The following is a 57,233-nucleotide window of genomic DNA, read 5'->3' as shown; positions in this document are numbered from 1 at the left end:
GCGAAATCCTCGGCGACGAACGTGTCCTCGTCCGCCTGCTGCTCGGCGCGCCGCGCGAAAATCGGGCCAAGCTCCTGTGCGCGCTCGACTGCGCTGCGCGATTTTGACGCATCGAGATTGTGTGCTGCGTTGCTGCTCATGACACTCTCCATCGTTGAGAATATCCACCGTGAGAGAGCCTAATTCCGCCGCAAATGGCGCTCCAGTTCAGGAACTGTACTGCGACGCCGTGGCCATCGAGACGGTCTCCACAGCGTCTGGAATACTTACATTTTCTGTCGTGTCGTCCAGTCTCGTGCCGGTCACGCGCTATCAAATCTGTACTACCGCATTTTCAGGAGGAGGCATTGCCTGACAGGACCGAGCGCGGAAGCTATGGGCAGTTTTGCCCGGTCGCGATGGCGGCCGAGATCGTCTGCAACCGCTGGACCGTGCTGGTGCTGCGCGAACTCCTATGCGGCACCACGCGCTTCAACGACCTCCGGCGCGGCGTGCCGCGGATGTCGCCCTCGCTGCTCTCGAAGCGGCTGAAGGAGCTGGAGGTGGCCGGACTGATCAGCGTGACGCCATCGGGCCAGCCGGGCGTGATGGATTATCGGCCGACGCAGGCGGGCGAGGATTTGCGCGAAGTGATCATGTCGCTCGGATTCTGGGCCCAGCGCTGGGTCGAGTCCTCGCTGTCGCTGAAGAATCTCGATCCGTCGCTTTTGATGTGGGACATGCGGCGGAACCTGCGTCCCGAGCCGCTGCCGCCGCGCCGCTGCACCATCAACTTCATCTATCCGGAGCTGTCGGGCGAGCGCAAATCCTGGTGGCTCGTGATCGACGGCGCCACCGTCGACCTCTGCCTGACCGATCCCGGCTACGAGGTCGATCTCTATGTGACGAGCCCGCTGCGGACGATGACCGCGGTGTGGATGGGGATCGCGACGCTCGAGCGCGAGGTGGCGAACGGCGGCATCGAGCTCATGGGCGACAAGGCGATCGCCCGCTCGATGCAGCAATGGCTGGGCCTCAGCCCGTTCGCCAAGGGCGTGCGCGCCGTCGGCTGATGCTAGAGCGTTTTCGAGCGAAGTGGATACCGGTTCGCGTGAAGAAAACGCGTTAAAACAAGAATCTAGAGCTTCGGTTCTGATTCAATCAGAACCGAAAATGCTCTAGGCGCCCTTGTCGAGCAGCGCCTTGAAGTCCGCTCGCGCCCGCTGCGCCTCGGCGCGCGCCGTGTCGGAGGCATCGCCAAGGCCGAAATAGCCGTGGATCAGGCCCTGCCCGTCATGGTGCTTTGTCGGCACCCCGGCCTCGCGCAGCGCGTTGGCATAGGCGACGCCCTCATCGCGCAGCGGATCGAACCAGGCGGTGGTGACCACCGCGGGTGCAACGCCCTTCAACTGCTTCGCCCGCAGCGGTGAGACCCGCCAGTCCGTGCCCTGCGCGCGTTCTTCGAGATAATGCCCGCAGAACCACTCCATCACCGCACGCGACAGGAAATATCCTTCCGCATTCTCGGCCCGGGATGGAAACCGCGCATTCTCCGCGGTATCGGCGAAATTGCCGGCGACGTCCGTGACGGGGTAGACGAGCAATTGACCGGCGAGCCTGATCCCGGCATCGCGACAGGCAAGCGCGCTGGCGGCTGCAAGATTGCCACCGGCGCTGTCGCCGGCGACGCCGACGCGGGCCGCATCGCCGCCGAATTCCTTGATGCGGCCGACCACGTCGCGCACTGCAGCAAAGGCATCCTCGAAGGCGCCGGGGAAGCGCGTTTCCGGCGGACGGCGATAGTCGACGGAGACGACCACCGCGCCGGTGTCGATGGCGAGATTGCGCGCCTGCCGGTCGTGTGTCTCGAGATCGCCCGCAACCCAGCCGCCGCCGTGGAAGAACACCACGGTCGGCGCAGTCCCGCTGCCGTTGCGATAAACCCGTGCCGGCCGTGGACCTGCGCCGCCGGCGACGTTGATGTCGTTGACGTGCTCGACCGGCGGCGGCGGGATCTCGGCGCGCGCGGCGGCCAGCGCCCGCAGCGACTCCCGCGCACTCTGCGGCGTCAGGACCTTTGGATCGCGCAATGGCAGCAGCGGGATGATCTTCTCGATCACGGGATCAAGCGGGAGAGGCATAAAGTTCCTCCGACGTTCCGGCCGGCGCTGGATGGGCCGGCGAGTGTTGTTGTTGATTGTGAGCTCATTGGACAACAGGGACGCGCGCAGCACAACCGTCCAGCCACCGTCATTGCGAGCCACCGGGTCGGCGCAAAGCGCCGCCCGATGAGAGGCTCCTCGAAATGACGAAGATTTCACGCCACGTCCGCCATCGGCTCCGGCGGGGTCGGCGTCGCCGCGGCAGCGAGTTCCTTGGCGAACGCGGTCGCCGCGACATAGTCGGTCTTGCCGGAGCCGAGCAGCGGCACCTTGTCGACGACGCGGATGTCCGCCGGCACCGCAAGTTCGGAGGCGCCCGTCGCCTTGGCCTGGCGCTGCATCGCGGATCGCTCGGCATCGCGTTGCGTGGTCAGGAGCACGATGCGTTCCCCCTTGCGCGCGTCGGGAATGGAGACCGCGACCGAAATCGCCTGCGGCCACAGCGCGGACGCCATCGCTTCCACCGCCGACAGCGAGACCATTTCGCCCGCGATCTTGGCAAACCGCTTGGCGCGTCCCTTGATGGCGATGAAGCCCGCAGCGTCGATGGTGACGATATCGCCGGTGTCGTGCCAGCCATCGGCCAGCTTCTCCAGCACGCCGGGATTTTCCGCGCGCAAGTACCCGAGCATCACGTTCGGCCCGCGCACCGAGAGCCGGCCGCCCTCCTCGATGCCGGGGACCGGATCGAGGCGATACTCCATCAGGGGCGATAGCCGGCCCACGGTGCCGGGGCGGTTCGCCATCGGCGTGTTCATGGCGAGCACCGGCGCAGTCTCGGTGACGCCATAACCTTCAAGGATGCGGATGCCGTAGCGCTCCATATAGACCTGTCGCGTGCGATCCTTCACCGCCTCCGCGCCCGCCAACACCAGCCGCAGTGTGCGGAAGTCATAGGCATGCGCAGAGCGGGCATAGCCGATGAGGAACGTGTCGGTGCCGAACAGGATGGTGGCGCCGGTCTGGTAGATCAGTTCCGGCACGATCCGGTAATGCAGCGGCGACGGATACATGAAGATCGGGATGCCCGCGAGCAGCGGCATCATCATGCCACCCGTAAGTCCGAACGAGTGAAACACCGGCAGCACGTTGAACACCTTGTCGTTGCCATTGGCATCGACCCGCGCCAGCGCTTGCGCCGCATTGGCGAGGATATTGCGGTGGGAGAGTACGACACCCTTCGGCGTCCCCTCCGAGCCCGAGGTGAACAGGATCACGGCGGGATCATCGGCCCTGCGCGCGATGCGCGGCGCGGTGCCGGCGAGGAGGCCGCGAATCTTGTCGAACGCGTTGACGGTCGCACGGACGTCTTCGAGATAGACGATGCGCGCTTCAGGAGCGATCGCGGCGATCAGCTTGTCGAGCTTGCCCTTCTCGATGAAGGCGCGGGAAGTGAGCACAGTCTTGACCTGCGCCGCTTGCATCGCCGAGAGCACGTTCACGGGGCCGGCGGAGAAGTTGAGCATTGCCGGCACGCGGCCGATGGCCTGCAGCGCCATGAAGACGACGGCGACGCCCGCCGAGTTTGGCAAGAGCACGCCGATGTTCTCGCCGACGGCTGTGCCCTGCTCGAGCTTGCGGCTCAGGACCTGCGCGCCAAGGATCAGCTTGCGATAGGTGAGCTTCGTTCCGAGCGCGTCCTCGACCACCACCTTGCCGGTGTCACGGTCGCGATGGGCATGGGCGAGCGCCTCGAACAGCGTGTGGTCGAGCATGGCGTTCTTCACCATCGCCTCGATCATGATGTCCTGCAGCGCAGCGCCTGCGGCGTTGCGGCGGGCCTTGCCCTTTAAGGACTGGTCGATCGGCAATTTGACCGGCGGCAGGATCGAGATCGTCACCTTCGGGAACCAGGAGCGCTTGATCTCGCCATTCTTGAGATAGCTGAGATGCGAGCGCTGCGCGCCCTCGATCCTGACAGGAACGACCACAGCGTCCGCCTTGTCGGCGATCATCGCGGTGCCGTCATAGACCTTCATCAGCGAGCCATGCACGGTCAGCCGGCCCTCGGGGAAGATCACGACGGGTTCGGCGGAGGCGACCAGCTTGATCAGGTCACGCGCGCCGAGCGGCTTGGTCGGATCGACGGTGATGTGGCGGACCATTTTCAGGAAGGGCTTGGCCCACCACGCCTTCGCGATTCCGGTATCGACTGCGAAGCTGGCATCGATCGGCAGCGTCGCATGCAGCAGCGGGCCGTCGACAAGGCTGACATGATTGGGCGCGATCAGCATGCGCGTGCCCGCAGGCGGCAGGTTCTCGATGCCGCGGACCTCGACGCGGAACAGCGCGCGGAACAAGAGCGCGCCGAAGTCGCGCACGCCCTCCTTGCCCCATTTGTTGAGCACGAACCACACCGCGCCGAAGCTCGCGACGGCAAGGCCGAAGAAGATCCAGGCAATCGAAAGCCCGGCATATTGCAGCAGCGCGACGAACAGCGATCCCACCACCATGAAGGCGGCCTGCAGGATATTGCCGGCCGCGATGATCCGGGCGCGCTCCGACGGCGCGGTCCAGGCCTGCACGGCGGCGAACGACGGCACCACGAACAGGCCGCCGCCAATGGCGAACAGGAAGAAGCCGACCAGCGTATGCAGCCCGTAGAGCGAGGTCGCGAACGCTGCGGCGGTCACGCCGTTGCCCGGCACCGTAGCGCCAATCATCGCGGCGAGATCGAGACCGACCACGCCCATGATGATGGCGCCGATCGGCACCAGTGCGAGATTGGGCCTGACATGGCTGAGCTGGGCCGCGATCAGCGAGCCGGTCGCGATACCGATCGCAAAGGTCGCAAGGCACAGCGTGACGACGCCTTCGGTGCCGCCGACGCCTTCCTTGATCAGCGCGGGCAGCAGCGACAACACGATCGCGCCGGCAAGCCAGAACCACGACACGATGACCATGCCATCCCACAGCCGCGGCTCCGCATAGAGCGACTTCAACAGCCGCACCGTGGAGGTCCAGGGATTGGTGGTGATGGCGAGATCGGGCGCCGACGGCGTGGTGGCGGGAATGCGCGCGGCGAATGCCCAGGACAGAACGGACAGGCCGACCACGGCAAGCGAGATCCAGCCCATGTGGCTCGCCCCTGCGACGAACAGGCCGCCGGCGATCGTGCCGATCAGGATCGCCAGGAAGGTTGCGCCTTCGACCAGCGCGTTGCCGGTGGCGAGTTCGCCGACCGAAAGCTGGTCGGGGAGGATCGCATATTTCACCGGACCGAACAGCGCCGCGACCGTGCCGAACAGCGCCAGCGCAGCGAACAGAAGCGGTACCGAGTGCAGGAAGAAGCCGGCCGCCGCAAAGCAGGCAGCAAAGATCTCGACGAATTTCAGCCGCCGCGCGACGACCGATTTCACATGCTTGTCCGCGAGCTCGCCGCCGAGCGCCGATAATACGAAGAAGGGAAAGATGAAGATGGCGCCGGCAAGTGTCACCAGCGATGCGTTCTCGCCAGCGGCCGCGCCATAGAGCAGGATGATGACCAGCGCATTTTTCAGGACGTTGTCATTGAGCGCCGAGAAGAACTGCGCCCAGAACAGCGGCGCAAAACGGCGCGACGACATCAACTGTTTGATCATGACCGGTTCCTTGGCAATTCGGCCGAGAGTCCTTGGCCTTGCAAAATTCGTTTTGGGTAATCGGGATTGGGATCAACGAAAAGTAAGCAGTGATGCCGTTGCTATTAGTGTCTTTGATTGCCTCGCGGTTCGACACCCCGAGGTCGCGGCACCGGCTGACCATGCACGGCAAAGATGTACGAGATCTTGTGCCTGGCTGCGGTGCCGCCATGCGGCCCAGCGACAATGCGGAGCATGGTGATTTCCTGGTTAGGAATCGGCGCGGCAATCGAGTCGAATTGCGCCGTTCGACCGTCTCAGGTGAGTTCGCTGAGCGAACCGAACGGCCAGCGCCCGCGGGGACGCTGCATTTGTCGCGCACGACGCCGCACCCCGGCTGCGAACCGCCGGCGCTCGAGCACGCCGGCGACGTCACAGGCATTGGCAATACGATTGATCGGCGTGGCGACGACGCGGGCGGTCGACCTGCCAACTTCCAGGATGAATTTGAGGAAATCGTCGAAGAAGCTCGTGGTCAGTTGCCGGGTCAGTTGCAGGACAAGCGTTTCCATGTGAGCGGCCTCCGGATATAATTGAGCAACGCTCACATTTATAGCCAGAAAATGAGCGACGCTCAAGAAAAATCTTCACAAGCCCGAAAACTTGCACGCCCGACCGAACGGCAGCGGCCGATCAAATAACTAAGACATTGATATTGTTTATAATTGACGCCTCAGGCTCGTCGGCGGCTTACCCGACCTGGCGCATGCGCGCGATCGTGCCGGCGACGATCTGCATGGCGACGCCGAACACCCATCCGACCATGATCGCAAGCGTCCAGGCGATATGCGGCTCGACGCGAAGCACGATGACGACCACCGAAACGAAGGCGACCAGTGCAGCAAGAAACGTCCCGACCGCGCTCAGGAATTCCGCCGCGTCGATATTTCCGCGCGGGGATTCATCGGTCGGCGCTTGGAATGGCAGTGGCGGCGTATCGATGCCGAGATAGAAGCCGACTGCGCCGCAGACCATCATGAGCAGAAGAAATCCCTGCGATGTAAAGGCAGAGATGCCCGACCCGACAAGGGCCGCGACGAACAGGCCGCTCGCGGCTCCCGCCATGGCAAGGCCAAGGCGTTCGAAAACGTGGGCGAACTTTCGTACGCGGGACCGCATCGTGCCGATCCCCATGATGATGGTCAGGCTACGCCTCTTTCGGACCGCGTGAAAGATACCGTTCGCGCGTGGCTATGCACATGTCGGCGAACCCGTGTTCACCACAAATTGCGCTGATAGCAGCAATTGGTTACGGCGATTATCGATTTTCGGCAGACCCGCAGTTCGTAGGATGGGCAAAGCGCAACGTGCCCACCATCAAGCATTACGCTGATGATGGTGGGCACGCTCTCATCGTCACGTGTGGTGAGTTGCGGTGGATGTAACTGTCAGCTTCACGCCGCGCGGCCGAACTCGCTGCCGAGATGCTTCAGCCGCGGCAGCACTTCCTGCTTCAACAACTGCAGCGAGTGGTGCCAGGCTTCCGGCTTGTGCTTGTAGTCGAAGCCGAACACCAGCAGCACACCGAAGCCGCCGACCTCTTGATAGATCTTCTCGATCTTCTCGGTGACGGTCGCGGGCGAGCCGACGATCCAGTTGTTGCGGGCGCAATATTCGACATTGACGTCGCTGTCCGGCACGTCGGGCGAAGCCTTCAGGTAGTCCTTGAAGCCGAAGTGACCGAGCAGCGGCAGGAAATACTCGCCCATCATCCGGCCCATCATGTCGCCGGTCGACAGACGCCAGGCTTCCTCGTCGGTGTCGGCGACAAAGACTTCGCGCACCAATCGCCAATCCTGCCTGCTCGGTTTGCGGCCGACCTTCGCTGCGCCCGCCTCCACCGAATCCCAGTGGCTGCCGACATAGGCCGGATTGAGGTTGAGGCTCATCGGGATGAAGCCGCGCTCGCCCGCGAGCTTCAGCGTGTCAGAGTTCTTGGAGAGGCCGGCGACGCCGATCGGCGGATGCGGCGCCTGCTTCGGCTTGAGGTGGGGTTTGAGGAAATCGAACATCGTGTCCGGCTTCGTCACCGTCCAGTATTTGCCCTTGTATGTCCACGGAGCATCGTCGGTCCAAAGCTTCAGGATGATTTCGAGCGCTTCGCGCGTCATGTCGCGGTTCTGGCCGGACATGCCGTCGACATTGAACATCGCCCAATCGCTCGGCAGGCCGCTTGCAGCGACACCGAAATTGAGCCGTCCATCGGAGAGATGATCGAGCATCGCGACGCGATTCGCGAGTTCAGCGGGATGATGATAGGGCAGCAGGAAACCGCCGGGGCCGATGCGGATATTCTTGGTCTGCAGCAAAGCCTGCGCGACCAGCAGATCCGGAGACGGATGCGGCTCCCAGGGCGCGGTGTGGTGTTCGCCGATCCACGCTTCCTGATAGCCGAGTTCATCCAGCCACCTGAGCACCTGCAGGTCCCAGTCGTGGCCCTCTTTCAATCCGCACTCCGGCGGATGCGAGGGCATCGCGAAGTATCCTAGTTCCATGTGCTTTCCTCTCGCTTGTGTTCTGGCGCGACTTTGTTGTCGCATCTCATACGCACAAGCGAGAGTACCTACCCCGGTTGCGGCGGAATAGTGGCTTTCGTCGTTGCAGAGCGGAATAGCCGTTTCACTTTCGCTCGCAATGATGGTGATGATTCACCGCGCGCCGAACGTGGTCGCGCCGAACAGCGCTTTCTGCGTCGAGGGTTGCGAGCGCCAATACTGCGGCGGTGCGTCAACTTGTCCGCCGAGTTCAGCGGCGGCGTGCCAGCCCCAGCGCGGGTCATAGAGCATGCCGCGCGCAAGTGCGACCATGTCGGCCTTTCCAGAGGCGACGATCTCTTCGGCCTGCTTCGCTTCCGTGATCAGCCCGACTGCCATTGTGGTGACATCGGTTGCTTCCTTCACGGCCTGCGCAAACGGCACCTGATATCCCGGGCCCAGCGGAATCTTTTGCAGCGGCGAAACGCCACCCGAGGACACATCGATCCAGTCGACCCCGCGCTTCTTCAATTCTTTCGCAAATTCGATCGTCTGCGCCACGTCCCAACCGCCATCAACCCAGTCGGTCGCCGAGACCCTGACGCCGACAGGCTTGCGATCCGGGAATGCGGCGCGCACGGCGTCGAACACTTCAAGCGGAAAGCGCATGCGGTTTTCGAGCGAACCGCCATACTGGTCGGTGCGCTTGTTCGATATCGGCGACAAGAACTGATGCATCAGGTAGCCGTGCGCGCCATGCAATTCGAGGGCGTCGATGCCGAGCCGGTCGGCGCGCTTGGCGGCCGTCACAAAAGCGTCGCGGATGCGCTTGAGCCCGGCGTCGTCCAGCGCCAGCGGCGCCGCCTCGCTTTCCTTGTGCGGCACGGCCGATGGCGCCACCGTCTGCCAGCCGCCTTCGGACAGCGGGATCAACTGCCCGCCCTCCCAGGGGCGGTGGCTCGATCCCTTGCGGCCGGCATGCGCAAGCTGCATCGCGACCGCTGCTTTCGAATGCTTGCGCACTGAGGCCAGGATCGGCTTCAGCGCGGCCTCGGTGGCGTCGTTGTAGAGGCCAAGACAGCCGGGCGTGATGCGGCCGATGGCCTCCACATGCGTGGCCTCGATGCAGAACATCGCCGCGCCTGACAGCGCCAGCATGTTGATATGCGTGAAATGCCAGTCATTGGCCTCGCCGTTCTCTGCCGAATATTGGCACATCGGCGATACCATGATCCGGTTGGGTAATTTCAGGCCACGCAGTTCGATTGGGGAAAACAGGGCGCTCATGTGGGGATCCGGATAGGAGGGAAACTGCCCTCTTATCTAACGACGTCCCGGCCCGGTCTCAACCTGTCAGCTACTGCTTGATTCCGGCCGCCTTGATCAACGCCAGGCTGGCGACGGTCTCGCGCTTGATGAAATCGTCCATCTGGTCGGGCGTCATCGGCATCGGCTCGACACCCAGCTTCTTCAGGCTTGCCTGCGTTCCCGGATCGTTCAACACCCTCATGCCTGCAGCGTGAAACTTCTCGACGATGTCGCGCGGCGTTTTCGCCGGCACGAAGATACCGAACCAGCTCACGCTGTCGGCGCTGGTCAAACCGATCTCCGAAGGAGACGGCACATCGGGCAAATCGGCGACGCGCTTCGGCGTCGACACCAACAACGCCTTCACCTGACCGTCGCGGATCAGAGGCAGAGCGGTCGCGAGCGGGCAGAAATAGAGATCGATGCGGCCGCCCAGGATGTCGGCAATCACTTCGGGACCGCCGCGATAAGGCACATGGGTGCCCTCGATGCCGGCGGCGAGAAGGAATTTTTCCGCGCTGATATGCACGGCACTGCCGACGCCGACCGAACCAAAGGAAATCGAGCCGGGCTTCGCCTTGGCGTCGGCAATGAAATCCTGAATCGTTTTCCAGGGCCGCTCGTTCGGCACGATCATGACATTGGCGCTGGAGCCGATCATCAGCACGGACGAAAGGTCTTTGGTGGCGTCGAACGGAAGACTCGGGAAGATTGCCGGCGCGATGGTCAGCGCCGATGAATGCGCGAGCACGTTGTAGCCGTCGGGCTCCGACTTGGCGACAATGCCGGTGCCGAGCGTGCCGCCGGCGCCAGCGCGGTTTTCGATCACGATGGGCTGGCCGAGCTCGGCCGACAGCCGATCGAACACCAGGCGCGGCACCACATCGGTGGCGCTGCCAGCGCCGAACGGGATCGTCGCCTTGATCAGGCGCGAGGGCCAGGTCTCCGCGTGCGCTCCGGTGACAAGCAGGCTCGTGACGGTGAGAACGGAAAGGAGGAACTTGCGCATCATGGCTCCCGGTTACGATTGACGCTCCAGCGTTGCAAGAACCGTTCCGCCGGCCGCCGGTTTTGCCAACCCCGAGACCAGTCCCCTATTCCACCAGCGTGAACTGCAGCAACAGCGTACGCTGGATCAGCGAGAAATTATCGTCCGAGACCATGGTAATTACGGTGTCGCCTTCGGCCGTGGTGTGGGCGTCGATGCCTTCCATGTTGTCGATCTCGTTGCCGAGATCGGCGTTGAAGACCGAAGGACCGTCGAGGACAGCGCCCGGCATCACCGATGCAAGCTGGATGCGGCGGATGCGGATGCCGACGCCGCCAACCCAGGAGAATTTGCGCTCGAGCAGCAGCAGGTCGCCGGACTCCAGCAGCACCGCGTCGCTGATGTCGAAATTATCGGTGCGGCGAACGGAAAACTGTCCCGGCGTCTTGCCGCCGACCAGGAAGCCGATGATGTTGCCCTGCGCATCGAGGCCGCGCTCGGAGATCGCGATCAGCGTTCCCGCCAGCGGCAGACCCTTCGGCACGATCACCAGCGCCTCTAACCCCTTGTTGTTCGGGAGCCGTCTTGCGGCCGGCGGCAGCGGCACGACCTCACCGCGCGCACCCGTGAATCCCTTGGCGAAATCGAAGCGCAGCACCTGGTTGACGCGCTCGAGCCCGACATAAACGAACGAGCCGTCGAGTGCCATCGATTCAGAATCGTACCAGCCGCGCGCGGTGATCGGCCTGCCATCCGGGCCGAGCAGCGGCGCCGCCTCCACATCGGCAAGCCCCGTCATCTCGCGGCCTTTGTAGACGATGCGGCCGGTGAACCAGCTGCCGTGGTCGCTGATGGCGATGAAGCGTTCGCCCTTTGCGTCGAGCCGCAACGCCGACAGGCCGCCGAAGCCGCGAAAGGAGGAGGTCAGCACCAATCCGCTGCGATATTCCAGCGCACCGAACCGGAGATGCGAGCGGTCGCGGATGTCGAAAGAAGGCAGCGGCCGCGCATTGACCTCGATCGAGACCGGCTTCGCCACCGTGTACTCGCTCGGCAGCACCGGCTTCGTCGGCGGTTCGAGAGCGGTCTGCGCTGGCGCCGCGCCTGGCAGCGCTGCGGCCGCAAGCCCCGCCGCGGCAAAGCCCAGCAAGCGGCGACGGGAAAGGCTCGAAAGCATAGGGTCCTGATCCAGGAAACGCCGCCGCGGTTTCACCTCTCCCGTAGGGAGAGGTCGGATCGCACTTGCGATCCGGGTGAGGGGTTGTGCCCTCACCGTAGACCGCAGCCCCTCACCCGGTGCTTCGCACCGACCTCTCCCTGTGGGAGAGGTGCATCCGAGCTCGCGGCACCGTCGGGAGAAGCACTCAAGAATGCAGCCGCCTGGGCCGGCGATCAACAGTCGGCACCGGGCCGTGGGTCTCGCTGAACAGTTCGGCGAGCTTCTCGGTGATGGCGCCGCCGAGTTCTTCGGCATCGACGATGGTGACGGCGCGGCGATAGTAGCGCGTGACGTCGTGGCCGATGCCGATCGCGATCAGCTCGACCGGTGAGCGGGTCTCGATCTCCTCGATGATGTGGCGCAGATGCCGTTCGAGGTAGTTGCCGGGGTTGACCGACAGCGTGGAATCGTCGACCGGCGCGCCGTCGGAGATCATCATCAGGATCTTGCGCTGCTCGGAACGCGCCAGCAGGCGTTTGTGCGCCCAGTCCAGGGCCTCGCCGTCGATGTTCTCCTTGAGCAGGCCTTCGCGCATCATCAGGCCGAGATTTTTCCGCGCACGCCGCCATGGCGCGTCGGCTGACTTGTAGATGATGTGGCGGAGATCGTTGAGCCGGCCGGGATTCGGCGGCTTGCCGGCAGCGAGCCAGGCTTCGCGGGACTGCCCGCCCTTCCAGGCGCGCGTCGTGAAACCGAGGATCTCGACCTTGACGCCGCAGCGCTCCAGCGTCCGCGCAAGGATATCGGCGCAGGTTGCGGCAACCGTGATCGGACGACCGCGCATCGAGCCGGAATTGTCGAGCAGCAGCGTCACCACGGTATCGCGGAAGGTCGCCTCCTTCTCGCGCATGAACGACAGCGGGTGATAGGGATCGGTGACGACGCGCGACAGGCGCGCCGGATCGAGAATCCCCTCTTCGAGATCGAACTCCCAGGCACGATTCTGCTGCGCCATCAGGCGGCGCTGCAACCGATTGGCCAGCCGCGCGACGATGCCCTGCAGATGCGCGAGCTGCTTGTCGAGATAGGAGCGCAACCGCTCCAGCTCGTCATGGTCGCAGAGATCTTCGGCGGCGACGATCTCGTCGAATTTTGGCGCGAAGGCGTGATATTCGGGACCACGCGGTTCGTTGGCGCCACGGGAGTTCGGCCGCGTCGCCTCGCCCGGCGTTTCGTCGTCGCCGAGCTCGCCGTCGTCGAAGGTGTCGCTGGTGGAGGCCTGCGCGCTTTCCATCGCGCTCTCGGACATCTCTTCCGAGGTGGTCTGCGCCTGATCAGCGCTCATCTCCTGCGCGGCGTCGGAGTCGGGCGAGCCTTCGGCGCCGGACTGATCGCTTTCGCCATCCGGATTTTCATCCTGGTTGTCGTCTTCGTCGGCGTCCATGTCGCGCTCGTCGCCGAGATCGAGTGCCGACAGCAGATCATGCACGAGGTCGCCGAACCTGGCCTGGTCCTCGGTGAAGCGCGCCAGTTTATCGAGCCGCGTGCCGATCTTGTCTTCCAATAGCGGGCGCCAGAGGTCGACCATCTTGCGCGCAGCCTGAGGCGGCGCCAGTCCCGTCAGCCGCTCGCGCACCAGCATCGCCAGCGCATCTGCCAGCGGCGCGTCGGCGCGGTCGGTGATCTCGTCATACTTGCCGCGGTGAAAATGATCGTCGAGCATCGCGGTGAGGTTTTTCGCAACACCCGCCATCCGCCGCGAGCCAATCGCCTCGACACGCGCCTGCTCGACCGCCTCGAACACGCCGCGCGCCTGCGGATTGCCCGGGATCAGCTTGCGATGCACCTTGGGATCGTGACAGGCGAGCTTCAGCGCAATCGAATCGGCATGTCCCCGCACGATCGCGGCGTCACGCTTGGTCAGCTTGCGCGCAGGCTCCGGCAGTCGCGCCTTGCCGGGCGCGAGCCCCGGGCGTTCAGCGGCGAAAGAGACTTCGAGCTCCGGCGCCTTCGCGATCGCCTTCAGGCACGACGTCACCGCGCGCTTGAACGGCTCGGTCGGCGCTTCCTTCGTTCCACGGAATTTTGAGTTGGAGATGCTCATCTCGATCTCACCGTCGTCCCCGCGAAGGCGGGGACCCATCACCACAGCAAGCAGTTGTTGAGCGCAGAGGCGGCCCCGATCTTCGCAACAACCGCGTGCTGCGGCTATCGCGACGAGCGCTCGCTCGGGGAGTCCCGGATTGCGCTTCGCTTGTCCGGGACGACATCGCTGGTCCTTAGCTGAGTGCTACGTTGACCGCGGATTCGGGCAGCTCCGCATTGAAGCAGCGCTGGTAGAATTCAGCCACCAGCGGCCGCTCGAGCTCGTCGCACTTGTTCAGGAAGGTGACGCGGAAGGCAAAGCCGATATCGCCGAAGATCTCGGAGTTTTCCGCCCAGGTGATCACCGTGCGCGGGCTCATCACCGTCGACAGATCGCCATTGGCGAAGGCGTTGCGGGTGAGATCGGCGAGCCGCACCATCTTGTTGACGATGTCACGGCCTTCCTGGCTGCGGTAGTGCTTCGCCTTGGCGAGCACGATCTCGACTTCCTCGTCATGGGCGAGGTAGTTCAGCGTGGTGACGATCGACCAGCGGTCCATCTGGCCCTGATTGATCTGCTGGGTGCCGTGATAGAGGCCCGACGTGTCGCCAAGGCCGATCGTGTTGGCCGTCGAGAACAGGCGGAACGCCGGATGCGGCTTGATCACCTTGTTCTGGTCGAGCAGCGTCAGTCGACCGGAAACCTCCAGCACGCGCTGGATCACGAACATCACGTCGGGCCGGCCGGCGTCATACTCGTCGAACACCAGCGCGACATTGTGCTGCAGCGCCCAGGGCAGGATGCCGTCGCGGAATTCGGTGACCTGCTTGCCGTCCCGGACCACGATGGAGTCCTTGCCGACCAGGTCGATACGGCTGATGTGGCTGTCGAGGTTGACGCGCACGCAGGGCCAGTTGAGCCGCGCTGCAACCTGCTCGATATGGGTCGACTTGCCGGTCCCGTGATAGCCGGTGACCATCACGCGGCGGTTCCTGGCGAAGCCGGCGAGGATCGCGAGCGTCGTGGCGCGGTCGAAGCGGTAGTCCGCATCGACCTCCGGCACGTGCGGGTCGACTTCCGCATAGGCCGGCACCTCGAGGTCGCTATCGATGCCGAACACCTGCCGCACCGATACTTTCATGTCGGGCAAGCCGACGGTGTCTTCCAATGTGGTCTGGGCGGCGGTCGTCATTCGTCCTCCGAGGTCCCGGGAATCCCGAAACCAGATTGTTCTTTGGCTGCGGATTGGGTGCTATGCACAAGCCTAGCAGAGTGCAACCGCCGGCAGAAGCCCGCGGTGTTATCAAAGTTCCGTTGTTCTTTCATAAAGATAGGTGCTGGACGCAGTTTTTGGAGGGCTGCCCTGCGAATCGCGCTGCACTTTACCGCGAGGGCTGGCACGGGTCCGCGCCCGGTCCCTTTCCAGCCCGGGGGCGAGTTGTTAGCTCTCTTGAGTTAGGCAAGACCGCAGCACGGGATTTTTGTGACCACATTCCTCGATCCCCTGATCACTTTCGTTTCGGCCCATGCGTGGCTTGCCTATCTGACGCTGTTTCTGGCCGCCTTTCTGGAGGCGGTCCCGGTGGCGGGGTCGCTGGTGCCCGGCTCGACCATCATTGTCGCGATGGGCGCGCTGGTTCCCGGTGGCGAGTTGAAGCTCTGGCCGGTGCTGGTGGCAGCCGCCGCAGGCGCCATGCTCGGCGACGGCTCCGCCTACTGGATCGGCCATCGCCGCCAGCGTGAGATCCTGACCGCATGGCCGCTGTCCGGATATCCGCGCGTGGTCGAGCAGAGCGAGGCATTCTTCCATCGTTGGGGCACACTAGCGGTGTTCTTTGCTCGCTTCGTGCCGCCGTTCCGCGCCTTCGTGCCGCTCACTGCGGGGGCGCTGGATATGCCGCCGGCGCGCTTCTACAGCATTAATATCCCTGCGGTCCTGCTCTGGGCGCCCGTGCATGTGCTGCCGGGCGTGCTCGCGATCTCGGCGCTGCATCAGTATGCGGGGCTGCCGTATCACCATCATGGCGGCAAGCACATCTGGATCCTGGCGGTGATCGGCGGCGCGCTGATCCTGACGCTGGTGTTCTGGATCATCCGTCGACGGCGCGGCAGCGCGATCGAGCCGGCTGCGAAACCGCGCGCGTAGCCCGGGTGGAGCGAAGCGCAACCCGGGACATCCCTATCAATAGTCACCGGCGGTCCCGGGTTACGCTGGCGCTTCACCCGGGCTACGCAGCTCAGATCGCCTTCGCAGTCGCGCTCCGTCCAGACGCTGGCCCGACATACCGCGCGCGTGGGCGGATCAGCCTGCCGTGCTGCAACTGCTCGCTGGCGTGCGCGATCCAGCCGACGCTGCGCGCCATCGCGAACAGCGCCAGCTCGCTGCCGACCGGAAGCCGCAAACTGTGCACCAGCACGGCCAGCGCATAGTCGATATTGACGAACTCGCCGGTCGCCTCCGCGATCCGCTCCGGAACCTCCCTGGTGAATTTGCGCGCGGCGCCGGCACGCGCCAGCGCATCCAACAGTGATTGCGCGCGAGGATCGCCGCGCCGGTAGACGCCGTGACCGAAACCCGCGAAGCGCTCGCCAAGCGCGACGCGCTCCCGGATCACGGGCTCGACATCCTGATCGACCAAGGTCTTCACCAGCCGCGACGCCAGCACGCCGGCGCCGCCGTGCTTCGGTCCCTTCAGCGCGGCAAGACCGGCGATGACGGCGTCATAGAGATTGAGCCCGGTCGAGGCGGCGCAGCGCGCCGTGAAGGTCGAGGCATTCAATTCGTGATCGGCGAGCAACACCAGCGTGCGGCGGATCAGGTCGGCGGCATATTTGTTGTCGGGCGCCCAGGCGCCGGCGATCTGCACATGTAGCGGTTCGGCCGACGGCGCGCGGTTCAGCATGGTCGCAACCAGCAGGCGGACGATGCGCGCGCCGACCATGGCGCGGCCATCGGGCGCGCGGGTGAAGGCGCGGGGATCGGCGCTTGCGGCGAGTGCCAGCACGGCAATGGCACGGTCGATCGGCGCGGCGCGGTGCGCGGCCTCCGCGATGGTCCGCATCTCGCCCGAGACAAATGGGCAGTTGTTTGGCGCGAAGGGATCAACGCCCGTCACGTCCCACAACAACGTCGCCGTGTGTTCGAGCGTATCCCTCTCGGCGAGCTCGACGCAGTTCACGCCGCGGTAGATCGGGCCGTCCTCGGTGATGGTCGCGATCGCCGAATCCATCACCGGCAGCTCGGCATCGAAGCTGCGCAAGCCGCGCGGCTCCGGCGACGGCGTGCGACGCTCCTTCAACCCGCGCACGTCCTCGGCCCGGTAGCGGTGGCTGCGGGAATCTGTCGAGGGCTCGGAGCGGATCAGGCCCCGGCTGACATAGGCGTAGAGCGTGGCCGGCGAGATCGCGAGCTCGGCCGCCGCCTCGCGGGCCGAGAGGTAAAGGCCATCGGATTTTTTCATATTGATTAAGCTAATCAAGATTGATCAATCTGTCGAGGGGACCGACTTTCCCAGTCACGAAAGGAGTTCCTCCATGAATGTTCAACTGACAAAAAGCCCGATCGGGCTGGACGGCATTCCCGCTGCCGAAACCGTGCTCAGCCATGTCGACGGCGAGCTAGGCGAACTGATCACCGCCGGCGAGCACATCCGGGTGCTCGCGTCCACTTCGAGCTTCGAGGGTGTCACCGCCCGGTTGTGGAACGCCGCGACCGGTAGCGCGCTCAGCGAGGCCAATGTGCGCGCCAAGCTCGGCGCCGCGCGCGAGCGCGCCTTCGCGCGACTGCCGGAATTACTGCCGGCGACCCGCGGCATGTCGATCGTGGATGGCTTCCGCGCTGCGGTCGCGGGCTTGCGTGCGGAAAACGGGCTTGAGCATGAAGCCACGATCGTCGGCGCCTTTCCGGTGATCGCGGGCGCGCTGGTGCAGCGGGCCAAGGGCAATGATCCGGTCGCGCCCGATCCGAATGTCAGCCATGCCGCGGATACGCTGACGATGCTGCTGGGCCACAAGCCCGAGCCGCGCGAGGTCGCGGCGCTCGATGCCTATCTTGTCACGGTCTGCGATCATGGCATGAACGCTTCCACCTTCACGACGCGCGTGGTGGCCTCGACGCAAGCCGACCTGTTCGCGGCCGTCACCGCCGGCTATTGCGCGCTGACCGGGCCACTCCATGGCGGCGCGCCGGAGCCGGTGCTGGAGATGCTCGATGCGATCGGCACGCGCGAGCGCATCAGGCCCTGGGTCGATGCGGCGCTGGCACGCGGCGAGCGGCTGATGGGATTCGGCCATCGCGTCTATCGCGTGCGCGACCCGCGCGCGGATGTGCTGAAGGATGCGATCGAGCGGTTAGCTGCCGAAGGCGCCGACCTGCCGTTCGCCGGCGAGGTGGAAGCCTACATCCGCGAGGCGTTGCGGCGGAAGAATCCGAACCGGCCGCTGGAAACGAATGTCGAGTTCTTCACCGCGATCCTGCTCGACGCCCTTTCCATCCCGCGGCAGGCCTTCACGCCGATCTTCGCTGTGGCGCGCTCGGCAGGATGGACCGCCCATGCGCGCGAACAGCAGCGCACCGGCCGGCTGATCCGCCCAAGCTCGTCATATGTGGGGCCGATGCCGAAGGTGTGAATGAGTTCCCGTAACCCGGATTGCGCTTCGCTCCATCCGGGCTACGGCTCCGCGCTACGCCTCGCGGACCACCGTCTTCAGATAATTGTACGCCTTGATGATCTCGATCAGGCGGTCTTCGGTGGAGCGGTCGCCACCGTTGGCGTCGGGATGGTGCTGCTTCACCAGTGCCTTGTACTTCGCCTTGACGTCTTCGAGCGTCGCCTCGGCGGTGAGGCCCATGACCTGCAGCGCCTTGCGCTCGGCATTCATCACCGTGCGCGCCTCGGTCTTGGCCTGCGCGCCAGGGCCCGGCCGCCAGCCGGCGCGGCCATTGAGTTCGGAGAACACATTGAAAGGATCGGCGGCACCGCCAAGATCGTCCTCGGCATTGCCCTTGCCGCGCTTGGCGCTGGTGTTGGCGCCCATCTTCCAGGTCGGGCGATGGCCAGTCAGCGCATCCTTCTGGTAGCGCGCCACAGCCTCTGGATTCATGCCTTGGAAGAAATTATATGACTGGTTGTACTCGCGGACATGATCGAGGCAGAAATGCCAATACTCGCGCGAGTTCTCGCGGCCTTTCGGCGCGCGGTGCGAACCCTTGTTCTGACAGCCGGCCCATTCGCAGGTGATGGCCTCCTGGCCCGCCTGCGCCTGGCGCTTCGCACTCACCTTCGTCGGCTTGATGCGAATGGAGTCGAAGAATTTTGATGAATCGATCGCCATGACTAACTTTGACTACGCAATGCAAAATGCTTCAAGTCTTGACATTGCGAATACCTCTTCTTCGGATGTGCCATTGACGAAATGCAGCCTTCGAACTATTGCCGCCGCCATGAGCACAAGGGACGATATCATAAACAAGTTGCATGAAGCTTTCTTGCCCGAAAGCCTCGAGGTCCACGACGAATCACATCTGCATGAGGGCCACGCGGGGCATCGGCCAGGCGGCGAGACGCATTTCCGAGTTTATATTGTATCTCGAGCGTTCGAAGGGAAGAGCCGGATCGAGCGCCATCGCATGATTAATGCAGCACTGGCCCAGGAACTCGCGGATCGCGTGCATGCGCTCGCGATCCACGCGCAGGCCCCGGGGGAAAGACCGCGCTGAAAGCGCGGTGCCGGAAAATTTGGCTGGAGAACACGGCCGAACCGCGGTTTTGATCGACGTCGCGCAAGACGCCACGGCCGTTTTCCTTTATCAGGGATAGCGGCCTGGGCGATGGACCAGTTCCATTGGAATTGGGCAGGCTCATTGCACCATTGCCACCTGTTACGAGGGGCTGTCAGATGGTTCACTGGGCCTATCTGCGATTGGCCGCTACCGTGATGGTCATGCTGGCGCCTTGGGCGCCCGGACCGGCTGCAGCACAGGGCATGCCGAGCCCGCTGGTTCAGGAAGTCCTGGTAAAAAGCATTCTGGTGACGCTGAGCGATGCCGTCGCCGCAAATAATTTCACCGTCCTGCACGCCAAGCTCTCAAAGCCGTTCGCCGAGCAATTTCCACCGGAGAAGCTGCAGGCCGTGTTCAAGGATCTCATCGACAAGCACGCGGTGTTCGACGCCGTGGTGGCAAAGCCTGTCATTGCAGACGAGGAGGCAAAGATCGACGACAAGGGCGTGCTGCGCCTGAAGGGCCATTTCGAGACCACGCCGAAGCAGGTGAAGTATCAGCTCGCCTTCATCCCCGCCGACGGCACCTGGAAGCTCTCCGGGGTCACCATCGACATCGAATAGAGCATTCCGAAAACTGCCTGATCCTCATCCTGAGCAGCAGCGTCTTCGCCGCGTCTCGAAGGATGAGGCCCCGCCGGTGGCCTCGCCCTTCGAGAGGGCCGCTGCGCGGCCTCCTCAGGGTGAGGAGATAGAGTGGACGTGTGCTTTGGTTCAGAACGCAGTCCCCGCGCGCTTCGGCCTGGGCTCCTCGGTTTCGGCCTCGCGCGGCAACGCGGTGATGCGCAGTGCCGTGATGCGGTTGCGCTCGCGGCGCAGGACGCGGAAGCGGAAGCCGTGGAAGGTGAAGCTCTGGCCGCGTTCGGGAATCGAGCGCGCTTCATGGATCACGAGACCCGCCACGGTCGTGGCTTCCTCGTCCGGCAGGTGCCAGTCCATCGCACGATTGAGATCGCGGATCGGCACCGAGCCGTCGACCACCACCGAGCCGTCGGGCTGGGCACGAACACCCGCGACCACCACGTCGTGCTCGTCGGAAATGTCGCCGACGATCTCCTCCAGGATGTCTTCCAGCGTCACCAGGCCTTCGACTTCGCCGTACTCGTCGACGACGAGGGCGAAGTGCGTCTTGCGGCGGCGGAACGCCTTGAGCTGGTCGGACACGGGCCGCATCTCCGGCACGAACCAGGGCGGCAGCGCAATGGTGGAGACGTCGATGCTCGAGGTGTCGCCGTCGGCGGCGCGGATCGCGCGCAGCAAATCCTTGGCGTGCAGCACCCCGATGATGTTCTCCGGCTTGTCGCGCCACAGCGGAATGCGGGTGTATTCGGTGGAGAGCACCTCGCGCACCAGTTCCTCCGGCGGCAGGTCGGCGTTGATCATGGTCATCTCGGTGCGATGGACCATCACGTCCGACACCTGCAACTCGCGCAAATCCAACAGCCCGCCGAACATGTCGCGGTCCTGCTTTTCAACCTTGCCCTCGTGATGCAACAGGTCGACGGCGCCGCGCAGTCGCTCGGTCGGCGACAGGATGGCCTGGTTGGCGCCGACCTTGATGCCGAACAGCTTCATCAGAGCGAGCACGATGAACTCGATCACGGTCAGGAACGGTCCGAGCAGATAGACCGTGACCTTCATCGGCCGCGCCACCAGCAGCGATATCCGGTCGGGCGCGTTGATCGCGATGGTCTTCGGCAACACCTCGGCGAAGATCACGACCATCACGGTCATCATGGCGGTCGCATAGAGCACGCCGACGTCGCCGAACCAGGCGGTGAGGATGCCGGTTGCCAGCGCCGAGGCGCCGATATTGGCGATGTTGTTGCCAAGCAATAGCGCGCCGATCAGCCGCTCGCGCATGTTGAACAGGCTGGAGACGACGCCGGCCTCGCGGTTGCCCTGTTTGGACAGCCGCAGCATGCTGGCGCGCGAGGCACCGGTCAGCGCGGTCTCGCTCGCCGCGAAAAAGGCGGAGACCAACAGGCAGACGATGACGATTGAGAACGAAACCCAGGTCAAGCTACGTCATCCGAGGAGCGTCTTTGTCTGGAGCATGATCTCTCCGGAAAGCCGGTTCCCACTTTTCCGGATCATGCTCTTAGTTCTCGGCCAGTTTTGCCTTCAGAAAGTCGCGCACCGGCGCAGGCTCGACATCGGGCGCGATCACCGCGCGGCCGATGGCCTCCAGCAGAATGAAGGTCAGCTTGCCGCGCTTGACCTTCTTGTCCTGCGCCATCAGCGCCATCAGTGCGTCGGCGTCGGCCAGTCCTTCCTGCGCGAAGCCGCCGATATCCTGCAGCCGGGTCGGCAATCCTACCGCGGCGAGATGACGTTTCACGCGCGCCGCATCGGCTTGCGCGATCATACCGAGAGAGGCGGAAAACTCCGCCGCCAGCGTCATGCCGATGGCGACGCCTTCGCCGTGGAACAGCCGGTCCGAAAAACCGGTCGCCGCTTCCAGCGCGTGACCGAAAGTATGGCCGAGATTGAGCAGCGCGCGCTCACCGTTTTCGCGTTCGTCGCGCGAAACAATCGCGGCCTTGGCGCGGCACGATGTTGCGATCGCGTGCTCGCGCGCCGCGCCGCCCGAGACGATATCGGAATGATTGGCTTCCAGCCAGGCAAAGAACGCCTCATCGCCGAGCACGCCATATTTGGCGACCTCCGCATAGCCGGCGCGGAACTGGCGCGGCGACAGCGTGTCGAGCACGGCCGTGTCGGCGACGACAAGCACCGGCTGGTGGAAGGCGCCGATCAGGTTCTTGCCCTGCGGTGAGTTGATCCCTGTCTTTCCGCCGACCGATGAATCGACCTGCGCCAGCAAGGAGGTCGGCACCTGCACGAAATCGACGCCGCGGCGCAGGATGGCGGCGGCAAAGCCCGCGAGATCGCCGACCACGCCGCCGCCGAGCGCGATGACGAGATCGTTGCGCTCGATCCTGGCCGCAATCAGCGCTTCGCTGACCTGGGTCAGGCCGGCATAGCTCTTCGAGCCCTCGCCTTCCTCGACGATGATGCGCGATGTCGCGATGCCCGCAGCCGCAAGCGACGCCTCGGTCGGCTCCAGCCAATGCTTCGCCACTGTGCGGTCGGTGACGATGGCGGTGCGCGCACCCGGGCGCAGCGCCGCAATGCGCGGCCCAAGCGACGGCAACACCTCGCGTCCGATCACGATGTCGTAGGCGCGGTCGCCGAGCGCGACATCGACGGTGATGGGGTCCGAGTGTTTCAATGGCGCGGTCATGATGGGACGCTAATTCCGTTCGTTGCCGGTTGTGCCGTGCCGCTGCCACAGAGATGGGTATGCAGCGCCTCCAGGCACTCCTCGACGATCCGGTCATGCGGCACGTCGCGTGACGAAATCGTCAGGTCAGCGCTCCGGTAGACCGGCTCGCGCTCGCCGAGCAGACGGTTGACCGTCCCCTCGGGATCGGCGGTCTGCAGCAGCGGGCGGTCGGCCCGGCGTCGCACCCGGCGCATGATGACATCGGCATCGGCGCGCAGCCAGAGCGAGATTGCCTTGGCACGGATGCAGTTGCGGGTCTCCTCTCGCATGAACGCGCCGCCGCCGGTGGCGAGCACCGCCGGCCCCTGCGCGAGCAGGCGCGCGATCACCCGCGCCTCGCCATCCCTGAAATAGGCCTCGCCATGGGTTTCGAAAATCTCCGGGATCGACATGCCCGCCGCCGCCTCGATCTCGGTGTCGGCGTCGGTGAAGGGCAGCCTCAGCCGCGCGGCCAGCCGCCGGCCGATGGTCGACTTGCCGGCGCCCATCATGCCCACCAGCACAATCGTCCTCGACCCCAGCGCGGCCAGGATGTCGGCCTCCAGGGACGGGAGCGCAGGTAGCGGTGAGGCGCTGTCTGGCATCTAAAGCTCGGTCTCTCTGCGAATTTGCGGCGTTCCGGTCACCTATACTACCCCCGCCGATACCGTTGCCAGAGCCTTGCAACGGCTCAGGGAACATGGTGGATGATGACGATGGTTAATTCGCCGCCCGAGCCTTCGACATGCCGAGCCTGTTCCGCTTCCTGACGGTCCTCGCCGTGATCGGCGGTATCGGCTACGGGATCATTTTCGCGCTGGCCAACTTCGTGACCCCGAAACCGCGGGAAATGACGGTGACCATTCCGCCGGATAAGTTCCTCAAGAAATAGCCGCTATGATTCGGGGATGCGTTCCAGAACATCCGATGCCGGGCTGATCAGCCTGTTCCTCGACATGCTCGCTGCCGAACAGGGCGCGGGCGACAACACGCTCGACGCCTATCGCCGCGACCTTGAGGATCTCTCCGAATTCCTCACCCATGCCGGCAAGAGCTTTGCCGGCGCGGACACCCAGACACTGCGCGACTACCTCGCCGACCTCGACACGCGCGGCTTCAAATCGTCCAGCGTCGCGCGCCGGCTCTCCTCGATGCGGCATCTATTCCGCTTCCTGCTCAACGAGCGAATCCGCGGCGACGATCCCGCCGCGATCCTCTCTGGGCCAAAGCGCGGTCGCGGCCTGCCCAAGGTGCTGTCGATCGCCGACGTCGACCGCATGCTGACGCGAGCCAAGGAACTCACGGAGACCGACGCGACACCCGCGCAGCGGCTGCGCGCGCTCCGGCTTTATTGCCTGCTGGAGGTGCTCTATGCCACCGGCCTGCGCGTCTCCGAACTGGTCTCGCTGCCGCTGTCGGCGGCGCGGCGCGATGCGCGCATGATCGTGGTGCGCGGCAAGGGCAATAAGGAGCGGCTGGTGCCTCTGAACGAGGCCTCGCGGCAGGCGATGGCCGATTATCTCGCCGCGGCGCACCTCATGAAGCCGGAGAAGAAGGCCGCGCCGTCGAAATGGCTGTTTCCCTCCTTTGGCGAAAGCGGCCATCTGACCCGGCAGCACTTTGCCCGCGACCTCAAGGAATTGGCGGCTGCTTCCGGCCTGGCGCCGCGGCTCGTCTCCCCGCACGTGCTGCGGCACGCCTTTGCCAGCCACCTCCTGCACAACGGCGCCGACCTGCGCATCGTTCAGACGCTGCTCGGCCACACCGACATCTCCACCACCCAGATCTACACCCATGTGGTCGAGGAGCGGCTGAAGAGCCTGGTGCGCGACCTGCATCCGTTGGCGGAGAAGTCGTAGCCCGGATGGAGCGCAGCGCAATCCGGGACCGCCGCTGCGGATTGATCCCCGGATTACGCTTCGCTCCATCCGGGCTACGGGTTACGCCTTGACTTCGGCGGCTTCTCACAGGAAAGAGCGTCACCGCTTGCGGTCAGCCCACGCGCCTCGGCTGAGGCTGCGTGTTAACTTATTGAAGATACAAAACTTCTCTTCCAGACCCGAGACCCGCTTCGCCGCCTGCCAGGTTCCTTCCTATATTGCCGTAATGCCGGATCAGATGCGCAGTTACCTCGACTTCGAAAAACCCGTCGCCGAGCTTGAATCCAAGATCGACGAATTGCGCGCGCTGGCGGCGTCCGGCAGCGACATCGGCGACGAGATCGCGCGGATCGAGGAGAAGGCCGGCCAGGCGCTGGCCGACCTCTATGCCAATTTGACGCCGTGGCAGAAGACCCTGGTGGCGCGCCACCCGCAGCGGCCGCATTTCACCGATTTCGTCAGCGCGCTGATCACCGAATTCACGCCGCTGGCCGGCGACCGCAAGTTCGCCGACGACGAAGCGCTGCTCGGTGGCTTCGGCCGCTTCCGCGGCGAGAGCATCTGCGTGATCGGCCAGGAAAAGGGCGCCTCCACCGAGAGCCGGATCAAGCACAATTTCGGCATGGCGCGGCCGGAAGGTTACCGCAAGGCGGTCCGGCTGATGGAGATGGCGGACCGTTTCGGTATCCCCGTGCTGTCGCTCGTCGATTCAGCCGGCGCCTATCCCGGCATCGGTGCGGAGGAGCGCGGACAAGCCGAAGCGATCGCGCGCTCGACCGACGCCTGCCTGTCGCTGGGCGTGCCCAATGTGGCGATCGTCACCGGCGAGGGCATGTCGGGTGGTGCGATCGCGATCACCACGGCCAACCGCGTCCTGATGATGGAGCACGCGATCTACAGCGTGATCTCGCCGGAGGCGGCATCCTCGATCCTGTGGCGGGACGGCACCAAGGCGCAGGAAGCCGCCAACAGCATGAAGATCACCGCCCAGGACATGCTGCGATTCGGCGTGATCGACCAGATCCTGAAAGAGCCGCCGGGTGGCGCCCATCGCGATCCCGCCGCCATGATCGCGTCCACCGGCGACGCCATCGCCCAGGCCTTCAACGACTTGCGAAATCTTGATGCGGACGCGATCCGCAAGCAGCGGCGCCAGAAGTTTCTCGATATCGGCCGGAAGCTTATTTAGTCCCACCCGAAATCGCGGCATTTTGTTCCAGGTCTGCGAGTTTGGCCGCAATTCGGCCCAGAGGCGGGTCTTTAACCCTTGCTTGACCATGCCTGTCATGGTCCCGGCCGGCCCGCTCCGTTCAGGTTGCGGCCCGGGAGTCCAAAGGTTAGTATTTTAACAATCGCTTCAAGGCATAAGGGTTGGCTTAGGTTTCTCCTAGGTTGGGGTTGCCCGAAATGCCTGGTGGGTGTGGAGCTTGGACTTGAATCACCGCACGCTGGTTCGCGCGCTTCTGGCTTCGGCTGCCCTTGCGGCCAGTGTATTGCTCGCCGGTTGCAATAGCGACGAAATCTCCCTCGCCAACAACGCCAAGGCCAACCAGCCGGTGCCGCCGAAGCTGGTCGCGTCGATCGCCGAAAAGGACATGGATCTGCAGTCGCCGATCCTGGTCCGCCTGTTCAAGCAGGAAGCCGAGCTCGAAGTCTGGAAGCAGGACCGCTCCGGCAGGTTCGCGCTGCTGAAGACCTATCCGATCTGCCGCTGGTCCGGCGATCTGGGCCCGAAGATCCGCGAGGGCGACCGCCAGGCGCCGGAAGGCTTCTATACGATCAGCCCCGGCCAGATGAACCCGCAATCGGCCTACTACCTCTCCTTCAACACCGGCTATCCCAACGCCTTCGACAAGGCGCTCGGCCGCACCGGCTCGCAGCTGATGGTGCATGGCGACTGCTCCTCGCGCGGCTGCTACGCGATGACCGACGAGCAGATCGCTGAGATCTATTCGCTCGGCCGCGAGTCCTTCTTCGGCGGCCAGAAGGCATTCCAGCTGCAGGCCTATCCGTTCCGGATGACGCCGGTGAACATGGCCAAGCACCGCAACAACCCGAACATGCCTTTCTGGAGGATGATCAAGGAAGGCTATGATCATTTCGAGGTAACGAAGCAGGAGCCCAAGGTCGACTTCTGCGAGAAGAAATATGTCTTCGACGCCGCCAAGCCTGCTGGCGCCGCTCGCGACCCGGTCTTTGATGCGTCCGCCAAATGTCCGGCCTATGTGATCCCGGACGAGATCGCGAGCGCCGTGCGCGAGAGGCAGCAGCAGGAGGCGGCCGAGATCGCCAAGCTGGTCTCCAAGGGCACGCCGATGGCGCGAATGAACACCGGCATCGACGGCGGCATGAACAAGATCTTCGCCTCCAAGCTCCCGGAAGGCAGCACCGGCCTCTCCGAGGGCGGTGATAGCCAGAGCCTGCAATCACTGTCGCTGGCGCGCGCGCCCGGCACGATCCCCTCCACCGTCAATCCGCCGAAGCCGAACCTGGTGCAGCCAGAGGAGCCGGTGGTGGCGGTGTCGACGACCTCATCGACGTCTTCGACCCGGGTCGCGTCCGTCACGCCGGCGACGAAGTCGGACGAAAAGTCGGAAGGCTTCTTCTCCAGCATCGCCCGCAAGGTCGGATTTGGTGCCACGGCCGACGCCAACGCCGCCGCCACCAGCCTGCCACCCTCCGCACCCGCGGCGGTTGCCGCCGCGAAGCCCAAAGCTGAGACCAAGCCTGCCGAGAGCAAGCCATCGTCGGTCGTTCGTGTCGCACCGAAGTCGGAGACCAAGCTCGCCGCCGCCAAGGATGCGCCGCTGTCCGGCTCGCAGCCGATCGTGCAGCCGAACTCCTTCGACAACCGCTTCGGAGCGATGAGGTAAGGCGCGGCGCGGCGAGGGCCAGCGCTTTCTCCTCCCGTCATTGCGAGAGTTCTGATTCAAATTTCAAACAGCGTCTCCGCTGTCATCGTCCGCGAAGGCGGACGATCCAGTATTCCAGAGGCGGCAGAGTTTGAATCGAGAGGCCGCCGGATACTGGATGCCCCGCCTTCGCGGGGCATGACGGTGAGTGGTGAGGGGATATGAGTTCGCATTCTCGCGGCATGAGATGCCCGAGCTTTGCGTTACTTTCCACCCTCTTCGTTATCAGAGGGCGCAGGGAAAGCCGGGTGCTGGTTGCACCCGTGGGCCCCGTGCAACAAAAAGCACGGGGGTAGGACCACAGGTTCAACCGAAGCATTCCGGCTTTCCCTGCGCGATGGTGTTACGGCTTACTTCGTGCTCTCCCCGGTGACCGGGCTTTTTTGCCACCGTCACCCTTGGGGATGTTTCCATCCCCCAGGACTTAGCGCCAGCGTCGGGGCGCCAGGACCACACGACTTCGCCGTCCGTGATGCGCGTGCTCGTCAGTCACACGCTTCACGTCCACCGCATCTCACCGCAACGTTCGTGACGATCGCGAGCCGCCCCTCATTTGGGTGAGACGCGCGGAGTTAAATCACTGATTTGCCCGACGACGGAAGCGGAATGTTTTTCGCGGAAGGGGTGGACAGACTTTTGGCCTGATTTGCCCGTCGGGTTGCTATGTCGCACCGAAAGTCGCCACATCGTCATTGCGAGCGCGGCGAAGCAATCCATGGCGCCACAAGTGGAAAAATGGATTGCTTCGCTACGCTCGCAATGACGGAGGCTGTCATTCCGGGGCGACGCGAAGCGGCGAGCCCGGAATCTATCGAGCCGCATGCGTTGGAGGAGAAATGGATTCCGGGTTCGTCCTTCGGACGCCCCGGAATGACGGAGAGGAGAATGCTGCCCGTTACGGGCAGCTCAGCTCACGCATACCGGCCGTGGCAGTGCTTGTACTTCTTGCCGCTTCCGCAGGGGCAATCCTCGTTGCGGCCGACCTTGCCCCAGGTGGTGGGGTTGTTGGGATCGCGGTCGGAGGGAGCGGCCTTCGGCACCAGCGAGGCGTTGGCGAAGGCCGAAGCGCTGGCAAAGGACATCTCGTCTTCGCCGGTGTTGGGATCGAGCTTGTGCGCTTCCATCGCCGGCAGCACAGGCTGCTGCTCCTCCGGCGGAATGATCTCGACCCGCATCAATTGCGCGGTGACGGCCTCGCGCAGATGCGAGCTCATCTCCTGGAAGAGGTTGAAGGCTTCCGTCTTGTACTCCTGCAGCGGATCGCGCTGGCCGTAGCCGCGCAGGCCGATCACCTGGCGCAGATGGTCGAGCATGATCAGGTGCTCGCGCCAGAGATGGTCGAGCGTCTGCAACAGGATCGTCTTCTCGACGTAGCGCATCACGTCGGGACCCCATTGCGCGACCTTGGCCGCCATGTGCTCGTCGACATGCTTCTCGATCCGCGCCAGGAGCTCCTCGTCGGCGATGCCCTCTTCCTTGGCCCATTCGTCGACCGGCAAATCGACATCGAGCACGCGCTTCAATTCGTCCTTCAGCCCCGCCGCATCCCACTGCTCGGCATAGGCGTGCTCGGGGATATGCTTGGCCACTAGATCCTCGATGAAGGCGTGGCGCATGTCGGTGACGGTCTCGGCGACACTCTCGTCCTTCATCAGCTCGACGCGCTGGTCGAAGATCACCTTGCGCTGATCGTTCTGGACGTTGTCGAACTTGAGCAGATTCTTGCGGATGTCGAAGTTGCGCGCCTCGACCTTCTGCTGCGCCTTTTCCAGCGCCTTGTTGATCCAGGGATGGATGATCGCCTCGCCCTCTTTCAGGCCGAGCCGGGTCAACATGCTGTCGAGTCGGTCGGACCCGAAGATGCGCATCAGATCGTCTTCCAGCGACAGGAAGAACTTCGAGCGGCCGGGGTCGCCCTGGCGGCCGGAACGGCCGCGGAGCTGGTTGTCGATGCGGCGGGATTCATGCCGCTCTGAGCCGATGATGTAGAGGCCGCCGGGCTTGGCGACCGTCTTGGCCGGCTTGCTGCCCTTGGCGGGCTCGACCTCGACGACCTCCTCCGCCTTCAACACGATCTCGCGGAAGCGCTCGATGTCGGCCTTGATCTGCTCGATCTTCTTCGCCTTCTCGTCTTCATCGACGATGGCGGCCGTCTCCTGCTGGATCCGCATCTCGAGCGAACCGCCAAGCTTGATGTCGGTGCCGCGGCCGGCCATGTTGGTCGCGATCGTGATCGCGCCGGGCACGCCGGCTTCGGCGACGATATAGGCTTCCTGCTCGTGGAAGCGCGCGTTCAGCACCGCGAACAGCTTGGCCGGCTTGCCCGCACGCGCCGCTGCATAAAGCTTGTCGAGCGCGCCGTGATTGCTGAAGTCGATCTGCTTGTAGCCGTGCTTGCGCAAGTACTCGGCCAGCACTTCCGACTTCTCGATCGAGGCGGTACCGACCAGGACCGGCTGCAGGCGCTTGTTGGCGCGTTCGATCTCGGAGAGGATCGCGGCGTATTTCTCGGTCTGGGTGCGGTAGACCTCGTCGTCCTCGTCGAGGCGCGCCACCGGCAAGTTGGTCGGGATCTCCAAGACCTCGAGCTTGTAGATGTCGAACAATTCGTCGGCCTCGGTCGCGGCCGTGCCGGTCATGCCCGCCAGCTTCTCGTACATCCGGAAATAGTTCTGGAACGTGATCGACGCGAGCGTCTGGTTCTCCGGCTGGACCTGGACATGCTCTTTGGCTTCCAGCGCCTGGTGCAGGCCTTCCGAATAGCGGCGGCCCGGCATCATGCGTCCGGTGAACTCGTCGATGATGACCACCTCGCCGTCGCGGACGATGTAATCCTTGTCGCGGGTGAACAGCGTGTGCGCGCGCAGCGCCTGGTTGACGTGGTGGACGACCGAGACGTTCTCGACGTCATAGAGGGAGTCACCCTTGAGCTGGCCGGCGTCGCGCAGCAGCCCTTCGAGCTTTTCCATGCCGCCTTCGGTCAGCGTCACCGTGCGCTGCTTCTCGTCGACCTCATAGTCGGACTTGTCGAGCTGCGGAAAGAAGGTGTCGATGGTGTTGTAGAAATCAGAGCGGTCGTCGAGCGGACCGGAGATGATCAGCGGCGTCCGCGCTTCGTCGATCAGGATCGAGTCGACTTCGTCGACGATGGCGTAATAGTGCCCGCGCTGGACCATGTCCTCCAGGCGGTACTTCATGTTGTCGCGGAGGTAGTCGAAGCCGTATTCGTTGTTGGTGCCGTAGGTGATGTCGCAGCCGTAGGCGGTCTTGCGCTCGGCATCGTCGAGCCCATGGACGATCACGCCGGTGCTCATGCCGAGGAAGGAATAGATCTGGCCCATCCAGCCGGAGTCGCGGCGGGCAAGGTAGTCGTTGACGGTGACGACATGGACGCCCTTGCCGGCGAGCGCGTTGAGATAGACCGCGAGCGTCGCGACCAGCGTCTTGCCTTCGCCGGTCTTCATCTCGGCGATGTCGCCCTCGTGCAGCACCATGCCGCCGATCAGCTGCACATCGAAGTGGCGCTGGCCGAGCGTGCGCTTGGCGGCCTCGCGGACGGTCGCGAACGCCGGTACCAGGAGGTCGTCGAGCGTCTTGCCGTTCGCCAGCTCCTGCCGGAATTCCGCGGTGCGGGCCTTCAGCGCCTCGTCCGAAAGCTTTGCGAGTTCGGGCTCCAATGCGTTGATGGCGTTGACGCGGGTCTGATACCCCTTGACCCGCCGGTCGTTGGCGGAGCCGAACAATTTGCGGGCGAGCGCGCCGATCATGCGTAGTTCCTGTTCTTCTGCGTTGCAACCAGAGCGTGGTGCAGCCGATTGTCTATCAACTCGCCGTGACGCGCTCCGGCACCGGCCCCAACCGAGACCCGATCCGCCAATTGAGTGGGAAGCAAGCAATCCAAGGTTCAACGGCCAAAAACGTAAGCAAAATGAGCGCTATCGCCATTGACACGATGGGCCAGAGATATGGCCCGCCCCGGGGGTTGTCAACGCTCGGCAAGATGGCAAGGAATTCATCATTTTGTCAGACTTTTCGCGTTGCCAATCCGCCTTGATTGGGCGAGTGTCCGCCCCGCTCAAGAGAAGTTCCCCCTGTCCGAGACAAGTTAAGGATTTTGCATGACCACGTCGTTCGCGGAAATGAAACCCGGCTTGCGTGTCGGCCTCGCGTCCCTGGCCGTGACTGCCTCGATCGCCGCGGTTCTCGCCTTCGGCCTGCCGGTCCGCGCCGAAGATTCCAACCCAGTGCTCGCCAAGGTCAACGGGCAGGAAATCCGGCAGAGCGACGTGGCGATCGCCGAAGAGGAACTTGGGCCGAGCCTGCAGCAGATGGACCCCGCGACGCGGAAGGACAACGTGCTGTCCTTCCTGATCGACATGAAGATCGTCGCCAAGGCTGCCGAGGACAAGAAGGTCGACAATACCGACGAGTTCAAGAAGCGCCTCGCCTTCACCCGCAACCGGCTGCTGATGGACAGCCTGCTCGCCAGCGAGGGCAAGGCCGCGACCACCGACGACGCCATGAAGAAGGTCTATGAAGAGGCCTCCAAGCAGATCACCGGCGAGCAGGAAGTGCATGCCCGCCACATCCTGGTCGAGACCGAGGACGAGGCCAAGGCGATCAAGGCCGAGCTCGACAAGGGCGCCGATTTCGCCGAACTCGCCAAGAAGAAGTCGAAGGATCCCGGCGCTTCCGATGGCGGCGACCTGGGCTTCTTCACCAAAGAGCAGATGGTGCCGGAATTCTCCGCCGTCGCCTTCTCGCTCGCACCGGGCAAGATCTCCGACCCCGTGAAGTCGCAGTTCGGTTGGCACATCATCAAGGTCGAGGAAAAGCGCAACCGCACCGCGCCTCCCTTCGACCAGGTCAAGGGCCAGATCGAGACCTATGTGACCCGCAAGGCGCAGGCCGACTATGTCGCCAAGCTGCGCGAGGCTGCCAAGATCGAGCGCATGGACAAGCCGGAAGAGACCGCCAAGAGCGAGACCAAGCCGGACGCGTCGGCCCCCGCCAAGCCGTCCGACTCCAAGATGGCGCCGCCGGCGAAGAAGTAACGTGATGGTCCCGGCGAAGGCCGGGACCTCACTCGTCTTCGTTCTCTTGTCGCTATGGCGAACAGTTTCTTGAACAGTTGATGACGGTGGTTATGGGTCCCGGCGCAAGGCCGGGACGACACCGTCACTGTGTCGCGCCCCCTCTCCCGCTCCGACAATTGAAATGATACAGAGCGCTTCCCTCCTCGAAGCTGGAAGCTCTCCATGTCCACCGCCGTTTCTCCCCTCGCCCCGACAGACGTTCCCGATTTGCCCGCGATCGCGGGCGTCAGGCTTGCGACGGCGGCGGCCGGCATCCGCTACAAGGGGCGCACCGATGTGCTGCTCGCGGTGATGGACAAGGGCACCACCGTCGCCGGCGTCTTCACCAAGTCGAAATGCCCGTCGGCCCCGGTGGAATGGTGCCGCGCCAAGCTCGGCAACGGGCAAGCGCGTGCGCTGGTGGTCAATTCAGGCAATGCCAATGCCTTCACCGGCAAGACCGGCAAGCAGGCGACCACGCTGACTGCACAGATTGCCGCCAAGGCGGTCGGCTGCGGCGTCAACGAGATTTTCCTGGCCTCCACCGGCGTGATCGGCGAGCCGCTCGATGCGACCAAGTTCGATGGCGTGCTGGCGACGCTTGCCGAAACGGCGGCGCCCGACGACTGGATGAGTGCGGCCAAGGCGATCATGACCACCGACACCTTCCCGAAGGTGGCGACCGCGACCGTGAAGCTCGGTAAGGCCAAGGTGACGATCAACGGCATGGCCAAGGGCGCCGGCATGATCGCACCCGACATGGCGACGATGCTGTCCTTCATCTTCACCGACGCGCCGCTGTCTTCAGCCGCACTGCAGCAGCTCCTCAAGAGCGGGGTCGAGGATACCTTCAACGCCGTCACCATCGACGGCGACACCTCGACATCGGACACGCTCTTGGCATTCGCGACCGGCGCCGCCGCAGCTCATGGCGCGCCGAAGATCAGCCGCGCCAGCGATCCGCGCCTGAAAGCGTTTGCCAAAGCCTTCCGCGACGTGCTCGCCGACCTTTCCGAACAGGTGGCGCGTGACGGCGAAGGCGCGCGGAAACTGGTCGAGATCATCGTCGATGGCGCTACCACCAAGGCGTCCGCCCGAAAGATCGCGATGTCGGTGGCGAACTCGCCGCTGGTGAAGACCGCGATCGCCGGCGAGGACGCCAATTGGGGCCGTGTGGTGATGGCGGTCGGCAAGGCCGGCGAGCCCGCCAACCGCGACAAGCTCTCGATCGCCTTCAACGGCATCCGCGTCGCCAAAAGCGGCGCCCGCGACCCCTCCTATAACGAGGCGGAAGTGTCGCAGGCGATGAAGGACCCGAAGATCCAGATCAAGATCAACCTCGGCCTCGGCAAGGGCCGCGACCGCGTACTGACCTGCGATCTCACCAAGGAATATGTCGCGATCAACGGCGATTATCGGTCGTAAGCTGTCCGGCGTAGGATGGGTAGAGCGAAGCGAAACCCATCCTGCGATCCGCCGTCATGACAATTCAAGTGTGTAGCGCATGACCGATATCAAACTCACCCTCGTGGTTGCCTGCGCGCTTGTTGATGCCGACAAGCGCGTGCTGCTGGCGCAGCGGCCTGCGGGCAAGCCGATGGCTGGTCTCTGGGAGTTCCCGGGCGGCAAGGTCGAGGCAGGCGAGCGGCCGGAAGCGACGCTGATCCGCGAATTGCACGAAGAGCTCGGCATCACCGTCGCCGAGCCGTGCCTGGCACCGCTGACCTTCGCGAGCCACGCCTACGAGACGTTTCATTTGCTGATGCCGCTCTATATCTGCCGGCGCTGGGACGGCATGGTGACCGCGCGCGAGGGACAGAATCTCGCCTGGGTCCGCGCCAACAAATTGCGCGACTATGAGATGCCGGCAGCGGACATTCCGCTGATCCCGCATCTGATCGATCTGCTGCTGTGAGCCTTCATCCTCCCCTGAAAGGGGAGGGTCGGTTCGCATGCAGCACAGCGGAATGCGAAACGGGGAGGGGTCAACTCTCTCCTCTCGGACACCATCTCAATGGAGAGACTGTGACCCCTCCCCGCCGCTCATTTCATTCGCGTCGACCCTCCCCTTTCGGGGGTGGGTGAAGGCGCTTCACCGCCTCTTCCAAACTCGCTTTCGCCGAACCCGGCCGCAGCGGTTTGGGCTGGCTCTCATGCGGTGACCAGCCGGACAGCCAGATCACATCGAAAGTGGCGCGGATGCGGCCATCAGAATCGGCGAAGCGTTCGGCATAGATCTGCGCCATCCGCAGCAGGGTGGCGCGGCGGGTCGGCGCGTGGCGCCGCTCAACCAGGATGTTGGTCGCCCCCATGCGCCGCAATTCCTGCATCAGCGCGAAAGCGTTGTCGTAGCGCACGACGATGCGGTCGACATCGGTCACCGGCAGTGCGAAGCCGGCACGCTGCAACAGCGCACCGACGTCGCGCAGATCGGCGAATGGCGCGACGCGCGGCGACACCCCGCTTTCGCATTCGGCTTCGGCGGCGGCGAAGGATTGCCTGAGCTCGGTCAGCGTATCGCCGCCGATCATCGCCGCCAGCAACAGCCCGTCCGGCCTCAGCGCGCGACGGATCTGCGCGAGCACGCCGGGAAGATCGTTGACGAACTGGAAGGCGAGCGCGGAGACCGCGAGATCGAGCGATTGCGGCGGCAGCGGAAGGACTTCGGAAGCCTCCAGCGCAACCTCGCGGACGGACTTGCATCGCTCGCGCAAGAGATCATGGAGCGCACTGCCCGGCGTCCAGATGTCGGCGGCATCGGCAAACTCCCGCGTGACCGCCTGCAATCGCTCCGCCATGTCCTCGGCGACGCGCTCGAGCAGGAAGGTGACCGGCGCATTTTGCTGCGCGCGCTTCAGCCGCGCCGACAACAGCGCGCGGTCGAACAACACGGGTGCGGTCGGGTTTGCGGCCATGCCGGTTGGTACGCTTTGCCTCCGCCGCTGGCAACGCAATGCTTGAGCTCGCACTTTGGTAACGCTGTTTGCGCATGATCTTTTCGGAAAACCGGTTTCCACTTTTCCGGATCATGCTTTACCCTCGTTCCATGGGCGCCGAGGCATCACCATCCCGCTCCATTGCAGGCCATTTGCGCGGCGCGCTGAGCGTTGCGCAGGGAGCATGGACGCATGCAGCGCGGCTGATGCTCGACATCGCGCTGCCGACGCTGTGCGTTGCCTGCCGCGAGCCGGTCGACGGCGAGGGCGTCTGCGCCACCTGCTGGGCCAAATTGTCGTTCATTGCACCACCGTTCTGCCCGCGGCTCGGCATTCCCTTCGTCTACGACCCCGGTCCGGAGCTGTTGTCGATGGAGGCGATCGCCAATCCACCGGCCTACCAGCGCGCCCGCGCCGCTGTGCGCTATGACGACGTGGCGCGCACGCTGGTGCACGCATTGAAATACCAGGACCGCACCGATCTGGCGCCGGCAATGGGTCGCTGGATGGCGCGGGCGGGGAAGGAATTGCTCCGCGACGCCGATATTTTAGTGCCGGTTCCCCTGCACTGGCGGCGCGGCTGGAGCCGCCGGTACAACCAATCCGGCGGGCTTGCCCGCGTCATTTCGCGCCAAAGCGGCGTCAACCTCGCCTCCGATGCGCTGCGCCGGGTGCGCTCGACCGAGCAGCAGGTCGGATTGTCGCGGGCGCAGCGGGCGACCAATGTCCAGGGTGCGTTCAAAGTGGCGCCGGACCGAGCCGCCGAAGTCCAGGGGCGCCGGGTGATCCTCGTCGATGACGTCCTGACCTCGGGAGCGACGGTTGACGCCTGCGCGCGGGCGCTTCTGCGCGCCAAAGCGGCACAGGTCGACGTGCTGGTGTTCGCCCGGGTTGTCGATAGCCACAAAGGTCCCATATAATCCCGAACAAAATCACAACCGAGCTCACCATGACCGCTGCGATTGAAATCTATACCCGCCCGGGCTGCGGCTATTGTTCCGCGGCCAAGTCGCTTCTGACCCGCAAGAAGGCGGCGTTCACCGAATTGAACATTGCCAGCGACGCGGCCTATCGCGACGAGATGTACAAGCGGGCTGGCGCCGGTTCGACCTTTCCGCAGATCTTCATCGGCAACACCCATGTCGGTGGCTGCGACGAGCTCTATGCGCTCGACCGCGAGGGCAAGCTCGATGGGCTGCTCTCCAGCGAAGGCGTGGCCTGATGGGCGCCGATAGCACCTTCACCGCCGCCATGGTGCAGATGCGCACCTCGCTTCTGCCGGAGCCGAGTCTCGAGCAGGGCATGAAGCTGGTGCGCGAGGCGGCGGCGCAAGGCGCGGACTATGTGCTCACGCCCGAAGTGAGCAACATGATGCAATTGAACCGCAAGGCGCTGTTCGAGCATCTCGCGACGGAAGAGGACGACAAGTCGCTGAAGGCCTATCGCGCGCTCGCATCCGAATTGAAGATCCACCTTCATGTCGGCTCGCTGGCGCTGCGCTTCTCGCCGGAGAAGGCGGTGAACCGCTCGTTCCTGATCGGCCCGGACGGCAACCTGCTCGCCAGCTACGACAAGATCCATATGTTCGATATCGATCTGCCGGGCGGCGAGAGCTATCGCGAATCGGCCAATTACCAGCCGGGCGAGACTGCCGTGATCTCCGACCTGCCTTGGGGCCGGCTCGGACTCACGATCTGCTATGACGTGCGCTTCCCGGCGCTTTACCGTGCGCTGGCTGAAAGCGGCGCGTCGTTCCTCACCGTGCCCTCCGCCTTCACCCGCAAGACCGGGGAGGCGCATTGGCACATTCTGCTTCGCTCCCGCGCCATCGAGACCGGCTGCTTCGTGTTTGCCGCCGCGCAAGCCGGCCTGCATGAGAACAAGCGCGAGACCTATGGTCATTCGCTGATCATCGATCCCTGGGGCGAGATTCTCGCCGAGGGCGGCGTCGAGCCGGGCGTGTTCCTGGCGAAGATCGATCCGGCCAAGGTCGAGACCGCGCGCAGGGCGATCCCCTCGCTGCAGCACGGGCGCCGCTTCACGGTCGCCGACCCCAAGGCAGGTCCGGAGCATCTGCACCTCGTCCGGGGCTCGGCATGATCCGCTACAACCTGCGCTGCGAACGGGGCCATGCTTTCGAAAGCTGGTTCCAGAGTTCGTCGGCCTATGACCAGCAGGTGCGCCGCAAGCTCGTGATCTGCCCGACCTGCGGCACGGCCAAGGTCGAGAAGGCGATCATGGCGCCGCAGATCGTCGGCAAGAAGGGACGCGAAAGCGCACCTCCCGTGGCCGCCGAGCAGCCGGCGCCCGCGCCAGCCGAATCAACGCCGCTGATGATGGCGCAGGAGCGCGAACTGCGCACCAAGCTGAAGGAATTGCGCGACCACATCGTCAAGAACGCCGACAATGTCGGCGACCGCTTCCCCACCGAGGCGCGCAAGATGCATTACGGCGATATCGAGCACCGCCCGATCTACGGCGAAGCCTCGCCGGAGGAAGCGCGCTCGCTGATCGACGAAGGCGTCGAGGTCTCGCCGCTGCCGGTGCTGCCGGACGACCGCAACTGATCCTCACGCCGCGATCAACAGCGCCACGCCGATCACGATCAGGACGATTCCGGAAAGCTCGCGCGGCGAGATCGGCTGCTTGAACGAGTAGTACGCCACGCCTTGCGCGAACAAGACCTCGATCAGCGCCAATGTTCGCACGTTCGCCGCCGCCGTCAGCGCGAAGGCGAGGAACCAGAATTGCGAGGCGAACGCGCCCATGAAGCCCGCCAGCATCGAGGGCCGCCATAGTCCGAGGATCGCCTTGAGCACGCCGGGCGCGCGCAGCAACAGATAGATCGACAGCACCAGCGTCTGCACGAACAGGCCGAACACCAGCGTATAGGACGACGCGGTCACGAAGGAGACGCCGGGCACCGCGATGATCGCACCGCGAAAGCCGATCGCCGACAGCGCGAAGGCGGCCGCCGCGACCAGGCCGATGATGGTCGGCTTCAGCTCCGCAAACCCCTTCTCGCCGCCGGGCCGCAGCGCAGTGATGACGACGCCGATGGTCGCGATCAGGATCGCGATCACCTTCAGCAAGGTGAGGTGATCGCCGAGGAAGACGAAGCCGAAGATCGCGGTCTGGATCGCCTCGGTCTTCAGATAGGCCGTGGTCACCACGAAGGAGCGCTCGTTCATCGCCAGCAGCATCAAGCCGGTGGCGACGATCTGGCTGAGCGCGCCGAGCAGCAGCCACGGCCAGAACACCGCTGGCGGCCAGGGCAGCGGATCGCCCGTCGCCACCATGACCAGCGCGAAGAACAGGATCGAGAACGGAAAGCCGAACAGGAAGCGGATATTGGTCGCGCCCCAGGTCCCGAGCGGCCCGGTCAGCGACCGCTGCATCGCATTGCGCGCGACCTGTCCGAGCGCAGCGACGACGGTGAAGGGAATCCAGAGCGAGGAAATCGTTAGCATCTGCGGGAGGATCGCGGGCGGGCTGTGAAAACGCAATCACCGTGGCGGGCGCCGCGCGCGCGGTCAACCGGAACAGCGCATGACAGGATTGCGCCGAAGCCACAAATTCGCTGTCGTCCCCTACCGCTCCTCCGCGACCACCATGTAGTTCACGTCCATGTCGGAGGAGATGTTCCATTTGTCGGCGAGCGGGTTGTAGACGACGCCGGCCTGGTCGGTGATGGTGAGGCGGTTCTCTTGCAGGTGATGCTCGAGCTCGTCGGGAGTGACGAACTTGCTCCACTGATGGGTGCCGCGCGGCAGCCAGCGCAGGACATATTCGGCGCCGACGATTGCGAGTGCAAAGCTCTTCCAGTTGCGGTTCAACGTCGAGAGCACCATCAGCCCGCCGGGCTTGAGCATCGCCGCGCAGCGCTTCAGGAACACGCCGACATCGGTGACATGCTCGACGACCTCCATCGCCAGCACGATGTCGAAGCGCTCGCGCGCGTCCATTTCTTCCGCCGTGGTGCAGCGATAATCGATCGCCAGGTGCCCCTTGTCGGCATGCAGTTTCGCGGCGGCGATGTTGGAGGCGGAGGGATCGATGCCGATCACCTGCGCGCCGAGCCGTGCGAGCGGCTCGCACAACAGCCCGGCGCCGCAGCCAATATCGAGGACGCGCAGGCCGGACAGGCAGCTCAGGCTCCTGGCGTTGCGATCGAACTTGCGGCAGGCCGCATCGCGGATATAGCCGATCCGCAAAGGATTGATCTTGTGCAGCGGCGCCATCTTGCCGCGCGGGTCCCACCACTCCGCCGAGAGCTTTGAGAATTTTGCGACCTCGGCCGGGTCGACCGTGGTGCCGGAAAAGTCAGATTGCATAGCCATTGATGCGCGCCCCTATCGCGCCGTGATGTAACTGCGGAATGCGAGCGGCGAGGCAATCATCTTGATCGTCTTTTGCCCCTCGCCGACGCCGAGGATTCGTACGTTGCCGTAGTTGAGGATACGGCCAAGAATACTCTGTGAGACGTCGACGCTCTCGACCTTGTCGAGGCTCATTTCAAACGTCTCGCGCTGAATGAATCCCTCCTTGTGGACAATCCGCAGATTGGTCACATCGGTCTCGGTGGTCCAGCGGTGGAACCAGGCCGTCACCGTCTTGTACAATGCTGCAATCGCCGCGACGCCAGCGAGCACCAGGCACAGCACCGCCGGCGCGCCGGCTGGTACCATGTAGGCCAGGACAACGAAGACAATCGCCACGACCCAGCCAACAATTGCCGGCAGGAAGAAGATCCAGTGCGCATTGGTTGAATACAGCACCCTCTCGCCCGGCTGCAGGATCTCGTCGATATACCGCCCCATACAAACGCCTCAGTTACCGCCGCGCCATAGCCACCCGAGCCCCCCGCTGCCGACGGCGCCAGGAACCCGCTTGCCCCCGGCCGCTTCGCTATGTATACGCGCGTTTCAGCCCCCGCGCTTGGGTTAAAGCGCGGGCACTCTACCTATCCTCACAGGGAATGCACGCGTCGTCATGGGCCGCCTCGTGATGAAGTTCGGCGGCACCTCCGTCGCCAATATCGACCGAATCCGCAACGTCGCACGCCATGTCAAACGCGAGGTCGATGCCGGGCACGATGTTGCCGTGGTGGTCTCGGCCATGTCCGGCAAGACCAACGAGTTGGTGGCCTGGTGCAGCGAAGCCTCCGCGATGCACGACGCGCGCGAATACGACGCCGTCGTCGCCTCGGGCGAGCAGGTCACCTCCGGCCTGCTCGCGATCACGTTGCAGAGCATGGGTATCCAGGCGCGCTCGTGGCAGGGCTGGCAGATCCCGATCAAGACCTCCGAGGCGCACGCTTCGGCGCGCATCCTCGATATCGACGGCAGCGAGATCATGAACCGCTTCAAGGAGCGGAAGGAGGTCGCGGTCATCGCCGGCTTCCAGGGCATCAATCCCGAGACCGGCCGCATCACCACGCTCGGCCGCGGCGGTTCCGATACCTCGGCGGTGGCGATTGCAGTGGCGGTCCGAGCCGACCGCTGCGACATCTATACCGACGTTGACGGCGTCTACACCACCGACCCGCGCGTGGTGCCGAAGGCGCATCGGCTCGACAAGATCGCGTTCGAGGACATGCTGGAATTGGCGTCGCAGGGCGCCAAGGTCCTGCAGGTGCGCTCGGTGGAACTCGGCATGGTGCACAACATGCCAATCTTCGTCCGTTCCAGCTTCGACAAGCCCGAAGATATCGACCCGCACGGCACGCCGCCGGGCACGCTGATCTGCAGCGAGGAGGAAATCATGGAAATGCACGTCGTCACCGGCATCGCCTTCTCCAAGGACGAAGCCCAGATTTCCGTGCGCCAGATCGAGGACAAGCCGGGTGTCGCGGCTGCAATCTTCGGCCCGCTCGCGGATGCCAGCATCAATGTCGACATGATCGTGCAGAACGTCTCCGAGGACGGCAAGACCACGGACCTTACCTTCACCGTTCCGGCGGCCGACTACACCCGCGCCCGCGACACCATCACCGCGGCCAAGAGCAAGATCGGCTACCAGCGCTTTGACAGCGCCACCGACGTCTCGAAAGTATCTGTCATCGGCAGCGGCATGCGCAGCCATGCCGGCGTCGCCGCCAAGGCCTTTGCTGCGCTCGCCGCACGCAACATCAACATCCGCGCCATCACCACCTCCGAGATCAAGTTCTCGGTGCTGATCGATGCCGCCTATACCGAGCTCGCGGTGCGTACACTGCACACGCTGTACGGTCTCGACCAGGCCTGAAGCGGTTCCTGGTCCATCTCCAGTGGGAGAGGTGGAACAGCCGCTCGAGCCCACATTTCTCGCTGTTGCGAGTAAGAATTTCTCTTAGCGACTGCAGCATTCGGCTGACAGAGACGTTATATCCCTTGGCAGGCGTTTTGCTTGGCAAAACAAGCCTCGATTGGCTATACGGCCTGATCGGAGGGCGCCGCAAACTGTGTCACAGTCTCGGCGAATCCGATTCGGCCGGGTTGCGAAGTTGCGGCGGCGCCGATGGATAAAATTGTTGGATTAGTCGAGTTTCTCGCCAGCTACCGGCCACACGGCCTGCTGGCCATATGGGGGAGGGTTTTAACCTATGCGGAGCGCTTCGGGAGGTCCCCGCGTCCTGTTGAGACGGCTCCGCGAAACCATGGCGGAGCAAGTCTCGGCCCAGGAGCGGCTGGACAAGATCGTGGTCCTGATCGCGGCCAATATGGTGGCCGAGGTCTGCTCGGTCTATGTGCTGCGCGTCGATAACACCCTCGAGCTCTACGCCACCGAAGGTCTGAACCGCGACGCTGTCCACAGAACTGTGCTCAGCGCGCACGAAGGCCTGGTCGGCCTCGTCGCCAGCGAGGCCACGCCGCTCAATTTGAGCGACGCGCAAAGCCACCCGGCCTTCTCCTATCGCCCGGAAACCGGCGAAGAGATCTACCATTCCTTCCTCGGCGTGCCGATCCTGCGCGCCGGCAACACGCTCGGTGTGCTGGTGGTGCAGAACCGCGCCAAGCGCACTTATGTCGAGGAAGAGGTCGAGGCGCTGCAGACCACCGCCATGGTGCTGGCGGAGATGATTGCCTCGGGCGAATTGGCGGCGTTGGCGCAACCAGGCGCCGAGCCCGCGGCGCGGCATTCGATGCACAAGACCGGCGCCATCCTCTCCGAGGGCATCGCGCTCGGCCATGTCGTGCTGCACGAGCCGCGCGTCGTCATCACCAACTATATCGCCGAGGACCTGCCGAAGGAGATCAAGCGGCTGGACACGGCGCTGACCAAGCTGCGCTCGGACCTCGACCGGCTCCTGGAACGCGGCGACGTCGCTGACGGCGGCGAGCATCGCGACGTGTTGGAAGCCTATCGCATGTTCGCCAACGACCAGGGTTGGTCGCACAAGCTGCATGAGGCGGTTGCCACCGGCCTCACCGCCGAAGCCGCGGTCGAACGCGTGCAGTCCGACACCCGCGCGCGCATGCTGCGCTCGACCGATCCCTACTTGCGCGACCGGCTGCATGACCTCGAAGATCTCGGCCACCGCCTGATGCGGCAGCTGGTCGGCCAGGACCATGCGCCGTCGCGCGAACAACTGCCCGACAACGCGATCCTGATCGCGCGCGCGATGGGACCTGCCGCGCTGCTCGACTATGATCGCAAGCGATTGCGAGGCCTGGTGCTGGAGGAAGGCACCGCCAATTCGCACGTCTCGATCGTGGCGCGCGCGCTCGGCATTCCCGCGGTCGGCGAAGTGCCGAATGCGCCCGGCATCGCCGACCCCGGCGACGCCATCATCGTCGACGGCATCTCGGGCGAGATCTATGTCCGCCCTTCGACCGAGATCGAATCCGCTTATGCCGAGCGGGTCCGATTCCGCGCCCGACGCCAGGCGCAATACTCGGCGCTGCGCGACAAGCCCTGCGTGACCAAGGACGGCCAGCCGATCGAACTCCTGATCAACGCCGGCCTGACCATCGACCTGCCGCATATCGATGACACCGGCAGCGCCGGCATCGGCCTGTTCCGCACCGAGCTGCAGTTCATGGTGAGCCCGAATTTGCCGCGCTCCAGCGATCAGCTCGCGCTCTATCGTACCGTGCTGGATGCGGCGGGAGCGAAGCCTGTCACGTTCCGCACGCTCGACATTGGCGGCGACAAGGCGCTCCCCTACATGGAGACCGTGGTCGAGGAGAACCCGGCGCTCGGCTGGCGCGCGATCCGGCTCGGCCTCGACCGGCCGGGACTGTTGCGCGGCCAGATCCGTGCACTCTTGCGCGCTGCTGGCGGGCGCGCGCTGAAGATCATGTTCCCAATGATTTCAGACGTTGCCGAGTTCGATCAGGCCAAGGCCATCGTCGAGCGTGAACTGACTTATCTCCGCCAGCACGGCCATTCACTGCCCGAGCGTGTCGATGTCGGCACCATGGTCGAGGTTCCTGCGCTGCTCTACCAGCTTGACGAGCTGCTGAAGCGGGTCGACTTCCTCTCGGTCGGATCGAACGATCTGTTCCAGTTCCTGTTTGCGGTCGACCGCGGCAACGCCAAGGTCTCGGAACGGTTCGACACGCTGTCCGCGCCGATCCTGCGCGCGTTGCGCGACATCGTGCGCAAGACGCAGTCCGTCAAGAAGGTCGCCTCGCTGTGCGGCGAGATGGCATCGAAGCCGATCGGCGCGCTGGCGCTGATCGCGCTCGGCTACCGCTCGCTGTCACTGTCGGCGACCGCGCACGGGCCGGTGAAGGCGATGATCCTCGAGCTCGACGCCAAGAAAGCCGAAGCGATGATCAACCCGCTTCTGGATGCGCCGAGCGGTAGCGTGTCGATCCGCGAGAAGCTGACGGAATTTGCGGAAGCCGAAGGGCTCACCTTGTAGCGACGCTCTCGTTGGTGACGCCGCCCTGCCCTTCCCGTCATTTGAGAACTATCCATGTTGCCCGAAGCCAAACTCGATGTCCTGCTCGCCCATCACGCCTCGCTCGAGGCCGAACTGCTCGGCCAGGTGAATTCGGAACGCTATGTCCAGATCACCCGCGAGCTCGCCGAGCTCAATCCGCTGATCGAGGCGGTGAAGGCCTATCGCGCCGCGCGCAGCGAGCTCGCCGACACCCAGAGCCTGATCGCCGATCCCGCGACCGAGCCAGACATGCGCGGCATGGCGGAGGCCGAGCTCGAGACGCTGCATGCGCGGCTTGCCGAGCTCGAGCAGAAGATCCGCATCGCGCTGTTGCCGAAGGATGCGATGGACGACCGCAACGTCGTGCTGGAAATCCGCGCCGGCACCGGCGGCGACGAGGCTTCGCTGTTCGCCGGCGACCTGTTCCGCATGTATGAGCGCTTTGCTGCCCTGCAGGGCTGGAAGGTCGAGGTGATCTCGGCGAGCGAAGGCACGGTCGGCGGCTACAAGGAAATCATCGCCGAGGTGCAGGGCCGCGGCGCATTCGCGAAGCTGAAATTCGAATCCGGCGTGCATCGGGTGCAGCGTGTGCCCGACACCGAGACGCAGGGGCGCATCCACACCTCCGCCGCCACGGTCGCAGTGCTGCCCGAGGTCGAGGACGTCGATGTCGACATCAAGAACGAGGATCTGCGGATCGAGACGATGCGGGCGCAGGGCGCCGGCGGCCAGCACGTCAACAAGACGGAATCGGCGATCCGCATCACCCATATCCCGACCGGCATCGTGGTGATGATGCAGGACAGCCGCTCGCAGCACAAGAACCGGGCGTCGGCGATGAACATCCTGCGCTCGCGCATCTACGATGCCGAGCGCCAGCGCGCCGACGCGGCGCGCTCGGCCGACCGCAAGGAGAAGGTCGGCTCCGGCGATCGCAGCGAGCGCATCCGCACCTATAATTTTCCGCAAGGGCGCGTCACCGATCACCGCATCAACTTGACGCTCTACAAGTTGCCGCAGGTGATCTCGGGCGAAGCGCTCGGCGAATTGATCGACGCGCTGACGACGGAGCACCAGGCCGCGCAACTCGCGGCACAAGGTGCGGCGGCGTGAGGACCCCTGTAGCCCGGATGAAGCGTAGCGCAATCCGGGACCGGTGGATCGGGTTGCGCGAATCCCGGATTGCGCTGCGCTCCATCCGGGCTACGAAGCGATGAATGAGTTTGCTGGACGAAGGGTCGAGACCGCGCGGCGACAACTCGCGGCACGCTTCAAATCGGCCGCCATCGATTCGGCCGAGCTCGATGCGCACATGCTGCTCGGCGCGGTGCTCAAGCTCGACCTGACCGGCATGATCACGGCGGCGAGCCGGACGCTGACGGAGAACGAAGCCGCAGCACTCGAAGCGTTCACGCGGCGTCGTCTTGGCGGCGAACCGGTCGCGCGCATCCTTGGGCAAAAGGAATTCTGGGGGCTGCCGCTAAAGCTCTCCGCCGCGACCTTGGTGCCGCGACCCGACACCGAAACCGTGGTGGAGTTCGCGCTTCAGATCCTGCGCGCGGAAGGCGCTTTGGAAAAGCCGTTGCGGATCGCCGATCTCGGTACCGGCACCGGCGCAATCCTGCTGGCGCTGCTCTCCGAGATACCTACCGCGAGCGGGATCGGCACCGACATCAGCACGGAGGCACTCAAGACGGCGCGGGCCAATGCACTGGCACTAGGCATTGGCGATCGTGCGACCTTCGTAGCCTGCGACTATGCATCGGGTCTCCCCGGCCGCTTCGACCTGATCGTCTCGAACCCGCCCTATATCCGGTCCGCAGATATTGCCGACCTCGCGGTCGAGGTGCGCGAGCACGACCCGGTTGCCGCGCTCGATGGCGGCGACGATGGGCTGGATGCCTATCGCGCGCTGATCCCGCAGGCTGCGGGTTTGCTGGCCGGCAACGGCGCCCTGGTTGTCGAATCAGGCATCGGCCAGAGCGAGGCGATTGAAGCTTTGATGACCGCCGCCGGGCTCGTCCCCGCCGGTCCGCCGAGGCCCGATCTGGCCGGCATCCCACGGGCGGTATCGGGCCGCAAATTGCCGTGATAAAGTCCTATTGGAACGCAAAAAAACCTCTTGGAATATCCCCCGGGAACGACTACGTTCCGGTCATGACATCGGTGTTGGCCCCGTAGCCGTTAACGGGTGAAGACCAGGGTTCTCGCCGAGAGCCCGCCGATCAAAGGTTCCAAAACGCAGGTCTGTGTGAGCGCAATAGCCGGAGCTGTGCTGCTCTCGACCGCCAAGCGAACGAAAGCCTGTTATTACGCTTGAAGACTTACGTGAGAGAACTGCGCTTGCCTTGGCAAGCTGAATAATTGATCCGCAGGCCGGACCGGCCGGCGGTTGGGGAACGCGTCTTTGCTCAACGCGATGGTCGGCAAACTTTGGCATTGATCCGAATGGCATCATGATTCGGTGCGCGCGAGCGCATGCGCCGGTTGCAATGGCAACTTCCACCGCAACGGCAATTTCAACGCTGGTAACTTATAGGGCTGGAATAAAAGGCGAGACATGAGAAACGGTCAAAATAACAAGCGGATGCGTAACCGGAACAACAACAATAACAACAACAACAACAACCGGCGCGGTCAGAACCCGTTGACCCGGGTGTTCGAATCGAACGGACCCGACATCAAGATCCGCGGCACAGCTTCCCACGTTGCGGAAAAATACGTTCAGCTGGCGCGCGATGCGCGCTCCTCCGGTGATCCGGTCGCCGCCGAGAACTACTATCAGCACGCCGAGCATTACTTCCGCATCATCGCCGCGGCACAGGAACAGCTTCGGCAGAATCAGCAGCAGCCCCGTGTCGACAACAACGAAGCGACGACGACCGACGAGGGCGACGATGACGACAGCTACTCGAGCTTCGGCCAGGAACCCGGCTTCGTGCTGCAACCACCCTTTGCGCGCGAGAACAATCAACAGCCCTATCAGCGCGACCAGCAGCAGCCGCGAGAGCATCGCGAGCGCGAGCATCGTCAGCAGCCGCAGTACCAGGCGCCGCCGCAGAACCAGCCGCAGCCAGTGATCGCGGAGAATGGCGGTGTCGACCGCCTGCCCTCCTTCATCACCGGAGGCGCGCAGCCACAGGCCAATGGCAATTATGAGAGCAATGGTGGCGGCGGAGAGCGCAGCGAACGTAGCGAGCGCTTCCCGCGCCGCCGTCGACGCCCGCACGGCCCGCGCCCCGACGCCGCCGCGCAGCCCCAGCAGAGCGAAGACTTCAATCCGGGGAATGAGTAGTTAGCCCCGCGATAAGATCGTAGGGTGGGCAAAGGCGCGCAAGCGCCGTGCCCACCATCCAACACTCCGCTCGCACTGGTGAGCGCGTTTCCGCCTTCGCTCGTTGAGCTACGGCGCAACAAGTCGCTTTGCGCACCCTGCAATTCCGAATCACCCCCGCGACGACGACGGCACGAGCACCGGCTGCAGCGACGGGATGAGCCGCGCGCGTTCGCGGTTCGCGGGGATCGCGCGATAGACCTGCTTGGTCGCTTCCACGATGTGGACGCCCGCGAACGGCAATGACAGCGCTGCGCCGAGGCGCTCCCAGGCCATCGCCCAGCGCAAGAACCAGCTACCCGCGACCGGCGGCACGAACAGCGCCTCACCCCACGCGGTCGGCGTGAACCAGGTCTGCCGCAGCAATTGCGTGATTTGTGCCCGCGAATAGGGCCGACCGTGGCCGAACGGCGTGGTGTCGGTGCGCGTCCATACACCCCGGCGATTGGGGATTACCGCGATCAGCCGGCCTGACGGCGCCAGCACCCGCCACACCTCGCGGAGCAGCCGCTCCGGATCGTCAGACATCTCCAACGCATGCACGACCAGCACGCGGTCGACCGCGGCATCCGCGAGCGGCATCGAGAATTCGTCGACCAGGGTCGCCAGCGCCGGCCGGCCCGTCGGCCATTTCAGGACCCCCTGTGACGCCGGCATGAAGGCGATGCAGCGCTCGCTATCCTCGCGGAACAGGCCGAGATAGGGGGTAGGGTAGCCGAGCCCGAGCACGCGCTGGCCCTCGGCCCCCGGCCACCGCTCGCGAATGCCGCGATTGATCAATTGGCGCGCTACAATGCCCAGGCGCTGCGAATAGAAATCGCGGAGATCGATGACGTCCATTGAGCCAACCTAGAGCATGATCCGGTCAGATGGAAATCGGATCGTTTGGTCATGATCCCCGCGCAAACGCTTGGCGTTTGTCGCGAGGGAAAACCGGCACCTGCAGCACGCGCCCACGGCGCCGTCACGCGCATGTTTTCCGGAATTGCATTGTCGCACGAGCGTTAACGCCATATTTCCCGCACAGATGGGGCGTGTTAGAGCATGGTGCGGAAAAGTGGGAACCGGTTTTCCCTCGCGACAAACGCGAAGCGTTTGCGCGGAGACCATGCTCAAACAGTAACGCCTGGCCGTTCGCGGGAGATACCATGACTGCGGAAATCCGTCTCTTCACCTGCCTGACCGACAATTTCGGCTATCTGGTCCACGACCCCGCGACCAAGGCCACCGCTTCGATCGATGCGCCGGAAGCCGGCCCCATCATCGCGGCGCTGGAGCGCGAGGGCTGGAATCTGACCGATATCCTCATCACCCATCACCATCATGACCATGTCGGCGGGGTTGCCGAACTGAAACAGAAATATGGTTGCCGCGTCGTCGCGCCGCACGACAAGACCACTGCGATCGCCGATGTCGACCTGCGCGCCGCCAATGGCGACGTGATCAAGGTCGGCAGCCTGCTCGCGCGGGTGCTAGAGACGCCGGGCCATACGCTCGACCACATCTCCTATGTGTTCGACGGCGAAAAGGCGGTGTTTGCCGCCGACACCTTGTTCTCGATCGGCTGCGGCCGGGTGTTCGAGGGCAACTATCCGATGATGTGGGATTCGCTGCTCAAGCTGCGCGCGCTGCCGGATGATTTCCGCCTCTATTGCGGCCACGAATATACCGCCGCCAACGTCAAGTTCGCGCTGACGGTGGAGTCGGACAATCCGGTGCTGAAAGCCCGCGCCGAGGAAGTGACGCGGCTGCGCGCGGCGAACAAGCCGACGATCCCGACGCTGCTTGGCGAGGAGAAGAAAGCCAACGTGTTCCTGCGCGCCGACGACCCGGCGGTGGCCGCCAAGCTGCACATGAAGGGCGCTGACGGAGCCCAGGTGTTCGGCGAGTTGCGCGAGCGCAAGAACAAGTCGTGATGCCAAAGCCGACTGCCGCCGAGATCATCGCGCAACTTGGGCTGAAGCCGCATCCGGAAGGCGGCCATTATCGCGAGACGTTTCGCGATGACGCGACGGATGCGGGCGGGCGATCGCGCTCGACCGCGATCTATTTTCTGCTCGCGCGCGGTGAGCGGTCGCATTGGCATCGCGTCGATGCGGTGGAGATCTGGCACTATTACGCAGGCGATGCGCTGACCTTGCGGATCGCGGATGCGAGCGGACAACGCGAAATCCGCCTCGGTCCTGATCTGGCAGCCGGCGAAGTGCCGCAGGCGATCGTGCCGGGGCATGCGTGGCAGGCGGCGGAGTGCACCGGCGATTGGACGCTGGTCGGATGCACCGTTGCACCGGCATTCGAATTTGCGAAGTTCGAACTGGCGCCGAAGGGCTGGGAGCCTGATTAGCTCCGCAGCGTCGTAGGATGGGCAAAGCGCAGCGTGTCCACCATCAGCACTCCGCTCGCAATGGTGGGCACGCTTCGCTTTGCCCACCCCGCTTCACTTCTTCCACATGTCCCTTGCGGCGACGAGGCCACCGCCGGCGATCAGGATCGCGGCGATGGCGATCGCGGCCGTCGCCTGCGCGAAGCCGGCGAGGATCAGGAAGGCGGTAGAGAGCAGCGGTGTTGCGTAGGAAGCGGCGCCGAGCACGCGGATGTCGCCGCGCTTCATGCCGATGTCCCAAGTGAAGAAGGCAGCGCCGACCGGACCGACGCCGAGCGCGATGATGGCAAGCCATTGTCCAGATGTCTCCGGCCACACCGTGGTCTCGACCATCTTGTGCACGATCGCCGCGAGCAGCGCGGTGAAGAGACAGAAACCGGCCACGGCATCGGTCGGCACCGATTTGAGCCGGCGCGACATCACTGAATAGCTGGCCCAGACAAAGGCCGCGACGAACGCCGCGGCAAGGCCTGGGATCTGGCCCGGCGCGAACCCGCTAGTGTTGCCGGCGAACAGCAGCACGGTCCCCACAAGCCCCAGGACGGCACCGATGATGTGATGCGGCGCCAGCCGCTCGCCCGGCAGGAATGAAGAGAACAGCACGATCAACAGCGGCCAGAGATAATTCAACAGTCCGGCTTCCGCGGGCGGCGCAAAGCGCAGCGCCAGGAAATACAGCGCGTGATAGCCGAACAGGCCGCCGACGCCGACGAGCCAGGCGACCGGCGGCTGCTTCAGCGCACCGAACGCGGCGGGACGAAAGATGAAGGTCGTGAAAGCGACCAGTGCGCCGATCGCGAACGTCATCGCCGCAAGCTGGAAGGCGGGGATCTTGCCGGTCGCAACCGTCAGCACGGCGAGCAGCGACCACATGATGATCGCAGTCAGGCCGATGAGGGTGGCGGTGCGGGGAGTCATAGGAATGTTTCCGTCATGGCCGGGCTGGTCCCGGTCATCCGCGTCTTCATTGCTGGCGTGCCTTATAAGGACGCAAATGCCCGGGACAAGCCCGGGCATAACGGCTGGATCATGATCCGATTGAACGGAATCGGATCATGATCTCATCTCTTTGTTTGAGCATGATCTTTTCGGAAACCGGTGTCCACTTTTCCGGATCATGCTCTAAGACTTGTCGCCGCGGCGGACGCCTACATCACGCGTGATATTGGCCGCCGTTCACGGTCAATGTCGAGCCGGTGATGAAGCCGGCGTCGTCTGCCGCCAGGAACAGCACCGCACGCGCGATCTCCTCGGGCTCGCCCAGGCGGTTGACCGGGATCTGCGGGATCACGTTCTTTTCCAGAACGTCCTTCGGCACCGCCTGCACCATCTCGGTGTTGATGTAGCCGGGGGCGATCACGTTCACGGTGATCCCGCCCTTGGCGTTCTCGAGCGCGAGCGCCTTGGTGAAGCCGATATCGCCGGCCTTGGCCGCAGAATAGTTGACCTGGCCGAACTGGCCTTTCTGACCGTTGATCGAGGAGATGTTGATGATGCGGCCGAACTTGCGGGCGCGCATGCCCTCGATCACCTGGCGCGTCATGTTGAAGAGCGAGCCGAGATTGGTGTTGATCACTTCATTCCACTGCTGCAGCGTCATCTTGTGGAATGCAGTGTCCCGGGTGATGCCGGCATTGTTGACGAGCACGTCGATCGGGCCGACGTCGGCCTCCACCTGCTTGATCCCGGCAGCGCAGGCATCGAACGAGGCGACGTCCCATTTGTAGACGGGAATGCCGGTTTCGTCCTTGAACTTCTGCGCGGCGGCATCATTACCGCCATAGGTCGCCGCCACCTTGTAGCCACCCGCCTTCAACGCCTTGCTGATCGCGGCGCCGATGCCTCGCGTCCCGCCTGTTACCAATGCAACACGTGCCATGTCCGTCTCCTCCTTCGCCATTTTTTTCTAAGCCGACATTGTGCCGGTCTTTTGAAATTCATCTCTCAATTGAACATGATCTCCGCGTAAACGCTTCGCGTTTGTCGCGAGGGAAAACCGGCGTCCACTTTGCGCTAACGCGGCCCTCCGGGTCCGGATCATGCTCTCAAAACGAAAATGCCCGGCGCGAGGCCGGGCATTCTCTTATCAGCTTGCACTGCGGTTGACAGACGATCTTTTCATCATTCAACCCGGCATGTTGCCTCTTGTTCAGTCGCGTGCAACGCACATCGCGATGCCCATGCCGCCGCCGATGCACAGCGTGGCGAGGCCCTTCTTGGCGTCGCGCTTCTGCATCTCGTGGAGCAGCGTCACAAGGACGCGGGCGCCGGACGCGCCGATCGGGTGACCGATCGCGATCGCGCCGCCGTTGACGTTGACCTTGGACGTATCCCAGCCGAGGTCCTTGTTGACCGCGCAGGCCTGCGCCGCGAACGCCTCGTTGGCCTCGATCAGATCGAGATCGGCTATGTTCCAGCCGGCCTTCTTCAGCGCGCTGCGGGAGGCCGGGATGGGGCCGGTGCCCATGATCTTCGGGTCGACGCCGGCCTGGCCCCAAGAGACGATCCGCGCGAGCGGCGTCCTGCCCTCCTTCGCCGCCTGCTTCGCTGTCATCAGCACCACGGCGGCGGCGCCGTCATTGATGCCGGAGGCGCTGCCGGCGGTCACCGTGCCGTCCTTCTCGAAGGCGGGCTTGAGCTTGGCCATCGCGTCCACCGTGGCGCCGTGGCGCGGATATTCGTCGGTGTCGACCACGACGTCGCCCTTTCGGGTCTTGATGATGACGGGGACGATCTCTTCCTTGAAGCGGCCGGCCTTTTGCGCGGCCTCGGCCTTTTGCTGCGAGGAGACGGCGAATTCGTCCTGCTGGGCGCGGGTGATCTGATATTGCCGCGCCACGTTCTCGGCCGTGTTGCCCATGTGGTAGCCGTTGAAGGCGTCCCACAGGCCGTCCTTGATCATGGTGTCGACGAGCTCGAGCCCGCCCATCTTGACGCCGCCGCGCAGATGCTGGGCGTGCGGGGCCATGCTCATGGATTCCTGGCCGCCGGCGACCACGATATCGGAATCGCCATTGACCAGCGCCTGGTAGCCGAGCGCGACCGAGCGCAGGCCGGAGCCGCAGAGCTGGTTGACGCCCCAGGCCGGGCTTTCCACCGGGATGCCGGCGGCGATCGAGGCCTGGCGGGCCGGGTTCTGGCCCTGCGCAGCGGTCAGAATCTGACCCATGATGACTTCGGACACGCGGCCCGGCTCGACGCCCGCACGCTCCAGCGCCGCCTTGATGGCAATGGCGCCGAGGTCATGGGCGGGGGTGCTGGCGAACGCACCGTTGAAACTGCCGACCGGGGTGCGGGCGGCGCTGACGATGACGACATCGTCTGACATGGGCATCTCCTGGAGCTTGAGGTTTTGGAGCTTGAGGTTCTGGCCTTGGGTAGCTTGGCGGCGGGCGGGCGGCCGGACGCGGGCCTATCTTTCGACCTCATCCTGTTAACGTCCTTGAGGCATGTCAATCGGCCAGACGGCCAAATCCTGCCGCGACGCATTTAAATTGACCTCGTTGGAGCTTTCCTGAGCAATAACTATGCTTTGGAATTAACCGTGCCGCACAAATCGTTGCCGAGCGGCTTTGAACATGCTTACCTTTGCTGCGATGCGTGTGCATCAGCCCTGCAGCAATGCTGCAGGGATTCCCTCCTGGTGTTGATGTGTGAGCCCCCATGGCAAAATCAGAACACCCGACCACGATCAAGAAGTACGCCAACCGGCGGCTCTATAATACTGGAACCAGCACTTATGTGACGCTCGAGGATCTCGCCTCGATGGTGAAGGAAGGCGAGGATTTCCTCGTCTACGACGCCAAGACCGGCGACGACATCACCCGATCGGTGTTGGCGCAGATCATCTTCGAGCAGGAGAACAAGGCCGGCCAAAACCTGTTGCCGACCACTTTCCTTCGGCAGTTGATCCGCTTCTACGGCGACAGCATGCAAATGGTGGTGCCGAAATATCTCGAGCAGTCGATCGAGACCCTGACGAAAGAGCAGGAGAAATTCCGCAAGCAGATCGCAAGTACGCTCAGCGGAACTCCCTTCGCCCCGCTCGAGGAACAGGTTCGGCGCAACATGGAGTTGTTCCAGCAGACCTTCTCCATGTTCAAGCCATTCGTGCCGCCGCGCACGGGAACCGCAACGTCCGAGCCCGAGAAAGTGCCGGAGCCGCCGGCGGATGAAAGCAATATCGACGACCTGCGCCGCCAGATGAAGGAGATGCAGGAGCGCCTCGAGCGGATGTCGCGCGAGACAGCGACGACAAAGAAGGAAGAGTGATCGTGTCGTCCCGGCCTTGAGCCGGGACCCATAACCACAGGGCCCGGTTTTGTGGTGTGAACGAGCGGACAGGCTCGTCTCAACAAACCGCGCGCTGTGGTTATGGGTCCCGCCTTCGCGGGGACGACCAGCTACCCCGCCGCCGGCATCGCCTTATCGGCCGTGTCCCATGGCCGCGTCGGAGAGGCCAGGCCGATCAGGCGGCCCTGGATATAGTCGCAGCCCCATTCGCGCAGCATCGCCGCGGATGCTTCGTCCTGCACCCATTCCGCGACGGTCTTGATGCCGAGCCGGCGCGCGAGGTCGAGCAGCGTCTGCACAAAGGCGCGGTCGTCGGCGGAATGCGCGATATTCTGCACGAAGGCGCCGTCGATCTTGACGATATCAACGCCGAGCTTGCGCAAGTTGCGGAACGAGGTGTAGCCGGCGCCGAAATCATCGATCGCGATCCGGCTGCCGAAATTCTTCAGGCGCGTGACGAAGCCGCGCACCTCATCGAGATTGCTGATCGCCACCGTCTCCGTGATCTCGACGATCAGCCGCTCGCCGACACCGGGATGCGCGGCCATCAGCGATTCGATTCCGGCCAGCCAATCCGGATCCATCGTGGTGTCCGGCGAGATGTTGAGGCTGAGCTGAACCTTGGGCGAAGCGGCAAGCTCGGCCACCGCAAGCTCGAGGACGCGGTGATCGACCAGCCGGATCAGGCCGAGGCGCTCGGCAACCGGCACGATGTCGGGCGCCGACAGCGCCCGCCCGTCCTCCTGCTGCATGCGCACCAGGCACTCGTAGAAGGCGGGCTGCCGCGACTGCACCTCGACCACCGGCTCGAACGCCACCACGATGCGCCGTTCGTTCAGCGCGGTGACGATCTCGTCGGTGACGCGGATGTTGACACGGCGCTGGGCGTCACGCTCGACATTCGGCTTCCAAAGCAGGAACGAGCCGGCCCGGCGGCTCTTGGCGGTGTCGAGCGTCTCCTGGGCACGGTTGATCGCCTCGTCGGCAGTGCGGGCGTGGCGCGGCACGCTGACCGCGCCGATCGACACCGTGACGGAGACGGGGCCCGACTTGGTCGGCACGATCTCCTCGCGCACGGCGGTGAGAAAACGTTCGGCGGCGACATTGGCATCGTCGACGGTGCAGTTGCGCAGGATCAGCCCGAACTTGTTGCCGGAGAATCGCCCGAGCACATCGCCGCCGCGCAAGCGGGCGCGGATGCGCCTGCTGATTTCCGCGATCACGGCATCGGCGACATCGAAGCCGAAGGCGTCGTTGATCCGCGCCAGATGATCGATGCCGATCAGCATGAAGGCGCTGGCCGAACGGAAGCGTGTGGACTCCTCGACCGCCTCGGCGAGCGCGGCGATCAGGTGGGTGCGGTTGAGCTCGCCGGTGAGCGGATCGTGCCGCGACAGCTTCACGAGCTGCTCGTCGCGGGCATGGCGCTCGTTGTCGATCCTGATCACGCCCTGGGCACGCACCGGCCGTCCGTCCGTTCCGGCAAACCAGCAGCCGGTTTCCTCGATCCAGATCACGGGCGCCGAGGTGCTGGTCCGCACGCCATACTCTATCCGGTAGGGCATGCTCTCGCCGCTGCGTAACGGCGCGGGCTGGCCGAGCGCATCGGACCGGATCGTGCGCGAGGGTTCGATCAGCCTGGAAAGTGCTGCACCGCTTGCAAGCGCCTCCAGCGGGAGATCGGGGAAAACCGAGGCGACATTGTCGCTCCAGACGAGCGCATCGGAGGCAATGTCCCAGATGAAGGTCGCCTGGCCGAGCGAAGCCAGGATGTCGGCGGCTGGCGGGATGGAAGGCATCTGCTGTCGCCTCATTTCAGGACACGGCCAAGTGGATACTGGTGGACGCACGTGACAGTGGGTAAGTGGCTCCAAGCTCGGAGTGTGCCTCTGTTTCCGCTCAGACCTTAGGTAAAGTTCATAAACAATCTGGAAACCACGTTTTGCTGCCGCAGGGAACAAAACTCCCTGCGCCGGCATGGACCTTGCGAATTCAGGTCCAAGGGGATGGTAGCGTCCCGAAACGTGACAATCGAGTGGGATCGGCGATGCCGGAAGGCGGCAGATCAAGGCGAGTGCTGGACGGCGAGGTTCTAACCGGCGCCACCACCAGTTCGGCTGAACTCGTCCCGCGGACCGAATCCCTGAACTACGTGCCGAAGCGGCCGCTGCCACGCCCTGACGCGGGCTTTGTGACTCAGCTGATCGCGACTGCGGCGCTGGCGCCGCAGACGCGTCCGCTGCGGCGCGGCACGGCGGCGGATGCGCAGATGGCCTATGGCGTCCGTCCGCAGGAGCGGCGCGGCGTCGCGCGCCGCACACGCCAAGTCATCTAGAGCATTTTTCGGTTCCGACTGAATCAGAACCGAAGCTCTAGATTCTTGTTTTGACGCGTTTTTCTTCACGCAAACCGGTCGCCCGTGAAGAAGTCTGATTTCAGCTTGGGACGAGCTGAAATCGGAGGATGAGCCTGACCAGGATTTGGTGCAACAAAAGCTCCAGCCAGCGGATGAGACGGCGGAAGTTGTATCCGGCGGCGGCGAGGACGGCGTTGGCGGCGTCGCCCTTGCGGTACCAGAAGTAGTTGCGCCCCATGCGATGCTCGGATTTGAGATGGCCGATGACCGGCTCGACGGCCGAGCGCCGGCGCAGCTCGCGTTTGATCCTGGGCGTCACGCGCCGCTTCTGGCCTGAGATGAACACCCTGAACTTGTAATCGGGTGG

51 protein-coding genes and 1 pseudogene (1 of these 52 running past the window's edge) are annotated in these 57,233 nt (G+C 64.2%); 25 read left to right on the top strand and 27 right to left on the bottom strand.

Annotated elements, in window-relative coordinates:
- Positions 1-140, bottom strand: the beginning of a protein-coding gene (locus K288_RS0124185) for an acyl-CoA dehydrogenase family protein (protein WP_027581888.1). It extends 1,018 nt beyond the left edge of the window; only the first 140 of its 1,158 coding nucleotides appear in the window; the start codon lies at positions 138-140; its stop codon lies off the left edge, out of view.
- Positions 141-398: 258 nt separating this feature from the next.
- On the opposite strand from K288_RS0124185, the gene K288_RS0124180 reads away from it, so the two are divergent.
- Positions 399-1,052: a helix-turn-helix domain-containing protein gene (locus K288_RS0124180; protein WP_051334693.1), complete on the top strand. Its 654-nt coding sequence runs from the start codon at positions 399-401 to the stop codon at positions 1,050-1,052.
- Positions 1,053-1,157: 105 nt separating this feature from the next.
- Here K288_RS0124180 and K288_RS0124175 read toward each other — a convergent pair whose 3' ends face one another.
- The 10 genes from K288_RS0124175 to cobS all read right to left on the bottom strand — a co-directional run bounded on the left by K288_RS0124175 (position 1,158) and on the right by cobS (position 14,968).
- A complete protein-coding gene (locus K288_RS0124175; protein WP_027581886.1) occupies positions 1,158-2,120 on the bottom strand; it encodes an alpha/beta hydrolase in 963 nt (320 codons plus the stop codon).
- 176 nt (positions 2,121-2,296) lie between these two features.
- Positions 2,297-5,722 (bottom strand): acyl-[ACP]--phospholipid O-acyltransferase, encoded by a 3,426-nt coding sequence (locus K288_RS0124170; RefSeq protein WP_027581885.1) that lies wholly within the window; start codon positions 5,720-5,722, stop codon positions 2,297-2,299.
- 296 nt (positions 5,723-6,018) lie between these two features.
- Positions 6,019-6,339, bottom strand: a complete 321-nt coding sequence (locus tag K288_RS46395; protein ID WP_152535649.1) for a hypothetical protein — start codon at positions 6,337-6,339, stop codon at positions 6,019-6,021.
- A gap of 112 nt (positions 6,340-6,451) precedes the next feature.
- Positions 6,452-6,880, bottom strand: a complete 429-nt coding sequence (locus tag K288_RS0124160; protein ID WP_027581884.1) for a hypothetical protein — start codon at positions 6,878-6,880, stop codon at positions 6,452-6,454.
- A 275-nt stretch (positions 6,881-7,155) separates the two neighbouring features.
- The gene (locus K288_RS0124155) at positions 7,156-8,256 is read right to left on the bottom strand and encodes an LLM class flavin-dependent oxidoreductase (protein WP_027581883.1); all 1,101 of its coding nucleotides are present in this window, start codon (positions 8,254-8,256) and stop codon (positions 7,156-7,158) included.
- A 153-nt stretch (positions 8,257-8,409) separates the two neighbouring features.
- A complete protein-coding gene (locus tag K288_RS0124150) occupies positions 8,410-9,522 on the bottom strand; it encodes an NADH:flavin oxidoreductase/NADH oxidase (RefSeq protein ID WP_027581882.1) in 1,113 nt (370 codons plus the stop codon).
- Between the two features lie 70 nt (positions 9,523-9,592).
- On the bottom strand, positions 9,593-10,552 hold the full coding sequence (locus K288_RS0124145) for a tripartite tricarboxylate transporter substrate-binding protein (RefSeq protein WP_027581881.1): 960 nt from the start codon (positions 10,550-10,552) through the stop codon (positions 9,593-9,595).
- An 85-nt stretch (positions 10,553-10,637) separates the two neighbouring features.
- Positions 10,638-11,708, bottom strand: a complete 1,071-nt coding sequence (locus K288_RS0124140) for an esterase-like activity of phytase family protein (RefSeq protein WP_027581880.1) — start codon at positions 11,706-11,708, stop codon at positions 10,638-10,640.
- A gap of 187 nt (positions 11,709-11,895) precedes the next feature.
- Complete coding sequence (gene cobT, locus K288_RS0124135) at positions 11,896-13,794, bottom strand: cobaltochelatase subunit CobT (RefSeq protein WP_027581879.1); 1,899 nt, start codon at positions 13,792-13,794, stop codon at positions 11,896-11,898.
- Positions 13,795-13,969: 175 nt separating this feature from the next.
- Entirely contained in the window at positions 13,970-14,968 is a 999-nt protein-coding gene (gene cobS / locus K288_RS0124130) for a cobaltochelatase subunit CobS (RefSeq protein WP_027581878.1), read from the bottom strand.
- Positions 14,969-15,259: 291 nt separating this feature from the next.
- Between cobS and K288_RS0124125 the strand changes: the two genes are divergently transcribed.
- Positions 15,260-15,922 (top strand): DedA family protein, encoded by a 663-nt coding sequence (locus K288_RS0124125; RefSeq protein ID WP_027581877.1) that lies wholly within the window; start codon positions 15,260-15,262, stop codon positions 15,920-15,922.
- 91 nt (positions 15,923-16,013) lie between these two features.
- On the opposite strand, the gene K288_RS0124120 is transcribed toward K288_RS0124125, so the two are convergent.
- Positions 16,014-17,237 carry a citrate synthase family protein gene (locus K288_RS0124120; protein ID WP_027581876.1) on the bottom strand — a complete coding sequence of 408 codons (1,224 nt, stop codon included), beginning with the start codon at positions 17,235-17,237 and terminating at the stop codon, positions 16,014-16,016.
- Positions 17,238-17,310: 73 nt separating this feature from the next.
- On the opposite strand from K288_RS0124120, the gene K288_RS0124115 reads away from it, so the two are divergent.
- Positions 17,311-18,405 (top strand): citrate synthase/methylcitrate synthase, encoded by a 1,095-nt coding sequence (locus tag K288_RS0124115; RefSeq protein ID WP_027581875.1) that lies wholly within the window; start codon positions 17,311-17,313, stop codon positions 18,403-18,405.
- 54 nt (positions 18,406-18,459) lie between these two features.
- Here the strand turns inward: K288_RS0124115 and K288_RS0124110 are convergent, their stop codons facing one another.
- A complete protein-coding gene (locus K288_RS0124110; RefSeq protein ID WP_027581874.1) occupies positions 18,460-19,110 on the bottom strand; it encodes a DnaJ domain-containing protein in 651 nt (216 codons plus the stop codon).
- A 109-nt stretch (positions 19,111-19,219) separates the two neighbouring features.
- On the opposite strand from K288_RS0124110, the gene K288_RS0124105 reads away from it, so the two are divergent.
- Together K288_RS0124105 and K288_RS46390 are read left to right on the top strand one after the other, a co-directional pair.
- The gene (locus K288_RS0124105; RefSeq protein ID WP_027581873.1) at positions 19,220-19,495 is read left to right on the top strand and encodes a BolA family protein; all 276 of its coding nucleotides are present in this window, start codon (positions 19,220-19,222) and stop codon (positions 19,493-19,495) included.
- A 179-nt stretch (positions 19,496-19,674) separates the two neighbouring features.
- Positions 19,675-20,121 carry a hypothetical protein gene (locus K288_RS46390; RefSeq protein WP_244443233.1) on the top strand — a complete coding sequence of 149 codons (447 nt, stop codon included), beginning with the start codon at positions 19,675-19,677 and terminating at the stop codon, positions 20,119-20,121.
- Positions 20,122-20,271: 150 nt separating this feature from the next.
- Here the strand turns inward: K288_RS46390 and K288_RS0124095 are convergent, their stop codons facing one another.
- The 3 genes from K288_RS0124095 to K288_RS0124085 all read right to left on the bottom strand — a co-directional run bounded on the left by K288_RS0124095 (position 20,272) and on the right by K288_RS0124085 (position 23,430).
- Positions 20,272-21,579, bottom strand: coding sequence for an HlyC/CorC family transporter (locus tag K288_RS0124095; RefSeq protein ID WP_027581872.1), 1,308 nt, complete (start codon positions 21,577-21,579; stop codon positions 20,272-20,274).
- A gap of 79 nt (positions 21,580-21,658) precedes the next feature.
- Positions 21,659-22,804: a 3-dehydroquinate synthase gene (gene aroB / locus K288_RS0124090; protein ID WP_027581871.1), complete on the bottom strand. Its 1,146-nt coding sequence runs from the start codon at positions 22,802-22,804 to the stop codon at positions 21,659-21,661.
- Positions 22,801-23,430 (bottom strand): shikimate kinase, encoded by a 630-nt coding sequence (locus K288_RS0124085; protein ID WP_027581870.1) that lies wholly within the window; start codon positions 23,428-23,430, stop codon positions 22,801-22,803. The genes aroB and K288_RS0124085 overlap by 4 nt, the downstream gene beginning before the upstream one ends.
- A gap of 140 nt (positions 23,431-23,570) precedes the next feature.
- Between K288_RS0124085 and K288_RS46385 the strand changes: the two genes are divergently transcribed.
- The 4 genes from K288_RS46385 to K288_RS0124065 all read left to right on the top strand — a co-directional run bounded on the left by K288_RS46385 (position 23,571) and on the right by K288_RS0124065 (position 27,578).
- Complete coding sequence (locus tag K288_RS46385) at positions 23,571-23,717, top strand: hypothetical protein (protein ID WP_043160555.1); 147 nt, start codon at positions 23,571-23,573, stop codon at positions 23,715-23,717.
- Positions 23,718-23,733: 16 nt separating this feature from the next.
- Positions 23,734-24,684, top strand: a complete 951-nt coding sequence (gene xerD, locus K288_RS0124075; RefSeq protein WP_027581869.1) for a site-specific tyrosine recombinase XerD — start codon at positions 23,734-23,736, stop codon at positions 24,682-24,684.
- A gap of 247 nt (positions 24,685-24,931) precedes the next feature.
- Positions 24,932-25,894 carry an acetyl-CoA carboxylase carboxyltransferase subunit alpha gene (locus K288_RS0124070; RefSeq protein ID WP_027581868.1) on the top strand — a complete coding sequence of 321 codons (963 nt, stop codon included), beginning with the start codon at positions 24,932-24,934 and terminating at the stop codon, positions 25,892-25,894.
- A 244-nt stretch (positions 25,895-26,138) separates the two neighbouring features.
- Positions 26,139-27,578, top strand: a complete 1,440-nt coding sequence (locus K288_RS0124065) for a murein L,D-transpeptidase family protein (RefSeq protein WP_027581867.1) — start codon at positions 26,139-26,141, stop codon at positions 27,576-27,578.
- Between the two features lie 950 nt (positions 27,579-28,528).
- On the opposite strand, the gene secA is transcribed toward K288_RS0124065, so the two are convergent.
- Positions 28,529-31,384, bottom strand: a complete 2,856-nt coding sequence (secA, locus tag K288_RS0124060; protein ID WP_027581866.1) for a preprotein translocase subunit SecA — start codon at positions 31,382-31,384, stop codon at positions 28,529-28,531.
- Positions 31,385-31,735: 351 nt separating this feature from the next.
- Here secA and K288_RS0124055 point away from each other — a divergent pair, with 351 nt between their 5' ends.
- The 3 genes from K288_RS0124055 (at position 31,736) to K288_RS0124045 (ending at position 34,607) form a co-directional block, all read left to right on the top strand.
- Positions 31,736-32,671: a peptidylprolyl isomerase gene (locus K288_RS0124055; RefSeq protein WP_027581865.1), complete on the top strand. Its 936-nt coding sequence runs from the start codon at positions 31,736-31,738 to the stop codon at positions 32,669-32,671.
- A gap of 204 nt (positions 32,672-32,875) precedes the next feature.
- Positions 32,876-34,117: a bifunctional glutamate N-acetyltransferase/amino-acid acetyltransferase ArgJ gene (argJ, locus tag K288_RS0124050; RefSeq protein WP_027581864.1), complete on the top strand. Its 1,242-nt coding sequence runs from the start codon at positions 32,876-32,878 to the stop codon at positions 34,115-34,117.
- 79 nt (positions 34,118-34,196) lie between these two features.
- Entirely contained in the window at positions 34,197-34,607 is a 411-nt protein-coding gene (locus K288_RS0124045) for a (deoxy)nucleoside triphosphate pyrophosphohydrolase (RefSeq protein ID WP_027581863.1), read from the top strand.
- Between the two features lie 133 nt (positions 34,608-34,740).
- Here K288_RS0124045 and K288_RS46380 read toward each other — a convergent pair whose 3' ends face one another.
- Entirely contained in the window at positions 34,741-35,607 is an 867-nt protein-coding gene (locus tag K288_RS46380) for a methyltransferase domain-containing protein (RefSeq protein ID WP_043160554.1), read from the bottom strand.
- A gap of 131 nt (positions 35,608-35,738) precedes the next feature.
- On the opposite strand from K288_RS46380, the gene K288_RS0124035 reads away from it, so the two are divergent.
- The 4 genes from K288_RS0124035 to K288_RS0124020 are packed head-to-tail and all read left to right on the top strand — an operon-like array spanning position 35,739 to position 38,195.
- The gene (locus tag K288_RS0124035; protein WP_027581862.1) at positions 35,739-36,548 is read left to right on the top strand and encodes a ComF family protein; all 810 of its coding nucleotides are present in this window, start codon (positions 35,739-35,741) and stop codon (positions 36,546-36,548) included.
- A gap of 29 nt (positions 36,549-36,577) precedes the next feature.
- A complete protein-coding gene (grxC, locus tag K288_RS0124030; RefSeq protein WP_027581861.1) occupies positions 36,578-36,850 on the top strand; it encodes a glutaredoxin 3 in 273 nt (90 codons plus the stop codon).
- Positions 36,850-37,728: a carbon-nitrogen hydrolase family protein gene (locus K288_RS0124025; RefSeq protein WP_027581860.1), complete on the top strand. Its 879-nt coding sequence runs from the start codon at positions 36,850-36,852 to the stop codon at positions 37,726-37,728. The genes grxC and K288_RS0124025 overlap by 1 nt, the downstream gene beginning before the upstream one ends.
- Complete coding sequence (locus K288_RS0124020; protein WP_027581859.1) at positions 37,725-38,195, top strand: DUF1178 family protein; 471 nt, start codon at positions 37,725-37,727, stop codon at positions 38,193-38,195. Before K288_RS0124025 ends, K288_RS0124020 begins: the two co-directional genes overlap by 4 nt.
- Positions 38,196-38,198: 3 nt before the next feature.
- Here the strand turns inward: K288_RS0124020 and K288_RS0124015 are convergent, their stop codons facing one another.
- The 3 genes from K288_RS0124015 to K288_RS0124005 form a co-directional block, all read right to left on the bottom strand.
- Positions 38,199-39,098, bottom strand: a complete 900-nt coding sequence (locus tag K288_RS0124015) for an EamA family transporter (protein WP_027581858.1) — start codon at positions 39,096-39,098, stop codon at positions 38,199-38,201.
- A gap of 120 nt (positions 39,099-39,218) precedes the next feature.
- Entirely contained in the window at positions 39,219-39,968 is a 750-nt protein-coding gene (gene ubiG, locus K288_RS0124010) for a bifunctional 2-polyprenyl-6-hydroxyphenol methylase/3-demethylubiquinol 3-O-methyltransferase UbiG (protein WP_027581857.1), read from the bottom strand.
- Between the two features lie 12 nt (positions 39,969-39,980).
- A complete protein-coding gene (locus tag K288_RS0124005) occupies positions 39,981-40,448 on the bottom strand; it encodes a PH domain-containing protein (RefSeq protein ID WP_027581856.1) in 468 nt (155 codons plus the stop codon).
- A 172-nt stretch (positions 40,449-40,620) separates the two neighbouring features.
- Between K288_RS0124005 and K288_RS0124000 the strand changes: the two genes are divergently transcribed.
- The 5 genes from K288_RS0124000 to K288_RS0123980 all read left to right on the top strand — a co-directional run bounded on the left by K288_RS0124000 (position 40,621) and on the right by K288_RS0123980 (position 47,795).
- A complete protein-coding gene (locus tag K288_RS0124000; RefSeq protein WP_027581855.1) occupies positions 40,621-41,874 on the top strand; it encodes an aspartate kinase in 1,254 nt (417 codons plus the stop codon).
- A 337-nt stretch (positions 41,875-42,211) separates the two neighbouring features.
- Complete coding sequence (gene ptsP / locus K288_RS0123995) at positions 42,212-44,479, top strand: phosphoenolpyruvate--protein phosphotransferase (protein WP_027581854.1); 2,268 nt, start codon at positions 42,212-42,214, stop codon at positions 44,477-44,479.
- Between the two features lie 54 nt (positions 44,480-44,533).
- Entirely contained in the window at positions 44,534-45,613 is a 1,080-nt protein-coding gene (gene prfA / locus K288_RS0123990; protein WP_027581853.1) for a peptide chain release factor 1, read from the top strand.
- Positions 45,614-45,713: 100 nt separating this feature from the next.
- Positions 45,714-46,592 (top strand): peptide chain release factor N(5)-glutamine methyltransferase, encoded by an 879-nt coding sequence (gene prmC / locus K288_RS0123985; protein WP_027581852.1) that lies wholly within the window; start codon positions 45,714-45,716, stop codon positions 46,590-46,592.
- A gap of 468 nt (positions 46,593-47,060) precedes the next feature.
- Positions 47,061-47,795, top strand: coding sequence for a DUF4167 domain-containing protein (locus K288_RS0123980; RefSeq protein WP_027581851.1), 735 nt, complete (start codon positions 47,061-47,063; stop codon positions 47,793-47,795).
- Between the two features lie 150 nt (positions 47,796-47,945).
- Here the strand turns inward: K288_RS0123980 and K288_RS0123975 are convergent, their stop codons facing one another.
- Positions 47,946-48,674 (bottom strand): methyltransferase domain-containing protein, encoded by a 729-nt coding sequence (locus tag K288_RS0123975; RefSeq protein ID WP_027581850.1) that lies wholly within the window; start codon positions 48,672-48,674, stop codon positions 47,946-47,948.
- A gap of 308 nt (positions 48,675-48,982) precedes the next feature.
- Between K288_RS0123975 and gloB the strand changes: the two genes are divergently transcribed.
- Positions 48,983-49,750 (top strand): hydroxyacylglutathione hydrolase, encoded by a 768-nt coding sequence (gloB, locus tag K288_RS0123970; protein ID WP_027581849.1) that lies wholly within the window; start codon positions 48,983-48,985, stop codon positions 49,748-49,750.
- Positions 49,750-50,178, top strand: a complete 429-nt coding sequence (locus tag K288_RS0123965; protein ID WP_027581848.1) for a cupin domain-containing protein — start codon at positions 49,750-49,752, stop codon at positions 50,176-50,178. The genes gloB and K288_RS0123965 overlap by 1 nt, the downstream gene beginning before the upstream one ends.
- Positions 50,179-50,271: 93 nt before the next feature.
- Here K288_RS0123965 and K288_RS0123960 read toward each other — a convergent pair whose 3' ends face one another.
- The 3 genes from K288_RS0123960 to K288_RS0123945 all read right to left on the bottom strand — a co-directional run bounded on the left by K288_RS0123960 (position 50,272) and on the right by K288_RS0123945 (position 53,545).
- Positions 50,272-51,135, bottom strand: coding sequence for an EamA family transporter (locus K288_RS0123960; protein WP_027581847.1), 864 nt, complete (start codon positions 51,133-51,135; stop codon positions 50,272-50,274).
- Between the two features lie 235 nt (positions 51,136-51,370).
- Entirely contained in the window at positions 51,371-52,096 is a 726-nt protein-coding gene (gene phbB / locus K288_RS0123950; RefSeq protein ID WP_027581846.1) for an acetoacetyl-CoA reductase, read from the bottom strand.
- Positions 52,097-52,366: 270 nt separating this feature from the next.
- On the bottom strand, positions 52,367-53,545 hold the full coding sequence (locus tag K288_RS0123945; RefSeq protein ID WP_027581845.1) for an acetyl-CoA C-acetyltransferase: 1,179 nt from the start codon (positions 53,543-53,545) through the stop codon (positions 52,367-52,369).
- Positions 53,546-53,880: 335 nt separating this feature from the next.
- On the opposite strand from K288_RS0123945, the gene phaR reads away from it, so the two are divergent.
- Positions 53,881-54,489, top strand: a complete 609-nt coding sequence (phaR, locus tag K288_RS0123940; RefSeq protein ID WP_027581844.1) for a polyhydroxyalkanoate synthesis repressor PhaR — start codon at positions 53,881-53,883, stop codon at positions 54,487-54,489.
- A gap of 131 nt (positions 54,490-54,620) precedes the next feature.
- On the opposite strand, the gene K288_RS0123935 is transcribed toward phaR, so the two are convergent.
- Complete coding sequence (locus tag K288_RS0123935) at positions 54,621-56,309, bottom strand: bifunctional diguanylate cyclase/phosphodiesterase (RefSeq protein WP_043160550.1); 1,689 nt, start codon at positions 56,307-56,309, stop codon at positions 54,621-54,623.
- 236 nt (positions 56,310-56,545) lie between these two features.
- Between K288_RS0123935 and K288_RS0123930 the strand changes: the two genes are divergently transcribed.
- Positions 56,546-56,845: a hypothetical protein gene (locus K288_RS0123930; protein WP_244443232.1), complete on the top strand. Its 300-nt coding sequence runs from the start codon at positions 56,546-56,548 to the stop codon at positions 56,843-56,845.
- Positions 56,846-56,945: 100 nt separating this feature from the next.
- Here the strand turns inward: K288_RS0123930 and K288_RS0123925 are convergent.
- Positions 56,946-57,233, bottom strand: a pseudogene (locus K288_RS0123925) (IS5/IS1182 family transposase); the annotation flags it as partial.

The organism is Bradyrhizobium sp. Ai1a-2 (assembly GCF_000426245.1).
Lineage (GTDB): Bacteria > Pseudomonadota > Alphaproteobacteria > Rhizobiales > Xanthobacteraceae > Bradyrhizobium.
Note: the sequence above shows the minus strand (reverse complement) of the source record. Positions and strands in the feature narration are given on the sequence as shown.

Coding starts and splice junctions, on each gene's coding strand:
- K288_RS0124180 (WP_051334693.1), top strand. CDS start 399: ATGGCGGCCGAGATCGTCTGCAACCGCTGGACCGTGCTGGTGCTGCGC.
- K288_RS0124175 (WP_027581886.1), bottom strand. CDS start 2,120: ATGCCTCTCCCGCTTGATCCCGTGATCGAGAAGATCATCCCGCTGCTG.
- K288_RS0124170 (WP_027581885.1), bottom strand. CDS start 5,722: ATGATCAAACAGTTGATGTCGTCGCGCCGTTTTGCGCCGCTGTTCTGG.
- K288_RS0124160 (WP_027581884.1), bottom strand. CDS start 6,880: ATGCGGTCCCGCGTACGAAAGTTCGCCCACGTTTTCGAACGCCTTGGC.
- K288_RS0124155 (WP_027581883.1), bottom strand. CDS start 8,256: ATGGAACTAGGATACTTCGCGATGCCCTCGCATCCGCCGGAGTGCGGA.
- K288_RS0124150 (WP_027581882.1), bottom strand. CDS start 9,522: ATGAGCGCCCTGTTTTCCCCAATCGAACTGCGTGGCCTGAAATTACCC.
- K288_RS0124145 (WP_027581881.1), bottom strand. CDS start 10,552: ATGCGCAAGTTCCTCCTTTCCGTTCTCACCGTCACGAGCCTGCTTGTC.
- K288_RS0124140 (WP_027581880.1), bottom strand. CDS start 11,708: ATGCTTTCGAGCCTTTCCCGTCGCCGCTTGCTGGGCTTTGCCGCGGCG.
- cobT (WP_027581879.1), bottom strand. CDS start 13,794: ATGAGCATCTCCAACTCAAAATTCCGTGGAACGAAGGAAGCGCCGACC.
- cobS (WP_027581878.1), bottom strand. CDS start 14,968: ATGACGACCGCCGCCCAGACCACATTGGAAGACACCGTCGGCTTGCCC.
- K288_RS0124120 (WP_027581876.1), bottom strand. CDS start 17,237: ATGAAAAAATCCGATGGCCTTTACCTCTCGGCCCGCGAGGCGGCGGCC.
- K288_RS0124115 (WP_027581875.1), top strand. CDS start 17,311: ATGAATGTTCAACTGACAAAAAGCCCGATCGGGCTGGACGGCATTCCC.
- K288_RS0124110 (WP_027581874.1), bottom strand. CDS start 19,110: ATGGCGATCGATTCATCAAAATTCTTCGACTCCATTCGCATCAAGCCG.
- K288_RS0124105 (WP_027581873.1), top strand. CDS start 19,220: ATGAGCACAAGGGACGATATCATAAACAAGTTGCATGAAGCTTTCTTG.
- K288_RS46390 (WP_244443233.1), top strand. CDS start 19,675: ATGGTTCACTGGGCCTATCTGCGATTGGCCGCTACCGTGATGGTCATG.
- aroB (WP_027581871.1), bottom strand. CDS start 22,804: ATGACCGCGCCATTGAAACACTCGGACCCCATCACCGTCGATGTCGCG.
- K288_RS0124085 (WP_027581870.1), bottom strand. CDS start 23,430: ATGCCAGACAGCGCCTCACCGCTACCTGCGCTCCCGTCCCTGGAGGCC.
- K288_RS46385 (WP_043160555.1), top strand. CDS start 23,571: ATGCCGAGCCTGTTCCGCTTCCTGACGGTCCTCGCCGTGATCGGCGGT.
- xerD (WP_027581869.1), top strand. CDS start 23,734: ATGCGTTCCAGAACATCCGATGCCGGGCTGATCAGCCTGTTCCTCGAC.
- K288_RS0124070 (WP_027581868.1), top strand. CDS start 24,932: ATGCCGGATCAGATGCGCAGTTACCTCGACTTCGAAAAACCCGTCGCC.
- secA (WP_027581866.1), bottom strand. CDS start 31,384: ATGATCGGCGCGCTCGCCCGCAAATTGTTCGGCTCCGCCAACGACCGG.
- K288_RS0124055 (WP_027581865.1), top strand. CDS start 31,736: ATGACCACGTCGTTCGCGGAAATGAAACCCGGCTTGCGTGTCGGCCTC.
- argJ (WP_027581864.1), top strand. CDS start 32,876: ATGTCCACCGCCGTTTCTCCCCTCGCCCCGACAGACGTTCCCGATTTG.
- K288_RS0124045 (WP_027581863.1), top strand. CDS start 34,197: ATGACCGATATCAAACTCACCCTCGTGGTTGCCTGCGCGCTTGTTGAT.
- K288_RS46380 (WP_043160554.1), bottom strand. CDS start 35,607: ATGGCCGCAAACCCGACCGCACCCGTGTTGTTCGACCGCGCGCTGTTG.
- K288_RS0124035 (WP_027581862.1), top strand. CDS start 35,739: ATGGGCGCCGAGGCATCACCATCCCGCTCCATTGCAGGCCATTTGCGC.
- grxC (WP_027581861.1), top strand. CDS start 36,578: ATGACCGCTGCGATTGAAATCTATACCCGCCCGGGCTGCGGCTATTGT.
- K288_RS0124025 (WP_027581860.1), top strand. CDS start 36,850: ATGGGCGCCGATAGCACCTTCACCGCCGCCATGGTGCAGATGCGCACC.
- K288_RS0124020 (WP_027581859.1), top strand. CDS start 37,725: ATGATCCGCTACAACCTGCGCTGCGAACGGGGCCATGCTTTCGAAAGC.
- K288_RS0124015 (WP_027581858.1), bottom strand. CDS start 39,098: ATGCTAACGATTTCCTCGCTCTGGATTCCCTTCACCGTCGTCGCTGCG.
- ubiG (WP_027581857.1), bottom strand. CDS start 39,968: ATGGCTATGCAATCTGACTTTTCCGGCACCACGGTCGACCCGGCCGAG.
- K288_RS0124005 (WP_027581856.1), bottom strand. CDS start 40,448: ATGGGGCGGTATATCGACGAGATCCTGCAGCCGGGCGAGAGGGTGCTG.
- K288_RS0124000 (WP_027581855.1), top strand. CDS start 40,621: ATGGGCCGCCTCGTGATGAAGTTCGGCGGCACCTCCGTCGCCAATATC.
- ptsP (WP_027581854.1), top strand. CDS start 42,212: ATGCGGAGCGCTTCGGGAGGTCCCCGCGTCCTGTTGAGACGGCTCCGC.
- prfA (WP_027581853.1), top strand. CDS start 44,534: ATGTTGCCCGAAGCCAAACTCGATGTCCTGCTCGCCCATCACGCCTCG.
- prmC (WP_027581852.1), top strand. CDS start 45,714: ATGAATGAGTTTGCTGGACGAAGGGTCGAGACCGCGCGGCGACAACTC.
- K288_RS0123980 (WP_027581851.1), top strand. CDS start 47,061: ATGAGAAACGGTCAAAATAACAAGCGGATGCGTAACCGGAACAACAAC.
- K288_RS0123975 (WP_027581850.1), bottom strand. CDS start 48,674: ATGGACGTCATCGATCTCCGCGATTTCTATTCGCAGCGCCTGGGCATT.
- gloB (WP_027581849.1), top strand. CDS start 48,983: ATGACTGCGGAAATCCGTCTCTTCACCTGCCTGACCGACAATTTCGGC.
- K288_RS0123965 (WP_027581848.1), top strand. CDS start 49,750: ATGCCAAAGCCGACTGCCGCCGAGATCATCGCGCAACTTGGGCTGAAG.
- K288_RS0123960 (WP_027581847.1), bottom strand. CDS start 51,135: ATGACTCCCCGCACCGCCACCCTCATCGGCCTGACTGCGATCATCATG.
- phbB (WP_027581846.1), bottom strand. CDS start 52,096: ATGGCACGTGTTGCATTGGTAACAGGCGGGACGCGAGGCATCGGCGCC.
- K288_RS0123945 (WP_027581845.1), bottom strand. CDS start 53,545: ATGTCAGACGATGTCGTCATCGTCAGCGCCGCCCGCACCCCGGTCGGC.
- phaR (WP_027581844.1), top strand. CDS start 53,881: ATGGCAAAATCAGAACACCCGACCACGATCAAGAAGTACGCCAACCGG.
- K288_RS0123935 (WP_043160550.1), bottom strand. CDS start 56,309: ATGCCTTCCATCCCGCCAGCCGCCGACATCCTGGCTTCGCTCGGCCAG.